This window comes from Streptosporangium vulgare (assembly GCF_042428775.1).
GTDB classification, from domain to species: domain Bacteria; phylum Actinomycetota; class Actinomycetes; order Streptosporangiales; family Streptosporangiaceae; genus Streptosporangium; species Streptosporangium vulgare.
The window spans coordinates 57,420-115,090 of sequence record NZ_JBHMBS010000021.1 but is presented as its reverse complement, the minus strand read 5'-3'; the positions used below and the strand labels follow the sequence as shown (position 1 = coordinate 115,090).

The window sequence follows — 57,671 nt, the reverse complement described above, 5'->3', positions numbered from 1 at the left end:
GTGCCGCTGGTGTACGCCGACCGGTTGTTGACGATGAGCGTGTTCGACGGCGCGGAACCCAGCCCCTGGAGGGTCACGTACGGCTTGTTGACGGTGACGATCTCCCGGTAGGTGCCCGGCTTGATCGTGATGACCACCCGGCTGCCGTTGTTCGCGGGAACCGCGTCGATCGCGGCCTGCACGGTCCGGTAGCGGCCGGTGCCGTCGGAGGCCACCGTCGGGGTCCCCGTGGTGGGGGTGGGGGTGGGTCCGGAGATCTGGTTGAGGGTCCACTGCATGCGGGCGACGTCGGAGCAGGTCTCCTCGACGACCGGGTTGTTGCCCGCGGTGGAGCCGTCCTTGTCGGAGACGCACAACCCGGAGACGACACTCTTGATCAGATACTTGCCCGAAGCGGCCGTGGAAGGGGTGAAGGTCCACTGCTGCTGCGGCTTGGCGCCGTCCCCGCACCCCCACTGCTGCAACTGGGTGCCCGAGACGGTCGATGAACCGGGCACGTCGACACACCGGCCGCTGCCGGCGTTGACGAGATTGAACCCACCCCCCTGGGCCACGGCCTTCCACCGCTGATCGGCCGCGCCACCGTCGCAGGCGACCTGCACCAGCAAGGCACCGTTGTCGGCCGAGGCACCGGCCACATCGACACACTTACCACTGGAGCCCGACGCGAGGGTGTACACACCCCCCGCGACCGGCGCGGCGGCGGCCATGCCGGGCCCGGTCGTGACGGCGACGACGGCGGGCACCGCGAGGACGACCGCGATCACACCGGCGAGGCCGATTCGCGGTACGCGGGGTGGAGGGGGTGCTCCCTGGCGCATGACGCGTCCTTCCTGGGGGGTGGGGAAGCCGGGCATGACCGATCGCGGAACCGTCGTGGTTTCGCGCGTGAAGCTCGGTGTGACGCGCTCGGGCCGGCCCTGCGCTCCCACGGCCGGCCCGAGGCGCCGGTCACATACCGATGTTGGCCTGTGGTCCCGCGTAGGTGCGCAGCAGGGCGGGAACCTGCTCGGCGGGGTCGAGCGTGTAGGAGTAGAACGAGCCCGGGGTGAAGGCCGACCCGCCGGTGGTCCGGTTGCCGGTGGAGTTGACCACGATGCTGCCGCTCTGACGGAGCTGGGCGGTGGGGTCCGGGTAGTACGGGTCCTTGACGGTGTCGTAGTAGCTGTTCTCGATCACCATCTTGGTGGCGCCGCGCGCGTAGTTGCCGTAGCCGGTGATGTTCTGCAGGTGGTTGTTGTAGAGGTGGGCGTAGGCGACGTTGTCGGTGCTGGGGTTGCGCTGGTTGGTGTGGTGGATCCAGTTGTGGTGGATCGTCATGCGCGAGGTCACGTTCTCGGTCCAGCCGATACCGAAGGACTTGTTGTTCTCCGACAGCACGTTCCAGGAGACGGTCAGATAGCTGGTGTCCTTACGGCTGTCGATGAGACCGTCGTTCATCCGCGTGATCGTGTTGTGGTCGATCCAGATGTGGTGCGCGGTGTCCATCTGGATGCCGTCGTAGTCGAAGTCCTTGTCGTCGGGGTCGTCGGACGCCATCCGGGTGTCGCGGATCGTCAGGTTGCGGATGATCACGTTGTGCACGCCCACGCCGAGGAAGAACCCGCCGTTGACGATGTGCCCCCTGGCCCCGACGCCGATGATCGTCTTGTTGGAGGCCACCTTGATCTCGGTGCCGTACGGGGTGACCGTGATCGCGCCGTTGACCTTGATCACGTAGGGGGCGGCGGCGGTGGCGTACCTCACCAGGTCGGCGTACGTCGAGACGGTGACGGTGGCCCCGGCCGCGCCGCCGGTCGTCGTGGCGTCGCCCATGCCACCGGTGGACGCGAACCCGTCCGCGTTCTCCGGCCAGACCCGGCCGGTGGGCGTCGGGCTCGGGGTGGGTCCGGAGATCTGGTTGAGGGTCCACTGCATGCGGGCGACGTCGGAGCAGGTCTCCTCGACGACCGGGTTGTTGCCCGCGGTGGAGCCGTCCTTGTTGGAGACGCACAACCCGGAGACGACACTCTTGATCAGATACTTGCCCGAAGCGGCCGTGGAAGGGGTGAAGGTCCACTGCTGCTGCGGCTTGGCGCCGTCCCCGCACCCCCACTGCTGCAACTGGGTGCCCGAGACGGTCGATGAACCGGGCACGTCGACACACCGGCCGCTGCCGGCGTTGACGAGATTGAACCCACCCCCCTGGGCCACGGCCTTCCACCGCTGATCGGCCGCGCCACCGTCGCAGGCGACCTGCACCAGCAAGGCACCGTTGTCGGCCGAGGCACCGGCCACATCGACACACTTACCACTGGAGCCCGACGCGAGGGTGTACACACCCCCCGCGACCGGCGCGGCGGCCGCCTGCGACGGGAGGGCCACCGCCAGCAAAGCGGTCGCGGTGACCAGGGCCGCGACGACGGGAAGACCGATCAACCGGCCTGTGGGCCGTCCTCGACGGCCGGGGAGTGTGGGGCGCGGGTCCATCGATCCTCATCCTCGAAGTTCTGCGGGGCGGTTCCTCGTGGTCGGCGAATCAGCTGCCACAGGGCGTCGCGCACCCCGGCGACGATGGTCCCGCGAGCCGGAGCGGCGGCGGTCGAACGAGGCCAGGGTAGTGAAGCGTCGCGGCGTCGAACCCGGTCGCGAGGTGTCTCAGGACCGGCCTCGACCCGAATCCCGCGGATACGGGATAGCGGTTTCCGTAATGTAAATAGTCATAATAAGTTTGTCAATGCTACAAACTAAAGTGTGCGTTTATCCTGCTGGAACGTGTGAAACCAGTGCTGAAACATTCACCGACGGGCGCGAAGCCGTTCGGGATGACGATCGCGAGAGTGTCACGCGGCGCGGTTGACCGATCGCGCCGGTGACCGCGCGGGACCGGCGGCGCTCAAGCGGACGCCGGGCTGGAACACCGCGATCCCGGACGGCACGACGACGGCGCGACGCTCACGGCCGCGCCCCCATCCCCTACCCCCTCATACCGTCACCGCCGGCCCGTGCCGGGGCCGGAAGCGCGGGCGGCGGCCACCAGGCGGGCACGCCCGCGAGGCGGCCGAGACGCATAGGCGGCTCGGCCTCGCCTATCCGGAGGGGCGGAGCCTGGGCTGTCCGAAGGGGCCTGTCCGAAGGGGGAGCCCTGCGGCCGTCGGCCCGCCTGAGCCGATCCGGCCTGTCGTTCCCGGCCGTTCCGGCCTTCTCCCAGCCACTTCGAGCTACTTCAAGACACTTCGAGCTACTTCCAGCCGTTCCGGACGGTTCTGGCTCACCGGAACGGCTGCCGGGTCACCAGCGCTGGTGGACCTGCGGGCGGATCAGCTCGTCGTAGATCTCCCGTACGCCCGCGAGGGTGGCCTCGGGGAGCGCGTCCAGGGCGGCGGCGGCCGCGTTGGCGCGGGCCTGCCCGGGATTGCGGGCGCCGGGGATGACCACGGAGACGCCGGGCTGGTCGATGATCCAGCGCAGCGCGAACTGCGCCATGGTGGCCTCCGGCGGCACCAGCGGAGCCAGCCTGCGGACCGCCTCCAGGCCGGTGGCGAAGTCGACCCCGGAGAAGGTCTCTCCGACGTCGAAGGACTCGCCGTGCCGGTTGTAGGTGCGGTGGTCGTCGGCGCCGAAGACGGTGGACTCGTCGTACTTGCCGGACAGCAGGCCGCTGGCCAGCGGGACGCGGGCGATGATGCCGACCCCGGCCTCGGCCGCCGCCGGGAGCACCTTCTCCAGCGGCTTGAGCCGGAAGGCGTTGAGAATGATCTGCACGGTGGCCACGCCCGGCCGGGCGATCGCGGTCAGCGCCTCGTCGCAGGTCTCCACGCTCACCCCGTAGGCGGCCACACGGCCCTCCTGGACGAGGGTGTCGAGGTCGTCGAAGACCCTGTCCGTCGCGTAGACCGGGGTGGGCGGGCAGTGCAGCTGCACCAGGTCGAGGGTCTCGACGCCGAGGTTGGCGCGGGAGCGGTCGGTCCACGCCCGGAAGTTGTCCAGGGTGTAGGCGGACGGCTCCTGCGCGACGCGGCGGCCCATCTTGGTGGCCACGGTCAGTCCCGGCCTGGCCTTGATCAGCCGCGAGACGATCTGCTCGCTGCGCCCGTCGCCGTACACGTCGGCGGTGTCGACGAAGGTGACCCCGGCGTCGACCGCGGCGTCGAGGGTGGCCAGGGCCTCGTCCTCGCCGACCTCACCCCAGTCGGCCCCCAGCTGCCACGCGCCGAGCCCGACGACGCCGACCTGCCTGCCTGTTCTTCCCAATTCGCGCTGTTCCACATCAGCGATCGTAGCCCGCGCGGCACGGCGGGAATCACCGGCACCCGGGGGCGGCAGGCCGGCGGGACGGCGCGGCGCCCCCCGGCCCACCCCGGCAAGTCGGCAAGGCGATACGCCACCTGCCCCGACAGGCCGGCGGGGCGATACGGCACGTGCCCCGGCCCCACCCCGGCAGGCCGGGGGGCGGCGCGGCACGTGCCCCGGGCCTACCCCGGTACGCCCGGCATCACGTGGGCGTCGGGACCGGGAAAGACGAGGCTCTCGTGCTCGTCGCCCTCCCAGCGGACCACGTAGGGCGGGCTTCCGTCCTCGTGGCGCAACTCGATGATGAATCCGATCTTCCGGGGATCGCCGCTGTGGGTGCCCTCAACGATCAGCTTGTCGCCTATGGTTGCCTTCACTGGGGCCTCCTGGATCAGCAGGGTGCCGGTTATCCGGCCGTCCTCCCCTTCCATGGCATCACCCTGCGACACATTCGTCCAGGTCAGAGGCGCATTAAGGCCGGTTGGGAGACCTCCCGGCTTCAGACTTTACTTATATAAGTCGATCCTGAGACAGTGAGGTTATGCACGCGCTCGACGTTCTCGGCGATCCGGTCCGGCGCCGGATCCTGGAGCTGCTCGCCGACGGCGAGCTGGCGGCCGGTGAGATCAGCGCCGTGGTGCAGGAGGAGTTCGGTATCTCACAGCCCGGCGTCTCTCAGCACCTGCGCGTGCTGCGCGACAACGGGTTCGCGACCGTACGCGCCCAGGGAACCCGGCGGCTGTACGCCGTCGACCCCGCCCCGCTGCGGGAGGTGGACAGGTGGCTCGACCGCTACCGGCACTTCTGGAGCCAGCACCTCGACGCCCTGGGCACCGAGATCGCGCGGGGAAAGCGGGAACGCCGCCTCAGGGAGGCGGAGAACCCGCAGCCCCCGGGCACGGGCGGCAGCGGCCCCTGACCCTCGTCCAGCACCTCCTCGGCCCGTGCTTCCCGGCCCTGCCCCCTCGCCCGCGCCCCTTTCCGACGTCCCCTCGTGTCCTCTTGGCTCCCTCCCGTGTCGGCCCGGACGGTCCGGGTGATCAGGGCGACCTGGATCGGCCCGGACGGTCGCCGGTGTCCGGGACCCTCAGGTGGAGTCCCGCTCGAAGGGCCGCCCCAGCGCTCCCGGTTCGCGGCGCCGGTTCGTGAAGAGCAGCATCGCGAGCAGCGCGACCAGGTACGGCGCCACTATGAGCAGTTGTGAGTTCAGTGTCAGGCCCAGCGCGGGAAGCGCCAGGCGCAGGGCGTCGGCCAGGCCGAAGAGCGCGCAGCCGAGCAGGGTGCGCCCCAGCCGCCAGCCACCGAAGATCACCGCCGCGACGACGATGTACCCACGACCGGCCGTCATGTTCTGGTTGAACGAGCCGACTTCGCCGACCGCGAGGTACGCGCCGCCCAGCCCGGCCAGCGCGCCGCACCACAGCAGTGCCTGGCGGCGACGCGCGTCGACCCGGATGCCGGTGACGTCGGCGGCCCACGGCCGCTCGCCGACCGCCCGCAGCTCCAGACCCCACCTGCTGCGCTCGACCAGCCACCAGGTCAGCGGGACGACGACGACCAGCAGGTAGACCGGCCAGCGCTCGACGAACAGCGGGGCGCCGATCAGCGGGATGTCACGCAGCCAGGGGACGCTGACCTGCGACACCTGGTGGGAGTCGAAGTCGCCGACCGTGATCAGGTAGCCGGTCAGCCCGAGGACGAGGGCGTTGAGCACCAGCCCCGCCACGAAGGTGTCGATCTTCAGGCGGTGGGAGAGGTTGCCGTGGGCGAGGCCGACCAGGAGCCCGATCAGCACGCCCGCGACCAGCCCGGCGGCGGCACTGCCGGTGGCGTCGGCCGTGGCGACCGAGCCGAACGCGGCGCCCAGCATCATCGCCTCGACGGAGATGTTCATGGCACCGGCCCGCTCGGCGAGATACTCCCCGCACGCCGCGAAGGCCAGCGGCACGGTGAGCCGTACCCCGCTGGACAGGATGGTGGAGACGTCGTCCGCGGCGATCACCGGGCGGCCCCCTCTGCGACGGGCACGGACCGGTGTCCCGCGCGTCCGGCACGGACGCCGGCACCCCGGCGCCGGATCACGGCGAGGACGGCGGGCGGTGCGACGAAGGCCAGCACCAGCAGGGCCTTGACCACGTCCACGACGAACGGGGGCACACCGGTCGCGGCGAGGAAGCCGCCGCCCGAGCGCAGCACGCCGAACAGCAGGGCGACGGGTATCGCGGGCAACGGCCGGTTGCGGGCGACCAGGGCGACCAGCAGGCCGTCCCAGCCGATGCCCATCGCCATGCCGGGCTGCAGCCGGTGGACGCCCACCGGGCTGGTCAGCAGCACGGCCCCGGCCAGCCCGGCGAGGGCGCCGGAGACGGCCAGCGCCACGCCGCCCAGCGCGTCGGCGCGTATCCCGGCGTGCCTGGCGGCGAGCGGGTTGAGGCCGAGCATGGTGAGCCGGAACCCCCACCGGGTGCGGGCGATCACCGTCGCGACGACCACGGCCGCGGCCAGCGCGATCAGCAGCCCCCCGTTGACCTGGAGGTCCGGGTACTCCCCGGTCGAGCCGAGCAGGGCGCTCTCCGGCAGCGGGTTGGACTGCGGGGCGACGACGGCGTCGCCGACCCGCGACTCCCGCAGCAGCCACGGCGTGTTCACCGCGAACGCGACGAGCTGCTGGGCGACGAAGGTCATCAGCAGCGTGCTGACCACGACGTCGACGCCGCGCAGCCGGTGCATCAGCGAGCTGAGACCGGCCCACGCGCCACCGGCCAGCGCGGCGGCCGCCAGCACGGCCACCAGCAGAGCCGGGCCGGTGACCGCCAGGCGCAGGCCCACCCAGGCGGCGAGGAGGGCGCCGACGAGCACCTGACCCTCCTGGCCGATGTTGAACACGCCGGACCTGGCGCTGACGCACGCCCCCACGGCGACGAGCAGCAGCGGCGCCGCGTACAGCAGGGTGGAGGTCCAGGCCGTCCGGTCGGCCATGCTGCCCTGGAAGAGGGCCAGCACCGACGCGAGGGGGGAGCCGCCGGTCACGGCGATCAGCAGCGACGACAGGGCGAGCGCCACGACCACGCCCGCGACGGTCGCCAGGCCGGTCTTCCAGGCCGACGCGCCGGGGGTGGGGGCGGGGGTGAGGAGGGCGAGCAGGCGGCGACCGGACGAGCCCCGGGCGCGGTCCCTGGCGGAGTCCTGGCCGGGGTTCCGGGCCGCGCTCCGGGTGAGCTTCCGGGCGCGGTCCTTACCGGGGTCCCGGATCGGGTCCTGTCCAAGGTCCCGCGCGAGATCCTGATCGAGGTTCCGGGCAAGGCCCTGGCCGGGGTCTCCGGCGGGGGGCCGGGGGGATTCGTTCACGCGGCCACCCCGCCCACCAGCATTCCGAGCCGCTCGGCCGTGGCCTCCACCGTGGGCAGCACGCCGGTGATCCTTCCCGACGAGATCACCGCGATCCTGGAGGCCAGCGTCATGACCTCCTCCAGCTCGGTGGAGATCAGCAGCACGGCCACCCCTCCGGCCGCGGCGTCGCGCAGCCGCCGGTACATGTCCTCGGTGGCGCCCACGTCCAGCCCGTGCGAGGGCCGCGCCGCGACCAGGACGGCCGGGCGGGCCGAGAGCTCACGGGCGAGCACGACCCGCTGCCGGTTGCCTCCCGACAGTTCGCGCACCGGGGTGTCCGCCGACGGGGTGACGATGCCGAACTCGGCCACCAGGCGGCGGGCCAGGGCACGCGCCTTTCCCCGGTTGAGGAACACCCGGCCGCTCACGGCGTCCAGCGACTTCATGACCAGGTTCTCGGCGACGCTCATGTCCAGCACGAGCCCGGAGCCGTGCCGGTCCTCCGGCACGATGCCGAGCCCGGCGGCGTGCAGCGCCCCCGGGCGGTACGGATCGACCGGCCGCCCGGATACCTCGACCGTCCCGGAGTCCGGTACGACGAGCCCGGACAGCAGGTCGCCCAGGGCCGACTGGCCGTTGCCCTCGACCCCGTACAGGCCGACGATCTCACCGGGGGCGACGTCCAGGCTGAGATCGGACAGGACGGGCACGCCGTCGACGGTGAGGGTCAGGCCGCGCAGCCGCAGCGCGGGTGTCGTGGACACCGGAGACACCGGGATACCCGCCTCATCGGTCCCGGTCTCCTCGGTTCCGAGGGACTCGACCGGCAGCAGGCCGAGGGCGGCGGCCTCGGCGCCCAGGGAGACCTCCCGGCCGACCATCCGCCGGGCCAGCTCCCGCGGGTCCGTCTCCGCGGTGGCGCTCCGGAAGACGACCTTCCCCCCGCGCAGCACGGTCACCCGGTCGGTGGCCGCGGTGATCTCGTCCAGCTTGTGGCTGATCAGGATGACCGCGCGGTTCTCCGCGCGGACCACGCGGCGCAGCACGCCGAACAGCTCGGCCGACTCCGCCCGGGTCAGCACGGACGTCGGCTCGTCGAGGATGAGCACCGCCGGGTCCCGGCGCAGGCACTTGACCAGCTCGACCCGCTGCCGCTCGCCCGCGGAGAGCCGCGCCACCCTCGCCAGCGGGTCGACCGGCAGGCCGTAGCGCAGGGAGATCTCCCGCACCTGGTCGCGGGCCGCGGCCCTGTCGATCTTCCCGGTGTCGCCCAGGATGACGTTCTCCCAGACCGTCAGCGGTTCGACCAGGCTGAAGTGCTGGTGAACCATGCCGATGCCGAGCGCCGCGGCCTTCCTCGGGCCGTCGATCTCGACGGGCTCGTCATGGCGCAGGACGGTTCCCGCGTCCCGCTGGACGAGTCCCGTCAGGATCCTCATGAGCGTCGACTTGCCGGCCCCGTTCTCGCCGAGCAGGCCGTGGATCTCGCCCTGGTACGCGGTGAGATCCACCGCGTCGCAGGCGACGACCGGACCGTAGCTCTTGCTGACTCCCCGCAGCCGGAGCGCGGGCACCGATGGCGGGGCGAGCTCCCCCGCCCGTTCGTCCTCCGCCACGTCAGGAACCGAGCCTCTTCACTTCCGCCTTGGGGTCGATCTTCCCGCTGCCGACGTCGGCGATGAACGTCTTCAGCCTCTCCTCCTGCTCGGGGGTGGGTTCGCAGATCCTCACGGTGGGGAACGGGTCGACGCCGAGCTTCCAGACCTTCTCCACGCCCATCCGCAGCTTCGCCGCGGCGAAGTCCTCCAGCGCGGCCCTGAAGTAGTCTCCTGGGCTGAAGAGCACCGAGACGTCGAAGGTGGGCCCGGTGGAGGCGCACCGGTCGGTGCCCGGGGTGAGGGTGAGCACGCCGTTGGCGTTGGCCAGCTCCGCCGACGCGTCGGTGGCGCCGCCCAGGTAGGGGTAGACGACCTTGACGCCCTGGCTGATCTGGGCCTGGGTGGCCTCCTTGGCCTTGGCCGAGTCGTTGAGGTCGCCGCTGTAGGTGACCGTCAGCGTGGCCTCGGGGACCACCAGCCGGATGCCCGCCCTGAAGGCCCTCGCCGCCGCGCTGGTGAAGTCGACCTCGGGGCCGGTCACGAACCCGGCCTTGCTCGCGCCCTTCTCCTTCATGAGCAGGCCCGCCGCGTACCCGGCGGCCAGCAGGCTCTGGTCCGGCTCGTCGGTGGAGAGCATGATCTTCGAGGTCTGCGGGATGTTGTCGGACGAGGGTACGTACCAGGCGGTGCCGGCGCACACCGGCTCCTCGGAGGCGGGGATCGCGTCCCTGAGGTCCGCGGCGCCGAGGGCCACCATGTCGACCTTCTGCCTGCAGAGCGCCCGCGCGGCGTTGAGCGCCTCGCTGGTGTTGACGCCGCCGCGCTTGATGATCGTCCAGCCCTTCGAGGTGGCGAACCGCTCCGCGGTGTCGACGAAGCTCTGGTAGTAGCCCTTGTCGTTGATGTCTCCGGGGCTCAGCACCCCGATGACGACCTTGCCGTCGCCGTTGACGTCCGGCTGGCCCGCGAGCACGGTGCCGCCGTCCGTCTTCGCTCCGGTGCCGGCCGGGGCGGGGGTCGTGGCCGGGGGTGCCGTGGCGTCGCCGCTCGCGCACCCGGCCAGCGCCACCGAGGCGAGACAGGCGGTCAGCGCGGCCGTGACCCGGCCCGTTCGATGGTATGCGGCCATGACGATCCTCTCGATCTGATGCGCACGCGCCGCCCACGGGGCGCGGGTGGGGAACGAACCTTGGTCGCGGGCAGGGGTACGGGCTTGCTGCGGGCAGGTTGGGGGGCTGCCGTTCGGACGCTGCCATTTAACAGCCGTCGCCGTCCGTCGTGTCCACCGCCCACCGGAGGAGCGAGAACTTCCCCGGCCGCGGGCGCCGGAGGGAAAACCTCCCGCCCCGGCTCGCCGCCGCGCGCGCCCCCCACGGGTCGGGCGTACGATGCGGGCATGCCGAACATCGGGCCCGTTGAGCTGTTGATCGTCGCCGTTCTGCTCGCGGTGGTCCTGGTGGTCGTCGTCGGTGCCGTCGTGGCGGCCGGGAAGCGCGGCCGCGCGGTCTCCGGCGGCCGGGTGCCCGCCATGCCGCTGACGCCCCAGGGGCTGCACGAGACCGTCACCGGGCTGACGCGCGAGAGGCAGAAGATCCATGCGATCAAGGAACTGCGCCGGTACACCGGTCTCGGCCTGAAGGAGGCCAAGGCGGTCGTCGACGCCGTCGCCGCGGGGCACGACATGTGGAGCCACCCCCTCATGTCCGGCTTCCGCCCCGCCCACCCCGTGGTCCCGCCGAACGCCGCTGTCACCGGCCCCGACCTGGCCACTCGCGTGCGCGGGCTCAAGGCCGCCGGCCGCTCCGAGCAGGCGATCCACCTGGTACGCGGTGAGACCGGCATGGGCGAGCGTGAGGCCGAGCTGTTCGTCGAGACCCTCTGAGCGCTCAGCCCTGCCGGTCCTCGACGCCGACGAGCATGGTCCGGTGCAGCGCCTCGACGTGTCCGCGGGTGATCTCGACCGCCTTCAGCGGGTCGCCCGCGGCCAGGGCGGCGACGAGCCCGGCGTGCCCGCGGTTGGACTCGCGCAGGTAGTCCGGGGAGAGGGGCAGGTAGTAGCGGTAGAGCTCCCGCACGACCGAGCCGTACTGCTCCACCGCGGACGGCAGGCCGGTGGCGGCGGCCACCTTCATGTGGAAGCGCTCGTCGCAGGTGCGGAACTCGGCCCAGCTGGAGGCGCGGTCCATGCACGCCACCAGTTCCTCCAGCTCCTCCAGTTCCCCCGGCGGGCGCGGGCCCGGGCGCGTCGCGGCCAGGTGCGCGATGCCGCACTCCAGGAGCAGCCGCTGGTCGATCAGCCGATGGACGTCGGCGGCGGCCGACCGGTAGGCCTCGACCTCGCGTACCTCGCCGGGCGGGGGCCGCTCGGACACCAGGGTGCCGCCGCCGCGCCCGCGCCGCCGCTCCAGGATGCCCTGGTCGCAGAGCGAGACGAGCGCTCTCCGTACGGTGATCTCCCCGACGCCGAGGGCGCGGGCGATCTCACCGGCGGGCGGCAGCCGCTCCCCGGGCTTCAGCAGGCCCAGCTCGACGGCCATCGCGATGCGGGCGCGAACCGTGTCGAGCGCGTTGAGCCGCCGGATGCCGACCAGGGCGGGGGCTTTGAGCACGACAGGGAGGATGCCGGACGACATGCCCTCACGGTACTCGCCCAAAAACCGATCATATTGATCAAAATTGCGATAAATGCTCATAATGAGATATTTTTTATTATCTAGCCGGGAGGCAGGTGTGCCATGTCGCGTCCCTTCTCCATAGCGCTCGCCCAGGCGGCTCCCCGGCAGGCCGGAGAGCCTGTCGCGGGCTTCGCGCGAGAGGTCGAGGAGCTCGCCGGGCGCTTCCCCGGGGTGCGCTTCGCCGTCTTCCCCGAGCTCCACCTGCACGGCACGCGTGGCCCGGTGAGCGAGCGGAACGCCGAGCTGGAGGCGTCCGCGGAACCGCTGGACGGGCCGCGCTCGAAGGCCCTCGCCGAACTCGCCGGCGACCTGGGAATCTGGCTGGTGCCCGGTAGCGTCTGCGAGCGCGGGCCCGGCGGCGCGCTCTACAACACGGCTCTGGCCTTCTCCCCCGAGGGCCGGCTCGCCGCCTGGTACCGGAAGATCTTCCCCTGGCGGCCGTACGAGCCATACCGGCCCGGGGACCGCTTCGTGGTGTTCGACGTCCCCGAGGCGGGCCGGGTCGGCCTCGCGATCTGTTACGACATCTGGTTTCCCGAGGTCGCCCGCCATCTCGCGTGGATGGGCGCGGAGGTCGTCGTCGTCCCGGCCATGACGACGACCTCCGACCGCCCCCAGGAGCTGGTGCTCACGCGCGCCCACGCGATCGCGAACCAGGTGTACGTCGCCGGCGTCAACACGGCCGCCCCGGTGGGCACCGGGCACAGCCTGGTCGCCGACCCCGAGGGCCGGGTCAGGGCCGAGGCGGGTGAGGCCGCCACGGTGCTCACCGACGTCCTCGACCTCGACGACGTCACGCGGGTCCGCAGGTACGGCACCGCCGGCCTCAACCGCGTGTGGGAGCAGTTCACCGAGGCCGACCGGCCGATCGACCTCCCCCTCTACCAGGGACGGATCGACCCTTCGCGCTGGACTCCAGCGGGAGGCTGACTTCTCGGGAAGAACCTCGCGATGCCATCCAAGAGACCAGTTCTGAAGCGCGCTCTGACGCTCGGCGAGATCGTGCTGTTCGGCCTGGCCTACATGACGCCGCTGATCGTCCTGGGCATCTTCGGCATCGTGTCCGAGACCACCGGAGGCGCGACCGCCGCCGCGTACGTACTCGCGATGGTGGCCATGCTGTTCACGGCCTTCAGCTACGGCAAGATGGCCGCGATCTACCCGATCGCCGGATCCGCCTACACCTACGTGCGGCGGTGCATCGACGCGCGGGCGGGCTTCCTGGTGGGCTGGGCGGTGCTGCTCGACTACTTCTTCCTGCCCATGGTCATCTGGCTGATCGGCGGCGCCTACCTGTCGGCGCGGTTCCCCATGGTCGGCTCGTGGGTGTGGATCGTCCTGTTCATCATCGTGACGACCGTGCTCAACCTGACGGGTATCAAGATCGCGGCCCGGGTGAACCTCCTGCTGATGACCTTCCAGATCACGGTGCTGCTCTTCTTCGTGCTGCTGTCGATCGGCTACGTGGCCGGCTCGCGGGGACCCGCCGCGCTGTTCGACCTGGCACCGTTCGACAACCGGGCCACCACGGTCTCCGGTGTCGCGGCGGGGGCCGCCATCGCCGCCTACGCCCTCCTCGGCTTCGACGCCGTCACCACCCTCGCGGAGGAGACCGTCGAGCCGGAGAGGACGATCCCCCGGGCGATCCTGCTCACCGCGCTCACCGGTGGCCTGATCTTCGTCGTGGTCGCGTACTTCACGCAGCTCGTGCACCCCGGCGGCTTCTTCGAGGACTCCTCGTCGGCGGCCTTCGAGATCGCCGGGCTGATCGGCAGCAGCGTGTTCGGCGCCGTCTTCCTCGCCGGTCTGGTCGTCGCCCAGTTCGCCTCCGGCCTCGCCGCGCAGGCCGCCACCTCGCGGCTGCTGTACGCGATGGGACGCGACGGCGTGCTGCCCCGCAAGGTGTTCGGCTACCTCCTCCCCGGACGCCGTACGCCCGTGTTCGGCCTGGTGATCACCGGTGCCGCGGGCCTGATCGCGCTGTGGCTGAACATGGCCACCTCCACGTCGTTCATCAACTTCGGCGCCTTCACCACCTTCACCTTCGTCAACCTCAGCGTCATCGCCCACTACCTCAGGGAACGCCGCGCGGGCCGGGCGCCGAGGGTGGTGTCCCACGTCCTGGCCCCGGCGCTCGGGGCGGGGGTCAACCTGTGGCTGCTCAGCCGTCTCGACGCGCACGCCGTCACCCTCGGCCTGATCTGGCTCGGCCTGGGCGTGATCTATCTCGCCTACCTCACCCGCATGTTCCGGAGGCCGCCGCCCGACCTGGAGTTCGCCGAGGAGGCGCCCGTCACCGCGGGCGCGGCCAACGACCCGCGCCTCCTCCGGTAGCGCCCTCGGGTACGGAGGGCTCAGGTACGGCTCCCCGGCCTCCCGGGGGCCCTCAGGCAGGCGCGCCCCGGGTCAGCCGGTCGTGCCGAGCACGCCGTTCGGGTCGAGCACGAACTTGGACGCGGCGCCCTGGTCGAATTCCGCGTACCCCTGGGGTGCCTGATCCAGCGGGATCGTCACGGCGTTGACCGCCTTGGCGATCTGCACCCTGTCGTGCAGGATCGCCTGCATCAGGTAGTAGTTGTAGCGCATGACGGGGCACTGGCCGGTGGCGAAGGACAGCGACTTGGCCCAGCCGAGGCCGAGCCCGATGGACAGCGCCCCCCGCTTCGCCGCCTCGTCGTGGGCGCCCGGGTCGCCGGTCACGTACAGGCCGGGGATGCCGAGCGCGCCGCCCGCGCGGGTGATCTCCATGAGCGAGTTGAGCACGGTGGCGGGCTGCTCCCTGCCGGAGTCGCCACCGTGGCCGCGGGCCTCGAAGCCCACGGCGTCGACGCCGCAGTCGACCTCGGGCTCACCGAGGATCTGCTCGATCTGGTCCTTCGGCTCGCCCCGCGACACGTCGACCGTCTCGCAGCCGAAGCTGCGGGCCTGCTCCAGGCGCTCCTTGTTCAGGTCGCCGACGATGACCACGGCCGCCCCGAGAAGGAACGCCGAGACGGCCGCGGCGAGCCCGACCGGCCCCGCACCGGCGACGTAGACGGTCGATCCCGGCTTCACCCCGGCGGTGACGCAGCCGTGGAAGCCGGTCGGGAAGATGTCGGTGAGCATGGCCAGGTCGAGGATCTTCTCCATCGCCTGGTCCTTGTCCGGGAACTTCAGCAGGTTCCAGTCGGCGTAGGGCACCAGGACGTACTGCGCCTGCCCGCCGACCCAGCCGCCCATGTCGACGTAGCCGTACGCCCCGCCCGGCCGCTCGGGGTTGACGTTCTCGCAGATCCCGGTCTTGCCCTCCTTGCAGTTGCGGCAGCGGCCGCAGGCGATGTTGAAGGGGACCGAGACGAGGTCGCCCACCTTGGTGAACTCCACGTCCGGGCCGGTCTCGACGACCTCGCCGGTGATCTCGTGGCCGAGGACGAGCCCGACGGGCGCGGTGGTGCGGCCACGGACCATGTGCTGGTCACTGCCGCAGATGTTCGTCGCGACGGTCTTGACGATCGCGCCGTGCGCCACCTTGCGGCCCACGTTGGCCGGGGGAACCCCGGGCCCCTCCTTGAGCTCGAACCCGGGATAGTCGATCTCGTGGACCTCCACCTTGCCCGGCCCCTGGTAGGTGACGACCTTGTTGCTCGGCATGACGCCCTCCTGTCTCCTCGTGGTGCCCTTCCGCGCGACGCCGGCGGAGCAGGCGGTCATCATTCGCGGGGGGACGTGAGGGGAACTGTGACCACCGAGTCCTAAGCAAGGGTGATTTCTAACCTTTTTAACCATATACCTGCTGGTCACGGCGACACAGAGAGCCATACCCATCCAGAGCCCGGGACCCGGCACCGGTCCTCGCCGGATCACGATCCGTCCGGCGTCGAGGGCGAGCCCGTCCCCCCGGGGGCCCGGCCCCGCGGCCGCGGGGCCGGGCCGGTTCGGCCCGGACCGGCTCGGACGGCCCTGTCCGTACTCGAAATCCTTGCTCGAACCAGGCCGTCCGTAGCCGAGGAAGGGGGATCGCACCCGGGCGGGCGGTCCGCACCCGAACCAGGCCGGTCCGCACCAGGGGCGGGCCTTCACCCGGGGCGGGCCGTTCAGGGGACGAGTGGCCGCTACACGACGAACCGGTGGCTCGGCTCGCCGCGCAACCGCCCCTCCGGCAGCTTCCGGCCGCACAGGACCAGGATGAGATCCTGCGCCGCCCCGTACATCGGCGTCCCGTCCCCGATGGACCAGTCGACGTCATCGGCGCGCAGCTCGATCCCCCGGATGTCGACCCCGAAGAACCTGAGGCTCTTCGCCGCCTCGAAGCCACCCAGGACGATGCGCAGCCGATCCTCGGGGACGTGCCGGTCGAGGCCCAGCGGCACGGTGAAGTCCAGGCCGTGGATCACCTCGTGGGTCAGCGCGCCCTCGAATCCACCCCCCGGGGGCTTCCACGCGAAGTCCGCGTTGTCCCTCATCAGCGCGGCGAGCTCGCCGGACGAGAGGGCAGCCGCGTCGCGCCGGGCGCACCGGTCGGCCATCCTGGCGAAGTTCCCCCGCGACCTGAGCATCTCGATCACGAAGCGCGGGGCCGAGTAGTGGAACGGCATGATCATGTGGGCCACGACCTCCCGTACCCGCCACCCGGCGCACAGGGTCGGCTCGTCCCATCTCTGCTCCGGCAGGCCGGTGAGCACCTCCGCCAGGTCACGACGCTCGGCGGCGATCGCCTTCCTGACCTCGCTCTCCGTGGTCCCCGTCATCGCCGCTCCCCCGATCGCGCGATCCCGGCGTCCGGGTTCCCCGGGCGCCGGATCCCGGTGCCCGTAGTCCTTCCCGGCGCGCGAACCGGCCGGGCACCGGCCGCTCTGGTCGCTCCGGCCGCTCTGGTCGTTTCGGGTGCCCTGGTCGCTCCGGCCGCTCCGGGCGTTACGGGCGCGAAGGCGGCCGGCGATCCGTCGCCCGGCCGGTCGGACGCGGCGGCGGTGCCGTCGCGCGAGGTCGCCATATCCGCTGGTGTGTCCACTGGCATGTCCGTCGGTGTCCTCTTCTCCGGATTCCCGGGAGTTGCGGGAAGGTTCTCGCCCTACCGACGAACGAGCCCGGCACCGGCGGACACCTCCGGGACCACAAAACCGGCGGGCGCCTTCGGGACCACAAAACCAGCGGGCGCCTTCGGGACCACAAAACCAGCGGGTACCTTCGGGACCACAAAACCAGCGGGTACCTCCGGGACCACAAAACCAGCGGGTACCTCCGGGACCAGACAACCAGCGGCCCCCGGGACCACTAACCGGTGACCTCGGCGAGCCTGCGGCCGAGATAGCGGCGTTCGGTGTCGGTCGCCGCCAGCTCCAGCGCCTCGCGGTAGGCGGCCTCGGCCTCGGCGGCGCGGCCCAGGCGGCGCAGCAGGTCGGCCCGGGTCGCCGGCAGCAGGTGGTATCCGGCCAGCGCCCCCGACTCCCGCAGCGCCTCCACCAGCTCCAGCCCCGCGGCCGGTCCCGCAGCCATCCCCACCGCCACCGCCCGGTTCAGCTCCACCACCGGAGACGGCGTGAACCGCGCGAGCCGCCCGTACAGCGCGGCGATCTGGGCCCAGTCGGTGCCGGCCGCGTCGGTCGCGGTGGCGTGGCAGGCGGCGATGGCGGCCTGCACCTGGTACGGGCCCGGTTGGCCGCGCCGCAGGGCGCGGCCGAGCAACTCCTCGCCCTCGGCGATCGCGGCGGTGTCCCACAGGGCGCGGTCCTGCTCCTCCAGGGTCACCAGGTCACCGGCCGCGTCGAGCCGGGTGGCGCTGCGGGCGTCGTGCAGCAGCATCAGCGCCAGCAGCCCGGCCGCCTCGGGTTCGTCGGGCATCAGCCGTGTCAGGACGCGGGCCAGCCGGATCGCCTCGGCGCCGAGGTCGCGCCGCAGCAGATCGGCGCCCGCCGTGGCCGAGTACCCCTCGCTGAACAGCAGGTACAGCACGGCCAGCACGGCGGGCACGCGCTCCGGCAGCAGGTGCGCGGGCGGCACCCGGTACGGGATCCCGGCGTGCCTGATCTTCAGCTTCGCCCGGAGCAGGCGCTTGGACATCGTCTGCTCACCGACCAGGAACGCCCTGGCGATCTCCGCTGTGGTGAGCCCGGCCAGGGTGCGCAGGGTGAGCGCGACCCGGGCCTCCAGGGCCAGCGCCGGGTGGCAGCAGGTGAAGATCAGCCGCAGCCGGTCGTCCGGCACTCCGTCGTCCCGCCACGCGGGTTCGGGTTCGTACGACATGGCGGCCACCTCTCGCAGTTTGGCGGCGCCGACCGCCTCGCGGCGCAGCCTGTCGACGGCGCGGTTGCGCGCGACCGTGGTGAGCCACGCGCCGGGTCTGCGCGGAACCCCGTCCTCGGCCCAGCGCCGCAGGGCCAGCGCGAAGGCGTCCTGCGCGCACTCCTCGGCGAGGTCCCAGTCGCCGGTGACCCGGATCAGGGTCGCCACGACCTGACCCCACTCGTCCCGGAACGCCTGGGCGACCGCCGCCTCGATCTCCGTCTTCACGCCGTCCCCGGTCACCCTGTCCTCAGTCACACCGCCCCCGGCCACACCGGCCCCGGTCACGCCGTCCCCAGTCGTGCCGTTCCCGGTCACGACGGCAGGAGCGGCCGGATCTCGATCGAGCCGTACCCGGAGGCCGGGTGCTTCGAGGCGATCTCGATGGCCTCGTCGAGATCGGCGCACTCGATCATGCAGAACCCGCCCATCTGCTCCCTGGTCTCGGCGAACGGGCCGTCGGTGAGCAGGACCGCGTCGTCGCGCACCCGCACGGTCGTGGCGTCGGCCGGTGGCCGCAGCCCGGCGCCGCCCCGCAGCACCCCACGACGTTCCATCTCCTCCGACCATCCGCCGCAGCCGTCCTGGGCGTGGTCCGCCGCGGACTCGTCACCGCAGATCAACAGCATGTACTTCACGTGTCCTCCTCCTCGCGGCCCCTCGCGGTGCCACTACCACGGTGCCGCTCCCATGGTGCCGCCCTCGCGGTGCCGTTCCACCATCCCGACGAACGGGAGCACCGGAAAAGGACACCGCCGCTCAGGGGCCGCCGGTCTCGCAGAGCGCCATCTCGCGGTCCGGCGCGGAGAACGCCCGGTAGTTGCCCGAATGGAAGACCAGCGGCTCGCCCTCCTCATGCCGGAAGTGCTCGATCTCGCCGACGAAGATCAGGTGGTCGCCGCCGTCGTATGTGACCACCGCGCGGCAGGCGAAGTGGGCGACGGTCCCGGTGAGCACCGGCACCCCGCCCGGGGCGAGACGGGTCTCCACCCCGGCGAACTTGTCGGGCAGCGGCGTGGCGAACCGCCGCGACAGGTGCTCCTGGCCGGCGGCGAGGACGTTGACCGCGAACCGCCCGGCCTCGGCGAAGGCCGGAGCGCTGGGAGCCCGCCGGGACAGGCACCACAGGACCAGCGGCGGGTCGAGCGAGACGGAGGTGAAGGAGTTGACGGTCACGCCCAGCCGGTCACCCCGCGGGGTGGCGGCGGTGACCACCGCCACCCCGGTGGCGAACTGCCCGAGGGCGTCGCGCAGGGATCTCATGACGGCCCCTCACTTCCCGGCCCGCGCCAGGTACTCGGCCGCGCCGGCCGGGTCCAGGAACCAGCCGGCGTAGTCCGAGGGGTCGTCGAAGCCGTTGACGAAGCGGGAGGCCACCTCGGGCAGCCCGCCCGCGGCGCCCAGGATCTCCAGCACGTGCGGCGGCGGGGGCGCGAGGAGCGCGTTCGTCCAGGTGGTGGCGTGCCGGGCGTCCCGCCAGTAGCGCTCGAAGACCCGCTCCATCCACGCCGCGTCGTACGGCCGCTCGCCGCGCTCCAGGATGTCGGCCAGGTAGGAGGCCGCGCACTTGGCGGCGTTGTTGGAGCCCTGCCCGGTGATCGGGTCGTTGAGCACGACCACGTCCGCCACGCCCAGGACCCGGGCGCCCGACGGGAGCGTCGCCACCGGCCTGCGCACGACCGGGGTGAAGCGCCCGGACAGGACGCCGCCCTCGTCGGTGAGCTCGGCGCCCGCGGCGCGCTCGGCCTCCCACGGCAGGAAGGTCTCCAGCACGCGCCTGCTCATGGCCAGGTGCTCGGCGGGGGTGCCGACACCCGCCCAGCAGTCCATCGGCCCGCCGGGTACGCCCTCGAACACCATGATCTCGCAGGGGCCGGTGACGGTGAGCGCGGGGAACACGAAGTACTCGCCGACCCCGGGGACCACGTTGAAGCACACCGCGGAGTAGTCGGGCCGCGGCGCGAGGCCGTTGACGTAGGTGAGGGCGAGGGCCCGCTGCGGGGCGCGGTACGGCGAGCGCGACGCGTCCCGTTCGAAGAGCGAGGCGATCGGCCCCTTGCCCGCGGCGACCAGGACCAGGTCGTACTGGGCGGCGTAGTCCTCCAGGTCCTCCACGGTGGCGTCGTGGATGACGATCTTCCCGCCGAGCCGCTCCACCTCGGCCATCCAGGCGGGCATCTTCAACCGCTGGTCGACCGAGCGGGCGGGGGCGTCGAGCCTGGCGGCCCAGCGGATCGCCGGGTCGCCGTCGGGACCGGCCACCGCGAACTGGATCCCGTCGATCGGCGGGCAGCCGTCCGCCCACAGGTCCAGGCCGAGGTCACGCTCGTGACCGAGGGCGGTGCCGAACATGGCCTGGCTGGACATGACCCGGCCGCCACGGATGTCCTCCGGGGTCCGGTTGGAGACGACGGTGACGTCGTAGCCGTTCCGCAGCAGGCCGAGGGCGAGGTGGAGTCCCGCCTGACCGGCGCCGACGACGAGGATTCCGCGCATGGTGAGTGTCCTTTCGAGAAGAGTCCGAGAACCGGGGAGAGAGCCGAGAGCTTCGGGGAAGCCGTGAGGAGGCTTCGAGGAAGCGGGGAAACGATCGGGCGGCGCCTGGTGAAAAGGTACGACGGCCGCCACCGCCCGTGCCATCCGCTCAGCGCGGGTTCCATCCACCTGGCGCGAACCCTCCGTGGACCTTCCCGGGACCATCCCGAGGCCGGGGAGGACCGGCGGCGGGGCGCGTACGGCCGGGTGCCGTCAGTTGCCGCGCAGCGTCTGTGACGGCGCCTGGCCGTACCGCGCGCGGTAGAGGGCGGCGAAGCGCCCCTGGTGCGGGAAGCCCCAGTGGGCCGCCACGTTCGTCACGGTGCACCTGGCCGGATCACCGGCGGCCAGCTCGTCGTGCACCCTGCCCAGGCGCACGTCCCTGAGGTAGGTCATCGGGGTGAGCCCGAGATGGCGGCGGAAGCCCTCCTGGAGCGAGCGGCCGCTGACCGCGACGGCACGCGCGACGTCGTCGGTCGTGAGCGGCAGGTGGGCGTGGTCGTCGATGTACCGCATCGCCCAGCGCACCACCTTGGGCAGGGCGGGGGGCCGGGGGGCGGTCAGCCGCTCCAGGTAGTTGGACGGCTGCCCGGTGAGCAGGGAGGAGAGCATGGCGTTCTCCAGGTGGGCGATCGCCAGCGGCTGCGCGGCGAGCCCGTCGCCGTGCTCGGCCTCCCTCACGATCAGGTCGGCCATCGCCTTCCAGGCCCGCGCCCAGCCCGCGGTCATGTCCACGCCCAGGTCGAAGACGAGCGGGTGGGCCGGCCGCTCCCCGAGCATCCGCTCCAGGGCGTCCTCGACGACAGGCCGGTCGAATTTGACGATCAGCTGGGGGCAGCCCGCTCCCCAGCGCATGTCGAGGTGTTCCGAGGGCGACGGCAGGGACGCCAGGTCCGGCGTCGACACGATCTCCTGGCCGCCGCACCGGATCAGGCTGCGCCCGGCCAGCGGGATCTGCACCAGGAAGAAGGATTCGAGCTCCCCGGGCTCGATGTGGACGTCCGCCCCGTAGTCCAGGTAGTTCACCCGCACGCTGCCCAGCCGGACCGAGTTGAGCCGTGCGGCGAGCCGGGAGGCGTCACCGGCGAGCTCCAGCCGGTGGGGACAGAACACCCGGGCCACCAGCTCGCGGGCCTCGTCGAGGTCCGCGGTGTCGAAGACCGGCCTGTTACCGAGCGGGACCGGTCCTCGCATCTCGCCCATCGGCACTCCAACCCTCTGCCCGTACGTCCCCGCACGTGCCGTCGCATGCGTAAGGCGACGCGAGATCGCGCACGCCGATCCCCACATGATCCACCGGCCGGACCCGGCCGACTATGGAGAAATACGCAAAGCCGCCGGGGACCGTGTCCAATAGCGGACAGGCCGCGCGGCCGAAACGCGCCGACGTGCACACGGGCGCGAAGCCCGCACTCTCGGCAGCGGGTCTTCGCCGTCCGCTTCCCACGTGCTCGTCCTGTGCGCCCTTCCCGTGTGCCTGTCCCGTGGCGCCTAGGGGGACACGGAGCCCGCGCGGGTCACCGTCGAGAGGCCCCGTCGGGGGCGGCACGTGGCCCGGCTTTCGGAAGGCGCGTGGCCCGGCTTTGCCGTGGCTTTCATCCGCCGGTCCTACCGTGTGCTGGTGACGTCTTTTCACCGGTACCTCGCGGAAGAGGTCGCGGTCGACCACGCGGAAGGGCTCATCCCCCGGCGCGAGGCGCTGCACCGCCTCGCCCTTCTCGGGCTGGCGCCGCCCGCCGCCGGCGCGCTGCTCGCGGCCTGGAACACCGGCACCGAGAGCGCGACCGCGTCGGCCGCCACGGGACCCGGCGCCGGTACCGGCACGAGGCCCGGTACCGGATCCGGTACGGCGACGGCGTCCGCCGCGCCACCGAATGGCGCCTCGCCCGCCGGACCCTCGCCCCTGCCGACCGAGGAGATCATCTTCTCCGGCACCGAGAGCGGCGTCACCCTCAGGGGTGCCTGGGCGGCGCCCGCGCAACCTCGGGGCGCGGTGCTCGTCATCCACGAGAACCGCGGGCTCACCGATCACATCCGGTCGGTCGCCGGGCGCCTGGCGGCCGACGGCTACTGCGCGCTCGCCGTCGACCTGCTCTCCCGCGAGGGCGGGACCTCCTCCTTCGAGCAACCGGCGCAGGCCACCGCGGCGCTGGGCGCCATCTCCCCCGAGCGCCTCGCGTCGGACATGAAGGCCGCCCTGGGTGAGCTGGAGCGAGGCGCCCCCGGCAAGAGGCTCGGCGTCACCGGTTTCTGTTTCGGCGGCGCGATGACCTGGCTGCTGCTCGCCTCCGACGAGCCGCGCCTGTCGGCGGCCGTCCCGTTCTACGGCCCGCTTCCCGACGACGCCGACCTCTCCGGGTCGAGGGCCGCCGTCCTCGCGATCTACGCCGAGCGGGACGGCCGGGTCAACGCCACCCGCGACGAGGCCAGGACCGCCCTGGAACGGGCGGGCCTGGAACACGAGATCGTGACGTTTCCCGGCGTCGACCACGCCTTCTTCAACGACACCGGCCCGCGGTACGACGCCGGCGCCGCCGCCGAGGCGTACCGGCGCACCCTGGACTGGTTCGGCCGCCACCTGGCCTGACCCGCGTCCCCCGAGCTCTGGGGTTCGCACGTGGCCGTGGACTCGCGGGCGCGTACGCGGTCCGGGACGAACCACATCCGCCTCGCCCACGGCCCCGGCGGGGCGCTTCGGGGACTCGGGACGAACCGAGTCCCCGAAGCGCCCGACGAGGCGATCGCCACCGGCGATGTACGCGGAATCTGTGACCTGTTCGGCCTCACCGTCGAGGCCGAACAGGTCACACGGAGCGATCCGGTCAGGCGAGGGGCGGAGGCGGTCCTGAAGGCGGGGGTTCACAGGGTCTTGGTGAGTCCTCCGTCGATGACGAAGTCGGTTCCGGTGACGTTCCCCGCCCGGTCGCCGGACAGGAGCAGTACGAGGTCGGCGATCTCGTACGGGTGGGTGAACCTGCCGGTCTCGGCCTGGGCGGCGGTCCGCTCGGCCACCGCTCGCGGGTCGGCGCCGCTCGCGCGGGCAACGGTCGCGGCGACGCCCTCGTCGCCGAGCCACAGGTCCGTGGTGACCGGGCCGGGACTGATGGTGTTGACCCGGATGCCGTGGGACCCGACCTCCTTCGACAGGGCTTTGGAGAAATTGGTCAGGGCGGCTTTGGCGGCGCTGTAGTCGATCACTGCCGGGTCGGGCAGGAAGGCGTTGACCGAGCTGATCGTGACGATGTTGCCGTGCCCGGCCGCGAGCATGGCCGGCAGCGCGGCGCGGGTGGTGCGTATCGCCGCCATCAGGTTGAGCGTCAGGCTGTGCAGCCATTGTTCGTCGGTGACGTTCAGGAACCCGGTCAGGCGCGGCGCGACCGCGCCGACGTTGTTGACCAGGATGTCGAGGCGTCCGTGTGCCAGCGCGGCGGCGACGAGGTGGGCCGGGCCCTCGGTGGTGGCGAGATCGACCTCGACCGCCCGCACGCTTCCCCTTCGCTCCAGTTCCTTCAGTTCGGGTGTGCTTCGGCGTGATCCGGCGACGACATGGACCCCCTCCTCCACCAGGGCCTGGGTGATGGCCAGTCCGATCCCCTTGCTCGCGCCGGTCACCACGGCGACCTTGCCCCGCAGTTTCAAGTCCATGACATCCCTTTCCGTGGCACCGTCCACAGCGTTGACCGGTGATGGCGGTCAACGCCGCGGATGCCTTCAGCGCGCCCGCAGGTCGTTCCTGGCGAGCCAGGCCAGGCAGGCGTCGGCGACCTCACGCCAGCCGTGGTCGATGGTCAGGGAGTGGCCGCGGTCGGGGAACTCCTGGAAGTCGGTGATCGCGGTGGAGTCCCGGTACTGCTTGAGGGTCGCCTTGGTGACGGTCTCGGGGACGGTGTGGTCCTTGCCGCCGGCGATCAGGAGCAGCGGTCCCCGGGTGTTGTTGCCGGTGTCGACCTTGGCGGGTGAGTGGGGGGAGAAGTTGGCGGCGGCGGCCTCGAACAGCGGCTTGCCCGGCGCGGGGATGGTCCAGCGTTCGTACAGTTCGGCGGCCTCCTGCGCCGGGATGGCGTTGCCGAACGCGTAGGTGAACTGGTCGAGGGTGAGGGAGACGGCCCGGTGCTTGTTGGCCGGGTTCTTGAACACCGGCAGGGTCGAGCGCAGCGCCGACAGCGGCAGCGGCAGCACCCCCTTGATCTGTGCGGCGTCGATCGCGATCGCGGCTCTGGCCAGGTCCTGCCCGAGCAGCTTTTCGGCGATCATGCCGCCGAAGGAGTGGCCGATCAGGATCGGCTTGACGTCCAGGGCGTTGATGATCTCCGTGTAGTGGGCGACGACGTCGTCGATGCCGTGGTCGGCGATGCCGTCGGGGTTTTTCCTGGACAGTTCGACGCTTTCGCCGTCGCCCGGCCAGCCGGGGGCCGTCGCGTCGTAACCGGCGGTCGTGAACAGCTCGGTCCAGGAGGACCAGGAGGTGGCGTGCAGCCACAGGCCGTGGAGGAAGATGACGGGAATGGTCGGTTCGGTCATTGGTCGCTCCTTGGGAACATGACTGTCATGCCGGATGGGTGTGCCCGACCGCCTGGGTCGCGGTGGCGGCGGTGCGGATGTGGCCGGTCACGGCTGCCGGTCGCGACAGCGCGACCGCGTGTGAGGCGTCGACCTCGATGGTGTCGGCCCCGGCGCGCCGGGCCATGAAACACTGCGCGGCGGGGTGGATCGCCTGGTCGGCGGTCGCCACGACGTACCAGGACGGCAGGGTCTTCCAGCTCGCGGCCGGAGAGCTCTCCTCGAACGCCACCGCCGCGATGGGGCGCTGCGCGGCGGCCGCCACCGAGGTGAGGCGCTCGGGCAGGTCGGCGGCGAACACCGCGGGGAACCGGTCGTTCTTGAGGTACAGCTCCACGGCCTCCTGCCCGTCGCCCGTGCGGAAGACGGCCGGCCGCAGCGCCGGGCCCAGCAGGCTGTCGGGGAAGCGGCCGGTGACGTCCAGCACGCTCTCCCCCGCCTCCAGGGCGAAAGCGGCCACGTAGACCAGCCCGACCACGTTGTCCAGCTGGTCCGCGGCCCGGGTGATGACCACACCGCCGTAGGAGTGACCCACCAGCAGGACCGGGCCGTCGATCGCGGCGACGACGCCGGCGAGGTAGGCGGCGTCGGTGGCCGATCCGCGCAGCGGGTTGGCCACCGCGGTCACGGGGATCCCGGAGTCCTGGAGCCCGGCGATCACGCCCGCCCAGCTCGACGCGTCCGTGAAGGCGCCGTGGACCAGCACGACGGTCGGCGTGCTGCCGTTCTTGAAGGATCTCCCTGTGGTCATGGCCTCACCGTAGAAAGCCCTCCGCGCGCCTCGCGAGCGTCACATGACTGTGTCACCGAGTGTCACCGGCCGTCACCGTTCGAAGCGGCGAGGTCAGGCCGACACGCGCAGGGCCGTGCTCAACGCCGATCGCGAGGTGATCCCCAGCTTGGGGAAGATCCTGTAGAGGTGGGAGCCGACGGTTCGATGGGACAGGTAGAGCTTCTCGCCGATCTCCCGGTTCGTCAGGCCGTCGGCCGCCATCTGGGCGATCTGGAGTTCCTGCGCGGTCAGCACGTCGCGCGCCTCGCTGCTGCGACTGCGGCTGCTCTCGCCGGAGGCCCGCAGCTCCTGGCGCGCCCGCTCACTCCAGGGGATCACCCCCAGGGCGTCGAACGTCTCGCGAGCCATGCGCAGGGGCGCCCGCGACTCGGCCGTACGCCGCTGGCGCCGCAGCCATTCCCCGTACGCCAGCTGCACCCGGGCCCGCACGAAGGGCCATCGCCGCAGGTCGGCCCCGAGCGCGGCGTCGAAGAAGGGCTCTGCCGCCGCCTCGTCGGCCAGAACGGCCCGGGCGTAGCGCAGGTCGGCGTGCAAGGACGGCGACGGTGTGGTGCGCGCCACGGCCTCCAGTTCCTCGATGATGCCGGCGACCGCGTGGCTCTGGCCGCTGTGCACCGCGGCGTCCGCGAGCTCGGCGACGGAGAACCAGCGGAGCGCCAGGTGGAAGGCCGGATCGGCGGGGTCGTGCATCCGCCGCAGATGGTCGAAGGCGTCGGCGTACCGTCCCTCGCCCAGCGCGGCGAGCCCGCGCGCGAGCTGCACCGTGGCCAGCACGGGGCGGGCTCCGACGGGCAGGGCCACCTGCTCGGCCACCACCGCGAGGCTCTCCACGCGATCCTGCTCGCCGCGTAGCGCGGCGATCACCGCGCCCGAGGCCTGGGCGATGGCGTGCATCAGCGGCTGGGACGTCTCGTGCGCCAGGCGGGCGGCCTCCTCGGCCGCGGGAATGGCCACGCTCAGGTCGGCGAGCCGGGCCGCGCTCCACGCCTGCGCCCCGAGGTCTCGTGCCAGGAGGCTGAGCCGGCCCTGCGCGCGCAGGGCCGGCAGCGACGCGGCGCAGAACTCCTCCGACAGGTCGAAGGCCCCCACCATCAACGCCGGACTGCCGAGCAGCCGGGCCGCCGACCGGCCGCCGGCCGGGTGGGCGGCCAGACGGCGTAATCGCTCGATCACGACCCCGCCACGCTCGATCGGAGCCGCGAACGCCAGGACCGTCAGCAGCCGCCCGTCCAGGTCGTCGACGGGCAGGCCCTCGGCCACGGTGACGACACGTTGCCGCGACCGCTCGTCGGCGTGAGTCCAGAAACAGCGCAGGGACGCGCTGGACAGGAGTTTCAGCGCGAGATCGACGTCTCCCCGCGCCGCCATGCCCTCGGCGAGGTCGGCCAGTGAGTGCGCCGCCGCGCTGCCGTCACGGATGCCGTCCTCGAAGCTCTCGCGGATCCACACGACACGGGCCCGTTGCCGGGCCGACAGCCCCAGCCGCTCGCCTTCGCCCAGCAGCCGCACGACGATGTCGCGCCGTCCCAACTCGGCCGCGTACTCGGCGGCCCGCACCAGCCGTTCACACCGGTGGGCGGGATTCTCACTGAGCCGGACCGCGTGCTCCAGCGCCGCGACGGCCGACAACAGGTCGCCCCGGCGTCGCACGTTCCTCGCCGTGTTCTCCAGCTCGACGGCGATGCTCTCGTCCGGCCTGGGGGTGGACGCCGCGCGGTGCCAGAGGCGGCGGTCCGGCCGGCCGGTGAGGACGTCGGCCAGGGCGGCGTGCACCGCGTGCCGCTGGGAGATGCTCGCCCCCTGGTAGATCGCCGAGCGCATGAGCGGGTGCCGGAACGACACCCCGGCTTCGTGCACGTCGACCAGCCGTACGGTGACAGCGGGAGCCAGGTCGTCCGCCGTGACCGGTACGGCGGTGATCAGCGCGGTGGCGTCGAGGATCTCGGAGAGGGCGGTGCTGTCGTTGAGCGCGGCCACCAGCAGCATGGTCCGGAGGGTCGGCGGCAACCCCGACAGGCGGGCGGTGAAGGTCTGTTCCAGCCGGGTGGTCAGCGGGAGCCACCCCGGCGGCAGTGGCCCCTTCCCGTGCACCGTTTCCGAGGCGATCGGCAGCTCGACGAGGGCCAGGGGGTTTCCCGCGGCCTCCCGCAGCAGCCGGGTGCGCGTCGCCGGCGCCAGGGTGGGGCTGCAGACGTCCAGCAGGGCGGTCGCGGCGGTGTCGTCGAGCCGATCGAGGAGCAACTCCTGCAGCCCCGCCCTGTCGAGGGGGCTCTGGAAACCGTCGCGTATCGCGGCCAGCAGCACGATCGGTTCGGAGTCCAGCCGCCGCGCGACGAAGGCGAGCACGTCGGCGCTGGCACGGTCCAGCCAGTGAGCGTCCTCGACGAGGAGCAGGACGGGCGAGCGGGCGGCGGCCTCGCCCAGGAGGTTCAGCGCCGCCAGGGCGATGAGGAACGGGTCCGGCACCCGGCCGCCGGTCAGCCCGAACGCCGCCTCCAGCGCGCCGCGCTGCGGGGCGGGCAGTTCCCCGATCTCGGCACGAAGCGGAAGCAGCACCTGGTGCAGACCGGCGAAGGGCATGTGCGTCTCCGATTCCACACCCACCGTCCGCAGGATCCGCATGCCACGCGCGGCCGCGACCCCGGCCGTGTCCAGCAGCAGGGCCGACTTCCCGATTCCCGCCTCGCCGCGCACCAGCATCGCCCCGCCGCCCGTGCGAACGCCGTCCACGAAGTCACCGAGACGTCGCTGTTCGGACTCCCGCCCGAAAAGTGCTCTCACTGGCTGGTCCGCCGACATATGAAGCCATGGTCGCTCGCGCTCGGGGTCCCGGCCGGCGAACTCCGGGGAGGAGCGGACCGGTGAGCCGGGGTCACCTCCGGATCCGCTGACGGCCCGCCTCCGGCCGGGCCGGCCCTGCGCCGCGGCGGAATCCGAGGGTGCGGCGTTCCCGCGGCCGGATGTCGCGCCCTCTCCGGGGGTGGGGGTGAGGAGGGTGCCGCCGTGCACGAGCACGATGTTCCCGGTGGTGGTCATGGTCGGCTCCCGCGGCTGGACGGACAGGCCCGGCGCCTGTCCCGGTGTTCTCCATCCAAGTCGCGCGAGCCCGGCCCGGCCACGCAGAACAGGACGCAGAAGTAGGCCCGAGCCGTCAGGCGTCCGCCAGGTCGCGGCAGCGGCGGCTCGCCTCGGCGTCGCCGACGGCCTCGTACACCTCGGCCGCCCGCGCGTAGGCGTGACGGCTCTCGCCGGTCCGGTCCTCCTCGGCCAGCAGGGCCGCCAGCGTCTCCAGGGAACGGGCCTGCGGGACGGGCAACTGGACCCGCTCCATGAGGCCGATCGCCTCGGTGAGCTTGACGACCGCCTCGGCCCGGTTGCCGAGCAGTGCCAGGCACTCTCCGACGCGGGCCAGCGCGATCGGCCGGACGATCGCCGCGACGCTCGGCGTCACCCCCGGCCGGTCGTCGTCCAGCAGGGCCAGCAGGTCGAGGTAGCGTTCCATCGCCTCGGCGTGGTGCCCGGCGTCGCGAAGGCAGGTGGCGAGCGCGCCGAGACAGTGACAGTACCGGTCGATGTCGCCGTTGGTCTTGTGTATCGCCGCCGCCCGGGTCTCCGACGCGATGGCCTCGTCGAGCCGTCCGAGCCGCCGGAGCGCGCCCCCCGCGTGGTGGTGGGCGAGGGCGATCTGCGTCGTGGCACCGCTGCGGGTGGCGAGGTCCATCGCCTGGGCCGTGTGGAGCAGCGTGGTCTCCGGGTCGTCTCGCGACATCAGATGGACCCAGGCCAGCATGTTCAGGTTCTCGGCCTGCCGGGCCGGATCGTCCAGGGCGGCGGCGGCCTCGACCCCGAGGGTGAAGACCTCGTACCAGTGCGGCGCGTGCATCCACCGGTCGGAGAACCAGTCCATCGACTCGGTGCAGTCGAGGACGACGGCGAACCGGCCGGTGCCCGCCGCGTGGCGCAACGCGCCCAGCCAGTTGTCCGCGTTCACGCGCAGCCAGCGGTCGGCCTCCTCCGCGGAGGACAGCTCGGCGGCATCGGGGGCGGCGTGGCCGGGATCGCCGTACCCGGGCTCGAACCACCGCCCGGCGGTGGTGGCCGTCCGCAACAACCACGACGTCATCGCCACGGTGAGCGCGTCGCGCTCGGCCGCGGACTCCTCCTGCTGGAGCCGGTCACGGGCGAACAGCCGGACCAGGTCGTGAAAGCGGTAGCGGCCCGAGGTGCTGTCGTGCAGCAGGCCGAGATCGACGAGTTCGTCGAGGGCGTCCCACGCCTCCCCGATCGACGTCCCGCCCGCCACGGCGGCCAGGGCGGCGTCGAAGGTGCGGCCCGGCACCAGGGCGAGCCGCCGGAAGACCCGCCGCGTCGAGGCCGCCAGCTGCTCGTAGGACAGCCCGAACGCGGTGGCGACCTTGAGATCGCCGGCACTGAGCTGCTCCAGGCGACGCTCCTCGTCCGCGAGCCGGGCGGCCAGGTCGGCGGCGTTCCAGCCAGGCCGGCTGACCAGCCGGTTTCCGGCGATCCGCAGTGCGAGGGGCAGACCGCCGCACAACCGCGCGAGCCCCCCGACAGCCGGCCCGTCGTCCGAGGCGCCGCGCTCTTTCAAGATGCCGGTCAGCAACTCGGTGGCCTCCGCCGGAGGCAGGGGCCCGAGAGCGAGCCTGCGCACCCCTTCCAGACCGGCGAGCAACCGGCGGCTGGTCACCAGGGCCCTGCCCGCGCCCCCACCCGGCAGCAGCGGCCGGACCTGCTCCTCGAAGGCGGCGTTGTCGAGCACGACCAGCACGCGCCGTACCCGCAGCAGGGACCGGTACAACGACGCGCACCCGGCGACGTCGCCGGGGATCTGCTGATCCGCGACCCCCAGGGCACGCAGCAACAGGCCCAGGGCCTCGTCGGCGGGCAGGGGATGGGCGGACATGCCGAACAGGTCGAGGAAGAACACCCCGCCGGGAAAGTCCGGCCGCAGGGCGTGGGCGGCGCGGACGGCCAGCGTGGTCTTGCCCAGCCCGGCCGAACCGGTGATGAGCCCCACCCCCGCGGCCCCCGGCGCGTCCCCGGCGCGCAGGAGCTCACCGGTCCAGGCCAGCCCCGCGGCCCGGCCGGTGAAGTCCTCGACGGAGCGCGGCAGCTCGCACAGCCCGCTCGGCCGGGCCCAGCGATCGCGCAGCCGCCCCTCGCGCGCCAGCTCGACCAGCTGCCTGCGATCGGCGTCGGCCAGGCCGAGGGCGTCGGCCAGCGCGGTGACGGTCCGATGCTGGGGGCCCTTGCTACGTCCGCGTTCCATGTCCGACAGCGTCCGGGCGCTGACCCCCGAGACCTCGGCGAGCCGCTCCAGGGTCAGACGCGCCGCGCGCCGATGACGACGCAGCACCTCCGCGAAGCCGGCCGGGGTGGAAATCGGGTGCTCCTTCTTCGCGGGCTGATGGAGATCACCCAAAGCTTACGGGGAAGACCCGGGACAGCGGCCTTGACCATCGATCTGCCGTCGCGTCCGCCTCCTGTTGTCAGCGCCGGGCGCCCGGGTCATGAAAGCGTCCGGCCTGGTCGATCACCGCCTGGACGGCACGGGCGCCGCGCGGGGCGTCGAGCGTGGGGAACCCGTGGACGACAGGACCCGCGGTCAGGTGGTGCTCGGTGACGCAGTCACGTGGCGCTCGGTGACGCAGTCAGGTGACGCTCGCGCGGCAAGCGAGCCGGTTTCTACGGTTTGCCCCATGAACACCCGGTGCTCCAGCGCTTCTTGAGCCGCGGTGCCGGGGCTCCCGGCAAACCGCGGGCGACGCCCCGGTCCGCCGTGGAGGGACCGGCGAGCCGGACCGCGCGGCCGGTGTGTTCAGCAGGCCACGACCCTCGCCCGCCTCGAAAAGGGGAACGTCTTGTGAAACCGATCCATCTCACCCTTGTCCCGAAGACCCGCGGCCGCTTCGTCATGCCGATCGCGGTGATCGGGATGCTCGCCTGCCTCGCCCCCGCCGCCTCCGCCGCATCCACCGCCCCCGCCGCCTCCGCACCGGCCGCACCGGCTCCCCTGGCACCCATGGCCGCCATCGCTCCCATGGCCGCCGGCACGGCCGTCGCCTCCGGGACGCCGTCGGAGACCGGCGCCGAGCCGCGCGTCCCGGCGGGTTTCCGCGAGCGGAGAGTCCAGGTCGGCGACGTCGCGATCAACTACGTGCGCGGTGGACACGGGCCGACGCTGGTGCTGCTGCACGGGTATCCGCAGACCTGGTACACCTGGCGCGAAGTCCTGCCCGAGCTCGCCAAGCACTACACGGTCATCGCGCCGGACCTACGCGGAGCGGGCAAGAGCGACGCACCCGCCGGCGGCTACGACAAGAAGACCCTCGCCGCCGACGTGCACGGCCTGTTGACCGAGCTCGGCCTCCAGCGGCACATCAGGCTCGTGGGACACGACATCGGCACGATGGTCGCCTACGCCTACGCCGCCGCCCACCGCCGCGACGTCACCAAGCTGGTGCTCAGCGAGGCGCCCATCCCCGACCGGGACCTCTACACCTTCCCCGCCCTCACCGCGAAGGGGCCGGGCTTCTGGAACTTCGGCTACTTCAGCCTCACCAACGGCCTGCCCGAACGCATGGTGAACGGCAGGGAGGAGCAGTGGGTGGAGCGTTTCGTCGACTCCCTCGAAGTCAGGAAGAACGGCGTCAGCGACAGACAGGTCCGCGAGTACGCGCGCTGGCTGCGCGACGACGCGCACCTGCGGGCGAGTTTCGAATGGTTCCGCGCCCTCCCCCGGGACGTCGCCGACAACCGCGCGTACGGCGCGAGGAAGCTCACCATGCCCGTGCTCGCCATCGGCGCCCGCGGCAGCCTCGGTGACTTCGTCCCCGCCCAGGTCCGCCGGTACGCCGGCCGCGTGACCGGGATCGTCGTCGAGGACTCCGGTCACTGGATCTTCGAGGAACACCCTGGACAGCTCACCCGCACCCTTCTGCGCTTCCTCAAGAAGAACTGACCCGACGCCGAGACAGGAGCAGCCACATGGACAGGAGACGTCCACCCCGATCCGGGGACACGCGGAACCCCTTCTGGTTCCTCGGCGGCCGACGGTTCGAGCTTCCCGCCGACTCGCTGACACCTTCACCGCCACCAAGGAGATCCGCCATGTCCGCGCACGTGTCCCCGCAGACCTCTCCGTTCTCCCGGCCGGGAATCCGAACCCCGCTGCCCGTGACGCCGGCCGTGCTGGCCGTGCTGGCCGTACTGGTCATGCTGGCCGCGCTGGTCCCGGCCATTCCCTCGTCGGCCGCAGCCTCCGGCGCGGCGAGCCGGTACACGGCCAAACCCACCGTGGTGCTCGTCCACGGCGCGTTCGCCGACGCCTCCAGCTGGAACACGGTCGTCGCCCGGCTCCAGGGGGCCGGCTACCCGGTGATCGCCCCCGCCAACCCCCTGCGCGACCTGGCGGGCGATTCGGCCTACCTGTCGAGCATCGTCTCCAGCATCGACGGACCGGTCATCCTGGTCGGCCACTCCTACGGCGGAGCGGTCATCTCCAACGCCGCCACCGGCCACCCCAACGTCAAGGCGCTGGTCTTCGTCGCCGCGTTCGCCCCCGAGGAGGCCGAGTCGGCGCTCGACCTGACCGGCAGGTTCCCCGGCAGCCGGCTGCCCACCAGCCTGGTCACCCGCGAGTACCCGCTGCCCGGCGGTGACACCGGCACCGACGCCTACATCGCCCCCGCCGCGTTCCGCGCCGCCTTCGCCGCCGACCTGCCCGCCCGCGACACCGCGCTGATGGCCGCCACCCAGCGCCCGGCCGCCCTGGCCGCGCTCGGCTCCCCGAGCGGAGCGCCCGCCTGGAAGACCGTCCCCTCCTGGTACCTGGTCGCCGGCGCCGACCAGGCCATCCCGCCCGCGGCCCAGCGGTTCATGGCCAGGCGCGCCGGCGCGCGCACCAGCGAGGTCGGGGAAGCCTCACACGTGATCATGATCTCCCGGCCTGACGCCACCACCGCCGTCATCACGGCGGCGGCCCGCGCCACCCGCTGACCCCACGACACCCGCCGGTCCGGAATCGCGGCAGGCGCGATCCCCGCGCCTGCCGCGATTCCGGCCCCGGCCGCCCCGGGCGCTCACCCGCGGGCCCGCCCGGATCGTGACCCCGCCCCCCACCGGGCCCTTCGAACCGCTCCGCCCGTCCCGCGTTCGCCGGGCAGCCGCACCTTCCGATTCGCCGGGTACGGTCCGGCGGGCAACGCCTGGGCGATCTTCGCCGGCCACTCCGGCGGGGCTCAGCTCGCCCGGTTCATGTGGAGGCCCGCTCGGTGGAGATCCCTGCGGGCAGGCCGGTCACAACGACCTCTCCCCCCCGGTCGACGGCCGCGCTCACCTCCGCCCCGGCGACCCGCAGGCCGCGTACGGAGACCGCGCCCAGGGGGGCGCCGGCGAGCGGGCGCAGCAGCAGCCGGCCCCCGGGCACGTCGGGGTAGAGGCCGAGGGCCGCGTGCACGACGGTCACCGCGGCGGCGGCGGACCACGCCTGCGGGCGGCAGGCGGCGGGGTAGGGCACCGGCCGCCCGAGCGCCGCGCGGTCGTCGCCGCCGTACAGCTCCGGCAGCCGGTAGCCGAACGTCTCGCCGGCCGCGAGCAGCCCCTCGGCCAGGGTCGCCGCGTGCGTGGCGAACCCGGCGCGGGCCAGCCCGGCGACCACGATCGCCGTGTCGTGCGCCCAGATCGACCCGCAGTGGTAGGACAGCGGGCTGAAGCCGCCCGCGTCCGCCGACATCGTCCGCAGGCCGAAGCCACCGGCCATCTCCGGGGAGACGAGGAGGTCGGCGATCCGGGCCTCCTCGGCCGCGGTGAGCAGGCCGGTGCCGAGCAGGTGCCCGATGTTGCTGGTCAGCGCGTCGACCGGGCGCTTGTCCCGGTCCAGGGCGAGGGCGGGGAAGCGCCCCCGCGGCCCGTCCACCCAGAACCGGGCCCGGAAGCGCTCGGCCAGCGCCGCGGCGTGCTCGCGCCAGCGGGCCGCGCCGGGGAGGCCGAACGCCTCCAGCAGGTCGGCGCCCTGCCGGGCCGCCTGGTGGGCGTAACCCTGCACCTCGACCAGGGCGATCGGCGGCTGGGCCCGGCGGCCGTCGTGGAAGCGCAGCGCGTCGCCGGAGTCCTTCCAGCCCTGGTTGGCCAGGCCCCGGCCGCTGGTGTCGACGTACTCGACGAAACCGTCCCCGTCGGGGTCGGCGGGCCCGCCGAGCCAGCCGAGGGCGGCCTCCAGGTGGGGCAGCAGCGCGGCGATCTCACCGGCGGGAGCGCCCCAGCGCCAGGCGTCGTGCAGCAGGCCGATCCACAGCGGAGTGGCGTCGATCGTGCCGTAGTAGGCGGCGGGCAGGTACAGGTTGTTGCCCTCGACCGCGAAGTCGTGGCGGCGCAGCTCGTGCATGATCTTCCCGGGGGCCTCGCCGGAGCCGGGGTCGATCTTGGTTCCCTGTCTGCGGGCCAGTACCCGCAGGGTGCCCATGGCCAGTTCCGTGCCGAGCGGCAGCAGCATGCGGGCGGCCCAGATGCTGTCGCGGCCGAAGAGGGTAAGGAACCAGGGCACTCCCGCGCCGAGGAAGGCGTCGCCGGGGGCGGCGGTCTCGGCCAGCCGCAGCGAGCGCAGGTCGTCCATGGACTGCTCGAAGAGCCTGCCCAGCCGGTGGTCGGTGGTGACGACCCGGGGCTCCCCCTCCCCCACCGCCCACTCGGCGGGGCGGTCGGGCGCGGTCACCACGGCCTGCGGGTCGCGCACCTCCACCCGCCAGGACAAGGTGACCCGGCCGCGGGGCGCCAGCTCGACCGGCCAGCGCAGGAAACCCGTGCGCCCGTACCCAGTGGACTCAGCGGACCCGGTGACCTCGGTGGGCTCGGTGGCCTCGGCCCGCGCGCCCGTACCGGTCACCGCGACCCGGACGCCGCCGGAGCGCCAGGAGATCTCACCGGGCGCGGTGCGCTCCGGCGCCGCCTCGGCGGTGTCGCCGCCGGATTTGACCACCTCGATGGGGGCGAAGTCGCAGCCCACCTCCAGGCTCACGACGGCGGTGACGGGAACGGTCGCGCTGGAGACGATCTCGACACGTTCTTCCATGCCACCCGGCACGACCTGCCGGAACCGCTCGATCCGTACAGTGGGATCGGGGACGGGATCACCCAGCCAGCGGGCCAGCGTGACGAACCTGGTGGCCCCCGGCCCCTGCGGGGCGTGACCGACGGCCTCGGGCTCGCGGCCGTCGATCGTCAGGGTGGCCTGCGACAGGGCGCGGGAGTCGGCGTGGAACACGCCCTGGACACCGGCCGGGCGGATCTGCCCGTCGCCGCCGCTCAGCGCGACGGTCGGCGCCAGCACGGTGCTGACGAGGTCGTGCAGCAGGGGCTGGAGGCGGTGGGCCGCGGTGGAACCGGCCACCGTGACCGCCTGGGGGGTGGGGGATGAGGCGTCGTCGAGCACGACTTACTCCCTGAGATCGTGTCGAGCCGGTGACGTCTTGACAGACGACGGCCGGGGGGTGCAAATTGCGAAACACTCTCTTTACTTGAACGATCCAACCATTACGCTCCGTTTACTTGAACGATCCAATCATGCCCCATATCCCTTTGAACGTTCAAACCCCCAGAAAGGTACAAATGGCCACGAAGGTGACGATCACTGACGTCGCACGCCGTGCCGGGGTGTCGCGTCAGACGGTGTCGAACGTGCTCAACAGCCCCGAGCTGGTCCGCGAGGAGACTCGCGACCGGGTGCGGGAGGCCATCGGGACACTCGGCTACCGGGCCAGCCAGGCCGCGCGGCAGATGCGGACCGGCCGCTCACGACTGATCGCCACGCGCATCGAGCCGGATCGGGACGGGATCAACGGCTCGGTGCTGGACCGGTTCCTGCACGGGCTCACCGCCTCGGCGGCCCGTGCCGGGTACCGCATCCTGCTGTACGCGGCGGGTGACGAGCGCTCGGAGATCGACACCTTCGACGACCTGGTCGGGAGCCACGAGCCCGACGCCTTCGTCCTCACCAGCACCTACCACGGCGACGGCCGCCCCGCGTGGCTGCGCGAGCGGCGGCTGCCGTTCGTCACGTTCGGACGGCCATGGGGAGATACGGGAGAGCCGGATGCCTCCGGCGATCCGGGGCACCCCTGGGTCGACGTGGACGGCGCGGCGGGCACCGCGGCGGCCACCCGTCACCTGCTCGACGCGGGCCACCGGCGGATCGGGTTCCTCGGCTGGCCACCGGGCTCCGGCGTGGGCGACGACCGCAGGTCCGGCTGGGCCAGGACCCTCACCGGCGCCGGGATCGACCCGGCCGGGCTGGACCAGGCCACCGACGACGGGGTGGCCGACGGCGAGAAGGCGGCCCGCGACCTGCTGCGCGCCGAGCGGCCGATCACCGCGCTGGTCTGCGCCAGCGACTCGCTCGCCCTGGGCGCGCTGCACGCCGTCCGCTCCCTCACGGCCTCGGGACAGCTGACCGCCTCGGGGCGCCTCACGGCCGAGGGGCGTCTCACGGTCGGGGGACAGGCCGGTGGCGAGGAGGGCCTGCCGGTCCGCGTGATCGGCTTCGACGACACGCCGGTGGCGAAGGCGGTGGGGCTCAGCAGCGTCAGCCAGCCACTCGCCGAGGCCGCGGCCGGCTGCGTCGGCCTGCTCACCCGGCTGTTCGACCCGCCCTCCCCCGGCGGTCCCGGTGAATCCGGTGGCCCCGGCGGACCCGGCGGACCTGGTGGCCCCTTCGCCTCCGAGGCCGGTGGGCCTCGCACGCACGTACTGCTCCAGCCGTCCCTGGTCCTGCGGCAGTCGTCATGACCGCCTGACCTCCTTCAGATCACCCCCCGGGAAGATTGGAAAACCACGATGAAACAGCCGACCAAGCAGCACAGCCTCCGTACCGCGGCGCTCGCCGCGCTCGCCGTGGGCACCCTGGCGACCTCGGCCGCCTGCGGCAGCGGCTTCGACGACTCCGCCGGCCAGAGCTCCGCCCCGCAGAGCAGCGGGCCCGCCAGCCTGCAGGTGCTCATCGGCTCCTCCGGCGACGCGGAGACGAACGCGCTGCGCGCCGCCGCCCAGACGTGGTCGGCGTCCTCGGGCAGCACCGCGACGATCACCCCCGCCCAGGACCTGACCCAGCAGCTCGGCCAGGCGTTCGCCGGGAGCAACCCGCCGGACGTGTTCTACGTCGACGCCGCGCGCTTCGCCGACTACGCGAGCGTCGGGGCGCTGGAGCCGTACGCGGACAAGATCTCCGACTCCGCCGACTTCTACCCCGGCCTGCGCGAGACGTTCACCCACGACGGCACCTTCTACTGCGTGCCCAAGGACTTCTCCACCCTGGCGCTGATCGTCAACGACGACCTGTGGAAGAAGGCCGGGCTCACCGACGCCGACGTGCCGACCACCTGGGAGCAGCTCACCTCGGTCTCCAGGAAGCTCAAGGAGAAGGCGCCGGACGTCGCCCCGCTGGTCATCGGCGACACCCGCGACCGGGTCGGCGCGTTCATGGTGGAGGCCGGCGGCTGGATCGTGAGCCCCGACGGCAAGAAGGCGACCGCCGACAGCCCGGAGAACGTCGCGGGACTGAGCTACGTGCAGGGACTGCTGAAGGAGAAGCTCGCCCGGTTCCCCAAGCAGGTGGACGCGGGCTGGGGCGGCGAGGCGTTCGGCAAGGCCAAGGCCGCGATGACCATCGAGGGCAACTGGATCAAGGGCGCGATGAAGGCCGACTACCCGGACGTCAAGTACAGCGCCCACGAGCTGCCGGCCGGGCCCAAGGGCAAGGGCACCCTGTCCTTCACCACCTGCTGGGGCATCGCCGCCAAGAGCAGGTACAAGGAGCAGGCGATCGCCTTCGTCGAGGCGATGACCAAGGCCGACCAGCAGATGGCCTTCGCCAAGGCGTTCGGCGTGATGCCCTCGCGCCAGTCGGCCAAGGACGCCTTCACCCAGGCCTTCCCCGAGGACGCGCCGTTCGTCGACAGCGCCGAGTACGCCCAGGGGCCGGTCAACGCCGCCAAGATGGACAGCGTCCTCGCCGACTTCGACACCGCGATCCAGCAGCTGCCCGCCGGTGACCCCGAGAAGATCCTGGCGAACCTGCAGAAGAACACCCAGGCCGCGCTCGGCAACTGAGCCAGCCCGGCGCGCGGTCCCCGGGACGTCCCGGGGACCGCGCGCCGGACGTGAGGGAGACTGACGTGGCCGAGACAACGACCGCACCGCGGCGTCCCGCGCGCCGCCTTGGCGACAGGGCCAGGGAGAACATCGCGGGCTGGCTCTTCGTGGCGCCGGTGGTGGTGATCCTCACCCTGTTCATGCTGCTGCCGATCGTGATGGCGCTGTGGGTGAGCCTCACCGACTGGAACGGGCAGGGCAGCCCGTTCCGGGCACAGGTGCCGTTCGTCGGCGTGGACAACTACACCGAGCTGTTCACCCAGGACAACCTGGCCCGCCTGAACTTCATGACGAGCCTGCGCAACAACTTCTACTACGTGCTGGTCGTGGTGCCCGCCCAGACGGTCCTGGCACTCGGCCTGGCACTGGTCGTCAACCGCCGGCTGCTGAAGGGCAAGACCTTCTTCCGCACCGCCTTCTTCTTCCCCTCGGTGACCAGCTCGGTGGCGATCAGCGTCCTGTTCCTGTTCATCTTCAGCAACTCCGGCGCGGTCAACCAGCTGCTCGCGTTCGTCGGCGTCGACGGGCCCCCGTGGTTCTCCGACGCGCGCGGCGTGCTGCACGTGCTGCTGGGCTCCGTCGGCCTGGTCGATCCCGAGGCGCCCCCCGCGGCGCTGACCGCCGGCGGCCCGTTCGGGCTGTCGTGGTGGGACTGGCTCTCCGGTCCCAGCGTGGCGATGTGCACGATCATCATCCTGGTCGTGTGGACCACCTCGGGCACGTTCATGCTGATGTTCCTCGCCGCGCTCCAGGACATCCCGGTGACCCTGGAGGAGGCGAGCATGCTGGACGGCGCCACCTCCCGCCAGCGCCTGCGCTACGTGACGCTGCCGATGCTCAAGCCGACCCTGTTCCTCGTCCTCACCCTCGGCCTGATCGCCACCTGGCAGGTCTTCGACCAGGTGTACGTGATGAGCCAGGGCAAACCCGCGAAGACCACCCTGACACCGGCCTTCCTGTCGTACCAGACGGCCTTCAAGGAGCTGGACTACGGCTCCGGCGCCGCCATCTCGTTCGTCCTGTTCGTGCTCATCGTGGTGCTGGCGGCGTTCCAGCGGTGGGTCATGCGCGACAGGGACGCCAGGGACGGCGGGTCCGCGAAACGCCCCGCGTCACCTCCCGCGCCACCCCCCGCTTCTCCCACGCCACGTTCCGCGTCACGCCAGAGGAGGGCATGATGTCCTCGGTCAAGACCCGTTCCGCCCCCGCCCGCTCGGAGGGGGCGGGCGGGGGGATCCGCTCGCTGGTCTCCAGCTTCGGCGGGTACGCCGTCCTCGTCTTCTTCTCGCTGGTCTTCCTCTACCCGTTCGTCGTCCAGGTCGCCAACGCGTTCAAGACCGAGCCCGACGCCGCGGCCAACCCGCTCTCGCCGATCCCCGACCCGGTGACGCTGGCCGGTTTCGAGCGCGTGTTCGCCGACACCGGCATGCCGCTGTGGCTGGGCAACTCGGTGCTGGTCACCGTCGTCATCACCGTCGGCCGGGTGTTCCTCGACTCCCTCGCCGGATACGCCCTCGCCCGGCTGCGCTTCCGGGGGCGCGGGGCGCTCTTCGCCTCGATCGTCGCGATCATGGCGGTCCCGGGGGTCGTGCTGTTCATCCCGAAGTTCCTGGTGCTGAACCAGCTCGGCATCTACGACAGCTACACCGCGCTCATCCTGCCGATCATCGCGGACGCGGCCGGGGTGTTCATCATGAAGCAGTTCTTCGAGTCGATCCCGGTGAGCGTGGAGGAGGCGGCGCGGATCGACGGGGCGGGCCGTTTCCGCATCTTCTGGTCGGTGGTGCTGCCGATGGGACGCCCCGCCGTCATCACCCTGACGATCATCTCCTTCCAGAGCAGCTGGAACGAGTTCCCGCACACCCTGGTGGCCGTCCAGGATCCCAGCCTCTTCACCCTGCCGCGCGGCCTGGCCGACCTGGTCAGCGGCTCCCTCGGGCTCGGCAGCCAGTACCCCCTCAAGCTCGGCGCGGCGGTGCTCGCGACCATCCCGGTCGCGATCATTTTCGTGATCTTCCAGCGCTACTTCATCCGCGGCGCCAACGAGGGCGCGGACAAGGGTTGACGGAGCGCGAGGAATAGCGGGCCCGTAACGGGTATGTCTGGATGATGCTCATCTTCGGTTTGCGTACGGTGGCCCACCGGCTCGGGGTGCTGACCCTGCCCTGCCGCAACTGCGGCAACACGGCGGCGCAGGTGCTGTCACGGCGGGTCACCAAGTTCAGTCTGTTCTTCATCCCGCTGTTCCCGGTACGGACGCGATACGACATGCAGTGCACCTTCTGCGGGGCCTCGTACGCCGTCTCCAAGGAGGAGGCGAACCGGCTGGCGGTTCGCTGACCCCCTCCCTCACCTGCATATATAGCGGCCTATCAGACTAAAGAAGGGATTTGTCTGGAACAAACAAAGAAGTGTTAATTATTTACACATGTCGCGTTTCTGCTTTACGGTGCCGAATCAGCCGGTGTCCGGACGGGACCCGGATCCCCGATTCCCAAGGAGACTCCGTGCAGAACGCCCGGCCGCGCTCGCACCGCCGGTCAGCCGCGATCCTGTCCGCCGTCCTCGCCGTCCTGCTCCTCGTGCCCGCCCAGGCCGCGAGTTCCCGGTCGGCGGGCCCCCTGGCGGACGCCTTCGCTCGCGCCTCCGCCGCGTACGACGTGCCGCGCGACCTGCTCGTGGCACTCGCGTACGCCGAGACGCACCTCGACGGGCACGACGGCGAGCCGAGCGCGAGCGGCGGATACGGCGTGATGCACCTGGTCAGCAACCCCGCCGTGCGCGCCCTGGAACGCGCGGCCCAGCTGACCGGCACACCGGCGGCGACCCTGAGGCAGGACGACGCGGCCAACATCCTCGGCGGCGCCGCGCTGCTGCGCTCCCACGCCGACGCGCTCGGTCTCGACGCCACCACCAGGAAGGACGCCGGGCAGTGGTACCCGGCCGTGGCCAAGTACGGCAACGCCTCCAGCTCCGAGACGGCCAGGCTGTACGCCGACACCGTCTACGACCTCCTCGGCAGGGGTGTCCGGGCCACCGCCGCGAGCGGCGAGGTCGTCACCGTCACGGCCGTGGAGCTGCAGGCCGACCGCGGCGTCTACGAGGGGGTGCGGGAACTCGCCGCCAAGGCCCCGAGCCCCGACTACCCGGCCGCGAGCTGGGTGGCCGCCCACGCCGGAAACCGGACCGCCGCGAGCAGGCCGGGAAGCAACAAGATCGACCGGATCGTCATCCACGTCACCCAGGGGGCGTACGCGGGCACGATCTCCTGGTTCCAGAACCCCGCCGCGAAGGTGTCCGCGCACTACGTCGTCCGCTCCTCCGACGGCGACGTCACCCAGATGGTCCGCGACAAGGACGTCGCCTGGCACGCCGGGAACCGGTCCTACAACACCAGGTCGATCGGGATCGAGCACGAGGGGTTCGTCGGCGACGCCTCCTGGTTCACCGACGCGATGTACCGCGCCTCGGCGGCCCTCACCCGCGCCCTCTGCGACAAGTACGGCATCCCCAAGGACCGCTCGCACATCATCGGGCACAACCAGGTCCCCAGCGCCACGCACACCGACCCGGGCTCCCACTGGGACTGGGCCAAGTACATGCGGTACGTCACCGGGAACACCGCCCCCTGGTCGGCGACCGTCGACAACTCCACCTCCGGCGCGTTCACCGCGGGCGCGAACTGGACCGCCTCCGCCGCCGCCGCCGGGCGCCACGGCCCCGACCACCGCCAGGCCAAGCCGGTGACCGCGAGCGACGTCGCCTGGTACCGGTTCGCCGTCCCCGCCGCGGCCACCTACCAGGTCGAGGTCTGGTACCCCGCCGCCCCCGGCCACAACGGCTCCGCCCCCTACATCGTCGCCACCTCCGCCGGGAGCAGGACGGTCTACGTCGACCAGCGCGCCGGTGGCGGCGCCTGGCGCGGCATCGGGACGTTCGCGCTGAAGGCCGGGACGTACAACGCCGTCGGGGTGAGCCGCTGGACCTCCGGCACGGGACTGATCGTCGCCGACGCCGTACGCCTCACCCGGCTCTGAGCTCCCCCGGGGCTCCCCCGGGCAGGGCGGCCCACTCCGGTGCGGTGGGCCGCCCTGCCCGGGAGGGATCACCCCTTGACGGCTCCCACGAGGCCGTTGACGAAGTAGCGCTGCAGCAGGAGGAAGAGCGCGATGACCGGGATGACGATGATCAGGGACGCGGCCATCACCTCGTTGTAGTGCGGCACGTCGCCCGACAGCAGGGTCTCCAGGCCGAGCGGCAGGGTGTAGAGGGAGGGGTCGTTGAGGGACACCCGCGTCAGGACGTACTCGTTCCAGGTCGGCACCGCGGTCAGCACCGCGACCGTGATGAGGGTGGGGCGGGCGAGCGGCAGGTAGACCGACCAGAAGATCCGGAACTCCCGCGCCCCGTCCGCGCGGGCCGCCTCGCGCAGCTCCCGGGGGATCCCGCTGAAACCGTTGGTGAGCAGCAGCACCGTCAGCGGGGCGGTGCCGTTGACGAACGGCAGGACCAGCCCCAGGTGCGAGCCCAGGATGCCGAGGTTCTTCTCCAGGATCACCACGGGGAGCAGCACCGTGATGCCCGGCACGAACAGCAGCGAGACGAAGAACCAGAACAGCACCTTCCTGCCGGGGAAGTCCAGCACCGCGAAGGCGTACGAGGCGAGGCTGTAGACCACCAGCACCCCGGCGACGGTGAGCGCGGTGACCTGGAGGCTGTTGAGGAAGTACTCGAAGAAGCGCAGGCGGCTCCACGTGGCCACCAGGGTGTCCAGGGTGGGGTTGACCGGGATGAGGTTGCCGCCCCGGAGGATCTCCTCCCTGGTCTTGAAGGCACCCGACAGCATCCACAGGAAGGGGTACAGGCTGATGAGCGCGTACGCCACCAGGGCCGTGCGGGCGATGGTCCTCACGATGCGTGACCCGATCATCGGATCCTCCTGAGCAGGCGCGCGTTGACCAGGGTGAGCAGCAGGGCACCGGCGAAGAGCAGCCAGCCCAGCGCGCTCGCCATCCCCAGGGTCTGGGCGAGGCCCTTCATGAACGAGAGCCGGTAGACCTGCAGGCCGAGCACGTCGGTGTGCCCGCCGGGCCCGCCGTTCGTCATGATCAGGAAGATCTGGAAGCCGTGCAGCGCGTCCCGCACGCCGAGCAGCACGATGGCCGCGGTGAGGGGCGTCAGCAGCGGCCAGACGATCCGGCGCAGCACCTGGCGCGGCGCGGCCCCGTCGATGTGGGCCGCCTCGATCACGTTGGGGTCGATGGCCTGCAGCCCGCTGAGATAGAGCAGGGTCGCGACGGGAACGCTCGACCAGACCAGGATCAGGATCAACGTGGGAAGCGCGGTGCCGGGGTTGCCGAGGAAACCCTGCGGCTGCGACAGGCTGCCCAGGCCGAGCGACCGCAGGAGAACGTTGATCGCCCCGTCGGGCTCCAGCACGTAGCGCCAGGCGTAGTAGACCGCGATGCCGGTGGTGACGTAGGGCAGGAAGTACACCGAGCGGAGCACCCCGCGCAGCCGCTTGACGGAGTTCAGCGCGACCGCGAGCGGGAGCGAGACGGCCACCGTGAGCGCCGGGACGGCCACCATGACCTGGAAGGTGTTCCAGGCCGCCCGGCGCAGCTCGGGGGCGAGCGCCGGGTCGGCGTACAGCAGGTCGAGGTAGTTCTGGAAGCCGGTCCACTTCCACTCGGGGGTGAACCCGTTCCACTTCGCGAAGCTCAGCGCGAAGCCGGTACCGATGGTGTAGACCCCCATCAGCAGGAACAGCGCCACCGCGGGCAGGACGAACGCCCACCCGGTCAGCCACCGCCCCCACCGGCTCCTGCTCCGGCTCCGGCCACGGCCGGGCGACTCCACGGGGAGCCGCCCGGCACGATCCTCGGTAAGGGTGCTCACTTCGTGGACTTCCACATGGAGCCCATGATCTTGTCCATCTCCGGCCCGGCCTGCTGCGGGGTGACCTCCTTGAGCGGCGTCAGCCTGACCATCAGGTTCCCGGGCTTGACCTGGTCGTAGTCGGAGGGGAGGAAGGTGGTGTCACCGGCGTCGTAGGTGGCCTCCGGGGCGCCGGTGAAGTACTTCTGCAGCGACGCGAGGTCGGGCCCGAGCAGTGCCTCGGCCTCCGCGCCCAGGTCGGTCGCCGGCAGGTCGAGCGAGGTCTTCGCGACGATGCCCGCGCCCTTGGGCGAGGTCACGAAGTCCAGCCACTTGACCGCCGCCTCCCGGTTCTTGCTGGTGGCGGTGACGCCGAGGGAGGTGAGCGCCAGGGGCGCCATCACGATCTCCTTGTTGAGTCCCTCGGCGGACGGCGGTATCGGGAAGGCGAGCACCTTGTCGGGGGTCATCCCGTTCTGCGCGAGGAACGCCAGGGTGAAGGTGCCGCCGACGTTGAAGGCCGACTTGCCCTGCGCGAAGGCGACGTCCGCCTCGTCGATGCCGAGCGACGTCGTACCGGGCATCCAGTACGGGGTGAGCTTGCCGTACAGCTCCAGCGTCTTGATCCCGTCGGGCGAGCCGAAGCCCTGCGTGGTGCCCTTGGCGAACAGCGCCTGGAACCTCTCCTTGCCCAGGTAGGAGTGGGCCAGCGGCTGGTAGGCCCAGTTGAAGCCGGTCTGGGTGACCTTCAGCCCGAGAGAGAGGCCGCCCTGCTTGGGGTCCTTGTCGGTGGTCGCCTTGAGCGCGGCGAGGAAGTCCTCCCACGTCTTCGGCGGGGTGTCCGGGTCGAGCCCGGCGGCCTTCAGCTTCTCCTTGTTCGCGTAGACGATGCCGAACGCGCCGGCCGTGAACGGCACGCTGAACAGGGTGCCCGCCTTGACCTGCTTGAACGGCGAGTCGTTGGCCGCGAGGTCGATCCGCTTCTGGGTCATCAGCCCGGCCTCGCGGGTGGTCGGCAGCAGCCGCTGCTTCCAGGCGTCGGAGACGTCGGCGGCCAGGTCGACCAGGAGGCCCGAGGAGCCGACCTCGAGGTCCTCGCCGCCCGCGTGCAGCTCCAGCACGTCCGGCAGGTCGCCGGTCTGCGCGGAGCTCTGCACCTTGCTGACGAACACGTCGTCGGGGGTGATCGCCTCGATGGTGACGGCGATGCCCGTCTCGGTCTTGAACTGCTCGGCGGCCTTGGCCAGGGCGTCGGCGTGGGTCCGCTTGAACGTCCACATCTTCAGCGTCTGGCCGGCCGCCTGCCCGCCGCCCTGGTCACCGGCCTGGCCACCGCCCTGCCCGCCGCCCGCGCAGGCGGCCGCGGTGAGCCCCACCGCGAGCGCCAGACCGGCGGCGAGGACCCGCTTGCCTGCTCTCATGTCGCTTCCTTCCCCACTGCCACGATGCGTGCGATGCGTACGGTGTGCGCCGTGTGCGCGCCGCGGTCGGCGCGCGACGGTCCGGTGCCCCCGTGTCTGGCGGGCTCCGGCACCCGGCGGGCGCGGTCAGGTGATCGGTATGGGCCGGTTGGCATCGGCATCGTCACTTCCTCGGGGGGTCGCGGAGGATGACTCCGGGCTCTCGCCCGTGCCCCGGCGGGGATCCGGATCACGGGGCGACGTCCACGCAAATCGTTAAGATTGGTTCCGAAACTTACACGCAACACAGCGCGTGTCAAGGGTCACGCCGGGGCGGAGGAGGGACGGCAGCGCGTGCGGCGGAGTGTTCAGGCCGACCGGCGGCGGACCAGCCGGGCCGGGATCACCGTCTCGGCCGAGAGCTCCGCCGTCCCGCCCCGCAGCCGTTCCAGCAGGCGGCGGGCGCACGCCTGGCCGATCTCCCTGGCCGGGTTGGCCATGGTGGTCAGTCCCGGCGAGACGAGGCTCGCCGCCTCGATGTCGTCGAACCCCATGACGGCCAGGTCCGCGGGAACGCGCAGCCCCCGCTCCTCGGCCGTGTCGAGCGCGCCGATGGCCATGATGTCGTTGGCGCACAGCACGGCGTCCGGAGGTTCCGGCAGGTCGAGCAGGCGGGCGGTGCCCGACGAGCCGCCCGCCCGGCTGAAGTGCGTGTGCGCCACGAGCCGGGGATCGGCGTCCGCGCCGGCGGCCAGCAGCGCGGAGCGGTAACCCGCGACACGCTCGGCCGCGGGCCCCTCCGCGTGCGGGCCGCAGACGAAGCCGATCCTGCGGTAGCCGCGTTCCAGCAGGTAGCGGGTGGCCTCGGCGGCCCCGCCCTCGTCGTCGCTGTGCACGACGTCGACACCGGCCTGGGCCAGGCGGCCCCCGAGCCGTACGACGGGGATGCCCGCCCCGATGACGGGCAGCAGGTCCTCGGCGTGCGTGTGGAAGACCGCGAAGGCGAGGCCGTCCACCTGCCGGGCGATCATCTGGTCGATGGCGGCGCGCTCCAGCTCCCGGTCGCCGTCGGTGTTGCTGATGATCTCGTCGTAGCCCGCCGGTCCCAGCACGTCCTGCAGCCCGCGCGCCAGCGCCGGGTAGAAGGGGTTGGTGATGTCCGGGATGATCAGCCCGATCGTCTGGCTCCTGCTCGTGCGCAGCCCGCGGGCGAGGACGTTGGGCCGGTATCCCAGCTGGTCGATCGCGGCCAGCACGCGCCGCCGCGTCTCGTCGGCCACCGGCCGGCGCCCGTTCAACGCGTGCGACACCGTGGTCGCGCTCACCCCCGCGAGCCGCGCGACCCTGGTGATGCTGGGACGGTCACCGCGGACCGGCCCGCGGACGTCCCGGCCCGCGGCGGGGGCGTCCCCGCCCCCGGGCCGGGCACGCCCCTCCGCCCCCTGTCTCCCCGGCGATTCCCGTACGGGCTCATCCGCCGGGAGCAGCCGTGCCGCCTCGGCGGCCGGGGTCTTCCACGGACCGCCACGCGCGAGGTCCGGCGAATCCCGGTCGAGCGGGTCACGGCCGGAAGGGTCGCGGGAGAGGAGGTCGAGGGCCGCGTCCAGCTCGCGGCGCCCGAGGGCCGCGGCTTCCTCGAAGGCCGCACCGGCGGCGATCCTGAGCAGGGTGGACTCCCAGACCTCGCGGACGGCCGCCAGGATGAGCGCGGCCACGACCCCGGCCCCGAGCCCTCCGTCCGCACCGGGGCTCCCCGCGCCGGGACTGTCCGCGCCGGACTCGATCGCCTCGCGCAGCGCGCGCTCCTGCCCCGCGAACATCTCCCGCGAGTACGACCGCAGCGCCGGGCTGTCCCGGTAGATCCGCGCGTGGACGGCGACCGCCCCGGCGTCGGGCGCGTCGGCCGCGTAGTCCCTGTCGGCCGCGTCTGCTGCGTCTGCTGTGTGACCCGTGTCCTCTCCGGCACCGGCCGAGGGCCTGGCCATGACACGGCGGATCGCGTCGACGGGCCGCTCCCCCGCCCGGCGCTCCCGCAGGGCCCGCTCGGGAGCGGGCCAGCCGAGCGGATCCACCTCGAAGAAGATCTGCTCCTTGACCGGGAAGTGGTTGAAGACCGTCTTGGTCGAGACGTCGGCCACCGCCGCGATCTCGGCCACCGTCACGGTCTCGAAGCCGCGCTCGGCGAACAGGCGGCGCGCCGTACCCGCGATGGCACGCCGCGTCTCGCCTTTCCTCCGCTCACGCCGCGTGGGGGGTCGCTCCTCGGAGGGTGCCGGGACCATGGGCAGATCTTACATCGACACACTCCTTACACCCACTATAAGTTTCTCAGGGCGGCTCGATCCCGCCGTCGGGCCGGCGCACCCGGGCCGACCAGCGCTCGTGGAGATGTTCCAGCGGCGGATACTTCGCCGCCAGCGTCTCGTCCAGGTCGATCCCCCAGCCGGGCGCGTCGTTCGGGTAGAGGTATCCGTTGACGGGGCCGATCGTGCCGGGGAAGACCTCGTGGACGGCCTCGGGATAGAGGTGCCCCTCCTGGATCTGGAAGGCGGGGGTGGTCACGTCGAGCGCCACGTTGGCGGCGGCGCCCACCGGCGAGACGTCCGCGGGCGAGTGCCAGGCGGTGCCCACGCCGGTCAGCTCGCAGAGCGCGACCAGCTTGCGCGCGGGGGTGAGCCCGCCCACCGACGAGACGTGCAGCCGCAGCAGGTCGACGCCGCCCTCGCGGACGATCCTGGCCGCGTCGGCGACGGAGCCGAGCTGCTCGCCCGCCGCGATGGGCATCGGGGCGGCCTCGCGCACCTCGGGCAGGCGGTCGTAGAACTCCGGCGCTATCGGGTCCTCCAGGAAGAAGAGCCGGTACGGTTCGAGCGCCCGCGCGAGGACGATCGCCTGCTTGGGGGTGAGCCGCGAGTGCACGTCGTGCATCAGGCCCGGCTCCTCCCCCAGTTCCCGGCGGGCGCGCTCGAACAGCTTCGGGGTGTCGCGCAGGTAGCGCTGCACGTCCCACCCGTCGGGGTACGGAGAGCCGGGGTAGCCGCCGGGAGAGCCGGGCGAGCCGTAGTGGCCGATCCCCGGCGCGCCCGACTGGAGCCGCACGTGGCGGTATCCGGACGCCAGGATCGCCTGGGCCTCCTCGATCGTCTCCTCCACGGTGGCCGCGCCCGCGTGCAGGTAGGTGTCGGCCGCGGCGCGCACCCGGCCGCCGAGGAGCTCGTACACGGGCATGCCCGCGCGCTTGCCCGCGATGTCCCAGAGCGCCTGGTCCACCCCCGACAGGGCGCTGTTGAGGACCGGGCCACCCCTCCAGTAGGAGGAGAAGTGCACCATCCTGGTGATGTCCTCGATGTCGGCGGGGTGGCGGCCGATCAGGAGGGGGCCGACGTGGTGTTCCACCGCGGCGGCCACGGCGTGGAAGCGCTGGGTGAAGGTCGCGCAGCCCAGGCCGTACAGGCCGGGGTCGCTGGTGTCGACCCGGACCACCACGAGGGGCACGCCCTCGGGGGCGGTGACGATCGGCCGCACCCCCGTGACGCGGAGGGCGTCCCTGGCGGGCCAGGGGGCCTGGGTCTCGGGCATGGGAAGGGATGTCACGCGGCCTCCGCGGCGTCCGGCACGGGAAAAGCGGTCACGCGGCCTCCGCCGCGCCCGGCGGGAAGACGGGTCACGCGGTCTCCGCCGCCGCCCGGTGGGGGAAGGCGGGTCACGCGGTCTCCGCCGCCGCCCGGTGGGGGAAGGCGGGTCACGCGGTCTCCGCCGCGTCGGGCACCGGGAAGGGGTGCCGGACGGTGAGGCCGAGCAGGCGGCGGGCCTCTCCCAGGTCGATCGGGACGGCCCTGCCAGGCAGCGGCGCCCGCCGCTCGACCCCGGGGTGGAAGCGGTCGAGCAGTTCCTCGGTGGGTTGCGGGGCCAGGGTGTCCTCGGCCGTCACGAAGATCGCGCGGTAGCCCTCGATCGGCCGGGTGAGCGCCTGCCAGGTGGCGAGGGCGGCGTCCCTGCCGTCGAGGTAGGTCCACAGCTCGGCGGCGCCGGAGCCGGGGTCCTCCGCGTACTCCTCCGCGCGCTTGTCGAGCTTGTCCCCCGGCCCGCCGATCAGGGGGAAGCGCAGCGCGACGACCGTCATGCCGTAGCGGCGCGCCATCATCGCCGCGGTCGCCTCGTCGGCCTGCTTCGACAGCCCGTACGGGTCCTCGACCTGCAGGGGCAGCGCCTCGTCGATCGGCAGGTAGGCCGGGTGCAGCGGGCGCGAGGCCCAGGGGAAGCCGAGCACGGAGTAGCTGCTCGCGATGGCGGCCCGGCGCACGCCCGCCTGGCCCGCCTCCTCCAGCACCACGAAGGTCGCCCGGGTGTTGCCGCAGAAGACCTCCTCCGGCGTGCCGAGAACCGGGGCCGGGATCGCGGCGAAGTGCGCGACGGCGTCCACACCGTCGAGCGCGTCGCGCACCGTCGCCGGGTCTCCCACGTCCCCGACGACCACCCGGCCCGCCACCGGCCCGCCCGGATCCCGGAGGTCGAGGGCGGTGACGGCCACGCCCCGGTGCGCGAGCAGGTCGAGCATCAGCCGCCCCAGCCTGCCCGCGGCCCCGGTCACCAGGACCCGCCGGGGAACCTCACTCATGCGTCACCACCTGCGGCGGGAAGGGCTCGTCTGTGTCGCAAATCGATTTGTGCATATGAGATCAGCTTGCTACCCCGCCATTGCCGTGTCAATAGCGGTGCGCCCCGGGCGCGTCCGGGGCACGTCCGGGGCTAACCCGCGGCGCGTTCCGTGAGCGGGCGCCGCCGCCGCGCGGTGTCGGTCAGCGAGGGCGGGCGCCAGGCTCCGTCGGGCTGGTACAGGTTCGTCCCCGGCGGCACGATCTCGTCGATCCGGTCGAGGGTCGCGTCGTCGAGGGTGAGCGAGGCGCCCTTCAGCAGCCCCTCCAGCTGGTCCATGGTCCGCGGCCCGGTGATCACCGAGGTGACGGCGGGATGCGCCGCGGCGAAGGCCACGGCGAGCTCGGGGAGCGAGCAGCCGATGTCCGTCGCGAGCTCGACGAGCTTCTCGACGACGTCGAGCTTGGCGGCGTTCTCGGGGATCGAGGGGTCGAAACGCGCGGGCGTGAGCGAGGCGCGGCCGGTGGAGAGGTCGACGGGCTGCCCCTTCCGGTACTTGCCGGTGAGGAACCCCGAGGCGAGCGGGCTCCAGGTCAGCACGCCCATCCCGTAACGCAGGCAGACCGGCAGGACGGCGGCCTCGACTCCCCGGGCGATCAGCGAGTAGGGCGGCTGCTCGGTCCTGAAGCGCTGCAGCCCGCGGCGCTCGGCGACGTTGTGCGCCTCGACGATCTCCTCGGCCGGGAAGGTCGAGCAGCCGAAGGCGCGGATCTTCCCCTGGTGCACGAGGTCGCTCAGCGCGGAGAGCGTCTCCTCGATGTCGGTCGAGTGGTCGGGGCGGTGGACCTGGTAGAGGTCGATCCAGTCCGTTCCCAGCCGCCGGAGGCTCTCCTCGACCTCCTTGATGATCCAGCGCCGCGAGTTGCCGCTCCGGTTGGGGCCCTTGCCCATCCGGAAGTGCACCTTGGTGGCGAGCACGACGTCGTCACGGCGCCCCTTGAGCGCCTTTCCCACGATCTCCTCGGACTCTCCGGCGGAGTACATGTCCGCGGTGTCGACGAAGTTGACGCCCTGGTCGAGGGCGGCGTGGATGATGCGGACACAGTCGTCGTGGTCGGGGTTGCCGACGGCGCCGAACATCATGGCTCCGAGGCAGTGGACGCTCACCTCGATGCCGGTGCCGCCGAGGACGCGATAACGCATGGGTCGGGCTCCCTTGATGGTCGTTCCGGACGTGGTGTCGCGACGCCCCGCATCGTAGGATCTAGAGCCGACTCTAGGTCAAGTCCGTATTCTGGACGGCATGGGCACAACGGGTCTGAGCATCGGACAGGTCGCCGAGCGCACGGGGTTGAGCGTTCACGCGCTGCGTTTCTACGAGCGCGAGGGCATCCTGGCCAATCCCGTCCGGCGTGACCCCGGCGGGCGCCGCGTCTACGGCGAGGACGACGTGGAGTGGCTCACCCTCTGCATCATTCTCCGCGCCTCCGGCATGCCCCTGCCCGCGATCCGCCAGTACACGGAGATGGTGCGGCGGGGAGACGGAAACGAGGAGGAGCGGCTCGCCCTCCTGCGCCTGCACCGGGAGCGGGTGACCGCCCAGATCGACCAGCTCTCCCGCTGCCTGGACCTGATCAACCACAAGGTCGGGGTGTACGAGGACATCATCGACCGGGGAGCCGCCGGCCACGAGTGCGTCGCGCCGCCGTCACCGGAGAACAAGACGGAGAGCAAGCCGGGGAACGAGACGGAGCGCGCGGAACGGTCCTGAGGGAGAGCGGTTCCGAGGAAATTCCGGGGAAAGAGGAAACCGGGCGAGGAACAACTCTGGCGGCGTCGGCCACCAAGGTCCCGCGAGGCTCGGGCACGCCTGACACGCCTGACACGCCTGACACGCCTGAGGGGAACGCCACGAGGCCCCCGGCAAGACCCTTAAATGTTAGGAAACTTTCCTAAAGATATTGACGGATCGCTGTCGAGGTCGGTTGGATGGGCGGTCATCGAGGCCCCCGGCCGAGACCTCTCGCCACCCCCTTGGCCTGCCAGGCCAGCGAGGAGTTCCCCATGCTCAGACGCATCCGAACGACGGCAGCCGCGATCCTGGGTGCCACGGCGCTCGCCGTCACCGCCCTCTCCGCCCCCGCGGCCGGTGCCGCGCCGCTGCCGAACCTCCCGGCCACGCGGACGCAGGCCGCCCCGGCGACCTTCACCCACCCGGGAGTCCTGGTCAGCAGGCCCCAGCTCGACTTCGTCCGCTCGAAGGTCAACGCCGGTGCCCAGCCGTGGAAGGGCGCCTTCGACCAGATGATGGGGCACTCCCTGGCGTCGCTGTCGCGGACCCCCAAGCCGCGCGCGATCGTGGAGTGCGGCTCCTACTCCAACCCCAACAACGGCTGCACCGACGAGCGCCAGGACGCGCTCGCCGCGTACACCATGGCGCTGGCCTGGTACATCACGCAGGACAGCAGGTACGCCCAGAAGGCCATCCAGATCATGGACGCCTGGTCCGCGGTGATCAGGGACCACACCAACAGCAACGCCCCGCTGCAGACCGGGTGGGCCGGGTCCTCGTGGCCCAGGGCCGCCGAGATCATCCGCTACACCTACACCGGCTGGCCCGCCGCCTCCGTCAGCCGCTTCTCCACCATGCTGCGCACCGTCTACCTGCCGAAGATCATCAATGGCTCCAACAGCAACGGCAACTGGGAACTGAGCATGATGGAGGCCGCGCTCGGCATCTCCGTCTTCCTCGAGGACCGGGCGAGCTACGACAAGGCCGTGGCCAAGTTCCGCGGGCGGGTGCCGGCCTTCATCTACATCTCGTCCGACGGCGCGCTCCCCAAGGCGCCTCCGGGGAGCGGCATCGACACCCGCGCCGAGATCATCGATTACTGGCAGGGCCAGTCCACCTTCATGGACGGCCTCACCCAGGAGACCTGCCGCGACTTCACCCACACCGGGTACGGGCTGTCGGCCATCTCGCACTTCGCCGAGACCACCCGGATCCAGGGGCAGGACCTCTACCCGGAGATCAGCGAGCGGCTGCGCCACGCGCTGGGCATGCAGGCGAAGTACCAGCTCGGCGCCGCCGTGCCGTCCTCGCTGTGCGGGGGCACCCTCCACCTCGGGCTGGGACCGGTCACCGAGGTCGGCTTCAACGCCCTGAACACCCGGATGGGCATCGCGATGACGAACACGCAGCGTCTCACCGAGCAGCAGCGCCCGGCCGGGACGAACGTCCTCTTCGTCGCCTGGGAGACCCTGACCCACGCCGCCAACCCCAGCTGACACCGACCCCCCGAGGGGCCGACCCGGCCGACCGGGCCGGCTCCTCCCGCGCGTGAGAGTTCGCGCGCATGATGGCGTACGTCCACCACCACCCCGATTCGGCCCCTCCCGCGCGTGACAGCTCGCGAGCACGATGCCGTACGCCCCGCCCCGGGAGCGTCCTCCCGGGGGCGGGGCGTACGGCGACACCGTGCCGAGGAGCCGCTCGGGTCCGGTCAGTCCGTACGCCGCACGCGGATGCCGTGGGCGTCGGCCCGCTGGACACCGCCCGCGTCCACGTTGGAGATCCGGATCAGGCCCTCGACCGTGCCCTTCTTACCGTCGCCGGTCAGTTTGAGGATGAGCATCCCCGGGTCGCTCCCGTGGGAGGAGTGCGGGTCCCCGGAGAGCGGGTTCGGCCCCCGCGTCGAGGCGAAGGCCCACTTGTGGTCCGGGGAGACGGCGAAGAGGTCGACCGTCGGATCCGCGCTGAACGGCGAGACGAGGTCGACGGTGCCGACGTGGGCGCCGCTCGCCCCGTCGAAGACCTCCGCGACGTTGGCGTCACGGTCACCGGCCCACACGTGATGCTCCCCGGCGGAGGCGAGGACGCCGTGGGCGTCGCGCTCGGGCGAGTCGTCGTCGAAGAGCGCCTGGACCGCCGGGGTGTTGGGCGGGTTGGCGGGCGAGTAGCCGCCCATCGGCAGCCTGAAGACGCTGAACTGGTCGAGGTTGGCGGGCGTGCCCCCGCCCCCGTTGCCGAAGACGGTGCCCTTCGCCTCGATGAACCCGCATCCGTTCGCCGGGATCCTGGTCGCGTCGTACTCCCCCACGATCGACATCGGCGTCGTGTGCCAGTCGACCACGAGCATCCCGCCGCCCCGCAGGCTGACGAAGACCGGGCCGTTGTCCGAGGCGATGAACGGGCAGATCGGCGCGTTGTCCGGCCGGAGCACGGGCGACTGGCACGGCACGCCGTTCGGGGTGGTGCAACCGGCCAGGTCGATCGTCGCGGCAGGCTGCTGGACGAAGGTGTTCGAGGCGTAGTCGGTGCTGACGCGCTCCAGCTTCTTGCCGTTCTGGTTGGAGACGATCAGGTATCTGTCGTCCTCGGTGGGCCAGAGGGCGTGAGCCTGTCGTGCCCCTCCCGCTCCGACCTCGGTGAGCAGGCAGGTGAGCGGCTGCCGGGTGCGGGCGTCGAAGACGACCACGTGGCCGCTGGCGACGAAGGCGAGCGCGGCGTGGGTGTCGGCCTTGTTGAAAACGATCATGTGCGGGCGTACGGGCACGCTGCCGGTCCTCGCCAGGCAGAGGGACGAGGTCGCGCCGCCCAGGTCTATGACGTGGACGGGCCGCGCCGACGACAACTGCTTGGTGACGTCACGCCCGGAGTACACGCTGACGGTGCCACCGTGGGCGAGCCCGTTGGTATTGGACTGGTCGACGAGCCACACCTCGTACGACTTCTCGGCCGCCTCCTGGAACGGCGCTCCCGCGCCCAGGACGAACAGCGCCAGCACCGCGACGATCGCGGCCCGCCACTTCCCCATACGCCCTCCAGAACCACTCCTGCCGGAGCATCTCCCCGTACCCCTGTGGAGCCGACTGTTTTTCACCTTTGGCCCCACATCCTTATAAGTCTAGAAATCGTATGATTTTCAAAGAAAGCAGGTCAAGACTCCCCTACTCCACGGGATGACGGATTTTCAATAAGCAACTAAACCTCCACAGGAGGAAAAAGAAGATATAACACCATTTCGATACATAAAGCCGTGAGCGGCCTCGGCGATGATAACCGCCGCCGGTGCGACACGGTGCGACACGGTGCGATGGAGACGGCGGCCGGTGACCCGGTGCGCCGCGGTTCGGGGCGGCGTGCCGGAGCTCGTGGACTCCCCGTGCCCGAACGCTCCGAAAGCCCCGAGCGCCGTGGTCGCTATATTGGGTGCAATGAACGCGCTGGTCCGACGCCCTCTGGGCCAGACCTCCCTGTCCGTGACACCGCTCGGCCTGGGGCTGGCGGCCCTCGGCCGCCCCGCCTACATCACGCTCGGCCGCGCCGAGGACCTCGGCGACGACCGGGACGTCGCCGCGATGCGGTCGCGCACCTGGGCCGTGCTCGACGCGGCGTGGGCGGCGGGCATGCGCTACCTCGACACGGCGCGCTCGTACGGGCGGGCGGAGGAGTTCCTCGCCGGGTGGCTGCGCGAGCGCGGGATCGCCCCGGGTGCCGCCACGGTCGGCTCGAAGTGGGGATACGCCTACGTCGGTGACTGGCGGCTGGAGGCCGAACGGCACGAGGTGAAGGAGCTCACCGCCGACCGGTTCCGCGTCCAGCTGGAGCAGACCCGCGCGCTGCTCGGCGAGCACCTCTCGCTCTACCAGATCCACTCGGCGACGGCCGAGAGCGGCGTGCTCGACGACGAGGGCGTGCTCGACGGGCTGCGCGCGTTGCGGGCCGAGGGGGTCGCGATCGGGCTGTCGACGAGCGGGCCGCGCCAGGCGGACACCGTCGACCTGGCGGTCGAGGCCGGGCTGTTCGACACGGTGCAGTCGACGTGGAACCTGCTGGAACGCTCGGCCGGCGAGGCGCTCGGGCGAGCGTACGAGGCGGGGATGGGCGTGATCGTCAAGGAGGGGGTGGCGAACGGCCGGTTGACCGTCCGGGCGGCCCCCGCCGCGCTCGTGGCCGCCGCGCGCGAGCGGGACACCACGCCGGACGCGCTCGCCCTCGCGGCCGTACTCGCCAGGCCGTGGGCGGGAGTGGTGCTGAGCGGCGCGGTCTCGGCCGGGCAACTGCGCGACAACCTCGCCGCGGCCGGGATCGAGTGGGACGCGGAGCTGGAGCGGCGGTTCGCCGGGCTGGCGGAGGAGCCGGAAGACTACTGGGCGAAGCGCGGCTCCCTGCCCTGGAGCTGATCACCCCCGGCCCAGGACCCCACCCCGGTGCCGCGCCGGACCCGGTGCCGTGTCAGGCCCGAGACCTACCCGGCCCCGGAATCCTCGCCGGGCCCGGAATCTCCCTTCTCCGGGGGCGCGCGACCTCTGGGTGCGCGACCTCCGGGTGCGCGCGGCGGCTCAGGGAGGCGCGCGCAGCGGGGTGCGGCCGAGATTGCCGATCAGCTCGGGAAGGGAGTCGAAGACGTGGCCGGCCCCGGCCTCGCGAAGCTCCTCGGGCGAGAAGCCTCCGGTGCGGAGCCCGATGCCGGGTATGCCCGCCCTGCGGGCGGCGAGGAAGTCCCAGGTGGAGTCTCCCACCGCGACACCGGACGCGCCCTCGACCTTGGCGAGTGCCACCTGGAGCAGGTCGGGCGCGGGCTTGGTCGCCTCGACGTCCTCCGAC

Annotated in this window: 47 protein-coding genes (2 of these 47 cut by a window edge); 16 read left to right on the top strand and 31 right to left on the bottom strand. The window is 72.0% G+C overall.

Annotation, left to right across the window (positions count from 1 at the left end):
• The 4 genes from ACFFRH_RS32655 to ACFFRH_RS32640 all read right to left on the bottom strand — a co-directional run.
• Positions 1-821 carry the 5' portion of a pectinesterase family protein gene (locus tag ACFFRH_RS32655; RefSeq protein WP_344744099.1) on the bottom strand. 655 nt of this gene lie to the left of the window's left edge, so 821 of the gene's 1,476 nt are visible here — the first part of the coding sequence; its start codon is at positions 819-821; its stop codon lies off the left edge, out of view.
• A gap of 130 nt (positions 822-951) precedes the next feature.
• On the bottom strand, positions 952-2,418 hold the full coding sequence (locus ACFFRH_RS32650) for an RICIN domain-containing protein (RefSeq protein ID WP_386161251.1): 1,467 nt from the start codon (positions 2,416-2,418) through the stop codon (positions 952-954).
• An 852-nt stretch (positions 2,419-3,270) separates the two neighbouring features.
• On the bottom strand, positions 3,271-4,248 hold the full coding sequence (locus tag ACFFRH_RS32645) for an aldo/keto reductase (RefSeq protein ID WP_344744096.1): 978 nt from the start codon (positions 4,246-4,248) through the stop codon (positions 3,271-3,273).
• 206 nt (positions 4,249-4,454) lie between these two features.
• Positions 4,455-4,649 (bottom strand): DUF1918 domain-containing protein, encoded by a 195-nt coding sequence (locus ACFFRH_RS32640; RefSeq protein ID WP_344744095.1) that lies wholly within the window; start codon positions 4,647-4,649, stop codon positions 4,455-4,457.
• 164 nt (positions 4,650-4,813) lie between these two features.
• On the opposite strand from ACFFRH_RS32640, the gene ACFFRH_RS32635 reads away from it, so the two are divergent.
• On the top strand, positions 4,814-5,191 hold the full coding sequence (locus ACFFRH_RS32635) for an ArsR/SmtB family transcription factor (protein ID WP_386161248.1): 378 nt from the start codon (positions 4,814-4,816) through the stop codon (positions 5,189-5,191).
• Between the two features lie 168 nt (positions 5,192-5,359).
• Here ACFFRH_RS32635 and ACFFRH_RS32630 read toward each other — a convergent pair whose 3' ends face one another.
• The 4 genes from ACFFRH_RS32630 to ACFFRH_RS32615 are packed head-to-tail and all read right to left on the bottom strand — an operon-like array spanning position 5,360 to position 10,329.
• A complete protein-coding gene (locus ACFFRH_RS32630) occupies positions 5,360-6,274 on the bottom strand; it encodes an ABC transporter permease (protein WP_386161246.1) in 915 nt (304 codons plus the stop codon).
• A complete protein-coding gene (locus ACFFRH_RS32625; protein WP_344744093.1) occupies positions 6,271-7,620 on the bottom strand; it encodes an ABC transporter permease in 1,350 nt (449 codons plus the stop codon). The genes ACFFRH_RS32630 and ACFFRH_RS32625 overlap by 4 nt, the downstream gene beginning before the upstream one ends.
• Complete coding sequence (locus ACFFRH_RS32620) at positions 7,617-9,218, bottom strand: ABC transporter ATP-binding protein (protein ID WP_344744091.1); 1,602 nt, start codon at positions 9,216-9,218, stop codon at positions 7,617-7,619. The genes ACFFRH_RS32625 and ACFFRH_RS32620 overlap by 4 nt, the downstream gene beginning before the upstream one ends.
• Before the next feature lies 1 nt (position 9,219).
• Positions 9,220-10,329 (bottom strand): BMP family ABC transporter substrate-binding protein, encoded by a 1,110-nt coding sequence (locus ACFFRH_RS32615; protein ID WP_344744090.1) that lies wholly within the window; start codon positions 10,327-10,329, stop codon positions 9,220-9,222.
• A 267-nt stretch (positions 10,330-10,596) separates the two neighbouring features.
• Between ACFFRH_RS32615 and ACFFRH_RS32610 the strand changes: the two genes are divergently transcribed.
• A complete protein-coding gene (locus ACFFRH_RS32610) occupies positions 10,597-11,082 on the top strand; it encodes a ribosomal protein L7/L12 (RefSeq protein ID WP_386161243.1) in 486 nt (161 codons plus the stop codon).
• Positions 11,083-11,086: 4 nt separating this feature from the next.
• Here ACFFRH_RS32610 and ACFFRH_RS32605 read toward each other — a convergent pair whose 3' ends face one another.
• Entirely contained in the window at positions 11,087-11,833 is a 747-nt protein-coding gene (locus ACFFRH_RS32605; protein WP_386161241.1) for a FadR/GntR family transcriptional regulator, read from the bottom strand.
• Between the two features lie 102 nt (positions 11,834-11,935).
• Here ACFFRH_RS32605 and ACFFRH_RS32600 point away from each other — a divergent pair, with 102 nt between their 5' ends.
• Positions 11,936-12,805, top strand: a complete 870-nt coding sequence (locus ACFFRH_RS32600) for a carbon-nitrogen hydrolase family protein (RefSeq protein WP_386161239.1) — start codon at positions 11,936-11,938, stop codon at positions 12,803-12,805.
• Positions 12,806-12,826: 21 nt separating this feature from the next.
• Complete coding sequence (locus ACFFRH_RS32595) at positions 12,827-14,209, top strand: APC family permease (protein WP_386161237.1); 1,383 nt, start codon at positions 12,827-12,829, stop codon at positions 14,207-14,209.
• 72 nt (positions 14,210-14,281) lie between these two features.
• On the opposite strand, the gene fdhA is transcribed toward ACFFRH_RS32595, so the two are convergent.
• From fdhA to ACFFRH_RS32560, 7 genes are all read right to left on the bottom strand, one after another.
• On the bottom strand, positions 14,282-15,505 hold the full coding sequence (gene fdhA, locus ACFFRH_RS32590; protein ID WP_386161235.1) for a formaldehyde dehydrogenase, glutathione-independent: 1,224 nt from the start codon (positions 15,503-15,505) through the stop codon (positions 14,282-14,284).
• 461 nt (positions 15,506-15,966) lie between these two features.
• Positions 15,967-16,602, bottom strand: coding sequence for a maleylpyruvate isomerase family mycothiol-dependent enzyme (locus ACFFRH_RS32585; protein ID WP_386161233.1), 636 nt, complete (start codon positions 16,600-16,602; stop codon positions 15,967-15,969).
• Positions 16,603-17,128: 526 nt separating this feature from the next.
• On the bottom strand, positions 17,129-18,394 hold the full coding sequence (locus ACFFRH_RS32580; RefSeq protein WP_386161231.1) for an RNA polymerase sigma factor: 1,266 nt from the start codon (positions 18,392-18,394) through the stop codon (positions 17,129-17,131).
• A gap of 56 nt (positions 18,395-18,450) precedes the next feature.
• A complete protein-coding gene (locus tag ACFFRH_RS32575) occupies positions 18,451-18,765 on the bottom strand; it encodes a YciI family protein (RefSeq protein ID WP_350977043.1) in 315 nt (104 codons plus the stop codon).
• Between the two features lie 130 nt (positions 18,766-18,895).
• A complete protein-coding gene (locus ACFFRH_RS32570) occupies positions 18,896-19,399 on the bottom strand; it encodes a flavin reductase family protein (RefSeq protein ID WP_386161229.1) in 504 nt (167 codons plus the stop codon).
• 9 nt (positions 19,400-19,408) lie between these two features.
• Complete coding sequence (locus ACFFRH_RS32565; RefSeq protein ID WP_386161228.1) at positions 19,409-20,632, bottom strand: styrene monooxygenase/indole monooxygenase family protein; 1,224 nt, start codon at positions 20,630-20,632, stop codon at positions 19,409-19,411.
• A 252-nt stretch (positions 20,633-20,884) separates the two neighbouring features.
• A complete protein-coding gene (locus tag ACFFRH_RS32560; RefSeq protein WP_386161227.1) occupies positions 20,885-21,874 on the bottom strand; it encodes an AraC family transcriptional regulator in 990 nt (329 codons plus the stop codon).
• Between the two features lie 418 nt (positions 21,875-22,292).
• Between ACFFRH_RS32560 and ACFFRH_RS32555 the strand changes: the two genes are divergently transcribed.
• Positions 22,293-23,258, top strand: coding sequence for a dienelactone hydrolase family protein (locus tag ACFFRH_RS32555; RefSeq protein WP_386161226.1), 966 nt, complete (start codon positions 22,293-22,295; stop codon positions 23,256-23,258).
• A gap of 272 nt (positions 23,259-23,530) precedes the next feature.
• Here the strand turns inward: ACFFRH_RS32555 and ACFFRH_RS32550 are convergent, their stop codons facing one another.
• The 5 genes from ACFFRH_RS32550 to ACFFRH_RS32530 form a co-directional block, all read right to left on the bottom strand.
• Entirely contained in the window at positions 23,531-24,316 is a 786-nt protein-coding gene (locus ACFFRH_RS32550) for an SDR family NAD(P)-dependent oxidoreductase (protein WP_386161225.1), read from the bottom strand.
• 66 nt (positions 24,317-24,382) lie between these two features.
• Complete coding sequence (locus tag ACFFRH_RS32545; protein WP_386161224.1) at positions 24,383-25,192, bottom strand: alpha/beta hydrolase; 810 nt, start codon at positions 25,190-25,192, stop codon at positions 24,383-24,385.
• A gap of 25 nt (positions 25,193-25,217) precedes the next feature.
• A complete protein-coding gene (locus tag ACFFRH_RS32540) occupies positions 25,218-25,982 on the bottom strand; it encodes an alpha/beta fold hydrolase (protein ID WP_386161223.1) in 765 nt (254 codons plus the stop codon).
• A 93-nt stretch (positions 25,983-26,075) separates the two neighbouring features.
• A complete protein-coding gene (locus tag ACFFRH_RS32535; RefSeq protein WP_386161222.1) occupies positions 26,076-29,060 on the bottom strand; it encodes a helix-turn-helix transcriptional regulator in 2,985 nt (994 codons plus the stop codon).
• A 115-nt stretch (positions 29,061-29,175) separates the two neighbouring features.
• Entirely contained in the window at positions 29,176-31,467 is a 2,292-nt protein-coding gene (locus tag ACFFRH_RS32530) for a helix-turn-helix domain-containing protein (protein ID WP_386161221.1), read from the bottom strand.
• A gap of 441 nt (positions 31,468-31,908) precedes the next feature.
• Here ACFFRH_RS32530 and ACFFRH_RS32525 point away from each other — a divergent pair, with 441 nt between their 5' ends.
• Positions 31,909-33,006 carry an alpha/beta fold hydrolase gene (locus tag ACFFRH_RS32525; protein ID WP_386161220.1) on the top strand — a complete coding sequence of 366 codons (1,098 nt, stop codon included), beginning with the start codon at positions 31,909-31,911 and terminating at the stop codon, positions 33,004-33,006.
• A gap of 149 nt (positions 33,007-33,155) precedes the next feature.
• Positions 33,156-34,043, top strand: a complete 888-nt coding sequence (locus ACFFRH_RS32520; RefSeq protein WP_386161219.1) for an alpha/beta fold hydrolase — start codon at positions 33,156-33,158, stop codon at positions 34,041-34,043.
• 256 nt (positions 34,044-34,299) lie between these two features.
• Here the strand turns inward: ACFFRH_RS32520 and ACFFRH_RS32515 are convergent, their stop codons facing one another.
• Positions 34,300-36,474, bottom strand: a complete 2,175-nt coding sequence (locus ACFFRH_RS32515) for an amylo-alpha-1,6-glucosidase (protein ID WP_386161218.1) — start codon at positions 36,472-36,474, stop codon at positions 34,300-34,302.
• A gap of 176 nt (positions 36,475-36,650) precedes the next feature.
• Here ACFFRH_RS32515 and ACFFRH_RS32510 point away from each other — a divergent pair, with 176 nt between their 5' ends.
• From ACFFRH_RS32510 to ACFFRH_RS32485, 6 genes are all read left to right on the top strand, one after another.
• Entirely contained in the window at positions 36,651-37,826 is a 1,176-nt protein-coding gene (locus ACFFRH_RS32510; RefSeq protein ID WP_386161217.1) for a LacI family DNA-binding transcriptional regulator, read from the top strand.
• Between the two features lie 48 nt (positions 37,827-37,874).
• Positions 37,875-39,146, top strand: a complete 1,272-nt coding sequence (locus ACFFRH_RS32505) for a sugar ABC transporter substrate-binding protein (protein ID WP_386161216.1) — start codon at positions 37,875-37,877, stop codon at positions 39,144-39,146.
• A gap of 65 nt (positions 39,147-39,211) precedes the next feature.
• Positions 39,212-40,366, top strand: a complete 1,155-nt coding sequence (locus ACFFRH_RS32500) for a carbohydrate ABC transporter permease (protein ID WP_386161215.1) — start codon at positions 39,212-39,214, stop codon at positions 40,364-40,366.
• On the top strand, positions 40,366-41,253 hold the full coding sequence (locus ACFFRH_RS32495; RefSeq protein ID WP_386161214.1) for a carbohydrate ABC transporter permease: 888 nt from the start codon (positions 40,366-40,368) through the stop codon (positions 41,251-41,253). The genes ACFFRH_RS32500 and ACFFRH_RS32495 overlap by 1 nt, the downstream gene beginning before the upstream one ends.
• 44 nt (positions 41,254-41,297) lie before the next feature.
• Entirely contained in the window at positions 41,298-41,528 is a 231-nt protein-coding gene (locus tag ACFFRH_RS32490; RefSeq protein ID WP_386161213.1) for a zinc-ribbon domain-containing protein, read from the top strand.
• A gap of 167 nt (positions 41,529-41,695) precedes the next feature.
• Entirely contained in the window at positions 41,696-43,225 is a 1,530-nt protein-coding gene (locus ACFFRH_RS32485; protein WP_386161212.1) for a golvesin C-terminal-like domain-containing protein, read from the top strand.
• Between the two features lie 68 nt (positions 43,226-43,293).
• Here the strand turns inward: ACFFRH_RS32485 and ACFFRH_RS32480 are convergent, their stop codons facing one another.
• The 7 genes from ACFFRH_RS32480 to ACFFRH_RS32450 form a co-directional block, all read right to left on the bottom strand.
• Positions 43,294-44,118: a carbohydrate ABC transporter permease gene (locus tag ACFFRH_RS32480; RefSeq protein ID WP_386161211.1), complete on the bottom strand. Its 825-nt coding sequence runs from the start codon at positions 44,116-44,118 to the stop codon at positions 43,294-43,296.
• Positions 44,115-45,086 carry a carbohydrate ABC transporter permease gene (locus tag ACFFRH_RS32475; RefSeq protein ID WP_386161210.1) on the bottom strand — a complete coding sequence of 324 codons (972 nt, stop codon included), beginning with the start codon at positions 45,084-45,086 and terminating at the stop codon, positions 44,115-44,117. Before ACFFRH_RS32475 ends, ACFFRH_RS32480 begins: the two co-directional genes overlap by 4 nt.
• Entirely contained in the window at positions 45,083-46,486 is a 1,404-nt protein-coding gene (locus tag ACFFRH_RS32470; protein ID WP_386161209.1) for an ABC transporter substrate-binding protein, read from the bottom strand. The genes ACFFRH_RS32475 and ACFFRH_RS32470 overlap by 4 nt, the downstream gene beginning before the upstream one ends.
• A 347-nt stretch (positions 46,487-46,833) precedes the next feature.
• A complete protein-coding gene (locus tag ACFFRH_RS32465) occupies positions 46,834-48,747 on the bottom strand; it encodes a substrate-binding domain-containing protein (protein ID WP_386161208.1) in 1,914 nt (637 codons plus the stop codon).
• A gap of 46 nt (positions 48,748-48,793) precedes the next feature.
• Positions 48,794-50,059: an enolase C-terminal domain-like protein gene (locus tag ACFFRH_RS32460; RefSeq protein WP_386161207.1), complete on the bottom strand. Its 1,266-nt coding sequence runs from the start codon at positions 50,057-50,059 to the stop codon at positions 48,794-48,796.
• A 148-nt stretch (positions 50,060-50,207) separates the two neighbouring features.
• Positions 50,208-51,083, bottom strand: a complete 876-nt coding sequence (locus ACFFRH_RS32455) for an NAD-dependent epimerase/dehydratase family protein (protein ID WP_386161206.1) — start codon at positions 51,081-51,083, stop codon at positions 50,208-50,210.
• 131 nt (positions 51,084-51,214) lie between these two features.
• A complete protein-coding gene (locus tag ACFFRH_RS32450; protein ID WP_350949064.1) occupies positions 51,215-52,264 on the bottom strand; it encodes an aldo/keto reductase in 1,050 nt (349 codons plus the stop codon).
• Positions 52,265-52,364: 100 nt separating this feature from the next.
• Between ACFFRH_RS32450 and ACFFRH_RS32445 the strand changes: the two genes are divergently transcribed.
• Positions 52,365-52,832, top strand: coding sequence for a MerR family transcriptional regulator (locus ACFFRH_RS32445; protein ID WP_386161205.1), 468 nt, complete (start codon positions 52,365-52,367; stop codon positions 52,830-52,832).
• Between the two features lie 293 nt (positions 52,833-53,125).
• A complete protein-coding gene (locus ACFFRH_RS32440; RefSeq protein ID WP_344746323.1) occupies positions 53,126-54,349 on the top strand; it encodes an alginate lyase family protein in 1,224 nt (407 codons plus the stop codon).
• 215 nt (positions 54,350-54,564) lie between these two features.
• Here the strand turns inward: ACFFRH_RS32440 and ACFFRH_RS32435 are convergent, their stop codons facing one another.
• Entirely contained in the window at positions 54,565-55,878 is a 1,314-nt protein-coding gene (locus ACFFRH_RS32435; protein WP_344746324.1) for a YncE family protein, read from the bottom strand.
• Positions 55,879-56,278: 400 nt separating this feature from the next.
• Between ACFFRH_RS32435 and ACFFRH_RS32430 the strand changes: the two genes are divergently transcribed.
• Positions 56,279-57,247, top strand: coding sequence for an aldo/keto reductase (locus ACFFRH_RS32430; RefSeq protein ID WP_344746325.1), 969 nt, complete (start codon positions 56,279-56,281; stop codon positions 57,245-57,247).
• A 159-nt stretch (positions 57,248-57,406) separates the two neighbouring features.
• On the opposite strand, the gene ACFFRH_RS32425 is transcribed toward ACFFRH_RS32430, so the two are convergent.
• Positions 57,407-57,671, bottom strand: partial view of an HAD family hydrolase gene (locus ACFFRH_RS32425; protein WP_344746326.1) — the 3' portion only. The gene runs 395 nt beyond the window's last position; the window shows 265 of its 660 coding nt (coding positions 396-660); its start codon lies off the right edge, out of view; its stop codon occupies positions 57,407-57,409.

Excerpts from the sequence above, each read along its gene's own strand:
- ACFFRH_RS32450 (WP_350949064.1), bottom strand. The coding sequence starts at position 52,264 with ATGCGTTATCGCGTCCTCGGCGGCACCGGCATCGAGGTGAGCGTCCAC.
- ACFFRH_RS32440 (WP_344746323.1), top strand. The coding sequence starts at position 53,126 with ATGCTCAGACGCATCCGAACGACGGCAGCCGCGATCCTGGGTGCCACG.
- ACFFRH_RS32545 (WP_386161224.1), bottom strand. The coding sequence starts at position 25,192 with ATGACCGAACCGACCATTCCCGTCATCTTCCTCCACGGCCTGTGGCTG.
- ACFFRH_RS32535 (WP_386161222.1), bottom strand. The coding sequence starts at position 29,060 with ATGACCACCACCGGGAACATCGTGCTCGTGCACGGCGGCACCCTCCTC.
- ACFFRH_RS32560 (WP_386161227.1), bottom strand. The coding sequence starts at position 21,874 with ATGGGCGAGATGCGAGGACCGGTCCCGCTCGGTAACAGGCCGGTCTTC.
- ACFFRH_RS32570 (WP_386161229.1), bottom strand. The coding sequence starts at position 19,399 with ATGAGATCCCTGCGCGACGCCCTCGGGCAGTTCGCCACCGGGGTGGCG.
- ACFFRH_RS32510 (WP_386161217.1), top strand. The coding sequence starts at position 36,651 with ATGGCCACGAAGGTGACGATCACTGACGTCGCACGCCGTGCCGGGGTG.
- ACFFRH_RS32465 (WP_386161208.1), bottom strand. The coding sequence starts at position 48,747 with ATGGTCCCGGCACCCTCCGAGGAGCGACCCCCCACGCGGCGTGAGCGG.
- ACFFRH_RS32480 (WP_386161211.1), bottom strand. The coding sequence starts at position 44,118 with ATGATCGGGTCACGCATCGTGAGGACCATCGCCCGCACGGCCCTGGTG.
- ACFFRH_RS32505 (WP_386161216.1), top strand. The coding sequence starts at position 37,875 with ATGAAACAGCCGACCAAGCAGCACAGCCTCCGTACCGCGGCGCTCGCC.
- ACFFRH_RS32495 (WP_386161214.1), top strand. The coding sequence starts at position 40,366 with ATGTCCTCGGTCAAGACCCGTTCCGCCCCCGCCCGCTCGGAGGGGGCG.
- ACFFRH_RS32575 (WP_350977043.1), bottom strand. The coding sequence starts at position 18,765 with ATGCTGTTGATCTGCGGTGACGAGTCCGCGGCGGACCACGCCCAGGAC.
- ACFFRH_RS32490 (WP_386161213.1), top strand. The coding sequence starts at position 41,298 with ATGCTCATCTTCGGTTTGCGTACGGTGGCCCACCGGCTCGGGGTGCTG.
- ACFFRH_RS32635 (WP_386161248.1), top strand. The coding sequence starts at position 4,814 with ATGCACGCGCTCGACGTTCTCGGCGATCCGGTCCGGCGCCGGATCCTG.
- ACFFRH_RS32615 (WP_344744090.1), bottom strand. The coding sequence starts at position 10,329 with ATGGCCGCATACCATCGAACGGGCCGGGTCACGGCCGCGCTGACCGCC.
- ACFFRH_RS32445 (WP_386161205.1), top strand. The coding sequence starts at position 52,365 with ATGGGCACAACGGGTCTGAGCATCGGACAGGTCGCCGAGCGCACGGGG.
- ACFFRH_RS32595 (WP_386161237.1), top strand. The coding sequence starts at position 12,827 with ATGCCATCCAAGAGACCAGTTCTGAAGCGCGCTCTGACGCTCGGCGAG.
- ACFFRH_RS32605 (WP_386161241.1), bottom strand. The coding sequence starts at position 11,833 with ATGTCGTCCGGCATCCTCCCTGTCGTGCTCAAAGCCCCCGCCCTGGTC.
- ACFFRH_RS32455 (WP_386161206.1), bottom strand. The coding sequence starts at position 51,083 with ATGAGTGAGGTTCCCCGGCGGGTCCTGGTGACCGGGGCCGCGGGCAGG.
- ACFFRH_RS32585 (WP_386161233.1), bottom strand. The coding sequence starts at position 16,602 with ATGACGGGGACCACGGAGAGCGAGGTCAGGAAGGCGATCGCCGCCGAG.
- ACFFRH_RS32600 (WP_386161239.1), top strand. The coding sequence starts at position 11,936 with ATGTCGCGTCCCTTCTCCATAGCGCTCGCCCAGGCGGCTCCCCGGCAG.
- ACFFRH_RS32430 (WP_344746325.1), top strand. The coding sequence starts at position 56,279 with ATGAACGCGCTGGTCCGACGCCCTCTGGGCCAGACCTCCCTGTCCGTG.
- ACFFRH_RS32470 (WP_386161209.1), bottom strand. The coding sequence starts at position 46,486 with ATGAGAGCAGGCAAGCGGGTCCTCGCCGCCGGTCTGGCGCTCGCGGTG.
- ACFFRH_RS32550 (WP_386161225.1), bottom strand. The coding sequence starts at position 24,316 with ATGGACTTGAAACTGCGGGGCAAGGTCGCCGTGGTGACCGGCGCGAGC.
- ACFFRH_RS32540 (WP_386161223.1), bottom strand. The coding sequence starts at position 25,982 with ATGACCACAGGGAGATCCTTCAAGAACGGCAGCACGCCGACCGTCGTG.
- fdhA (WP_386161235.1), bottom strand. The coding sequence starts at position 15,505 with ATGCCGAGCAACAAGGTCGTCACCTACCAGGGGCCGGGCAAGGTGGAG.
- ACFFRH_RS32435 (WP_344746324.1), bottom strand. The coding sequence starts at position 55,878 with ATGGGGAAGTGGCGGGCCGCGATCGTCGCGGTGCTGGCGCTGTTCGTC.
- ACFFRH_RS32610 (WP_386161243.1), top strand. The coding sequence starts at position 10,597 with ATGCCGAACATCGGGCCCGTTGAGCTGTTGATCGTCGCCGTTCTGCTC.
- ACFFRH_RS32520 (WP_386161219.1), top strand. The coding sequence starts at position 33,156 with ATGTCCGCGCACGTGTCCCCGCAGACCTCTCCGTTCTCCCGGCCGGGA.
- ACFFRH_RS32565 (WP_386161228.1), bottom strand. The coding sequence starts at position 20,632 with ATGCGCGGAATCCTCGTCGTCGGCGCCGGTCAGGCGGGACTCCACCTC.